Origin of the sequence: Vibrio sp. 10N.261.51.F12, assembly GCF_041471725.1 — a bacterium.
Classification (GTDB): Bacteria; Pseudomonadota; Gammaproteobacteria; order Enterobacterales; family Vibrionaceae; genus Vibrio.
In genome coordinates this window covers 114,806-172,476 of the sequence record NZ_JBFROV010000038.1, presented here as the reverse complement: position 1 = coordinate 172,476, position 57,671 = coordinate 114,806, and the positions used below count along the sequence as shown (strand labels likewise).

Genomic DNA, 57,671 nt, shown 5'->3' with positions numbered 1-57,671 from the left:
GTCAACAATCATCTGGTAGTTGGTATCAAACGGGAATTCGTATTCCCGCGATGAGTGTATGGTTTGCAAAATCTGTGGCACTTGCGATTCGTCACCCTTTACTGGCGATTGGTCTTGCATTAGTGCTACCGTTAACTGGCTATTGGAGTATGTCGCAACTGACTGAGCAGTTTTTCCCTGCATCTGACCGTGATATGTTCGAGATCCAAGTCTATATGCCACCGCAAGCGAGCATTTATGCCACAAAAGCGACGACGGAGCAGATTCATCAGTTTATCCTTGAAGATGCCGCCGTTGAGCAAGTGCAGTGGTTGATCGGTGCTTCATTTCCATCATTTTATTACAACCTTGTTGCTGCTCAGCAAAAAGCCCCTTACTTCTCGCAAGCGATGGTGAAAACCACGGATTTTGAAGAAGCGAATCGTTTGATCCCACAATTGCAATCGCAGTTGGACGAACGCTTTCCTCAAGCTCAGATTTTGGTTAGAAAATTGGAACAAGGCCCTCCATTTAATGCGCCTATCGAATTACGAGTCTACGGTCATAACCTAGATACACTGAAAACGATCGGTGAAGATGTACGCCTGATTTTGTCAAAAATCCCATCGGTGACGCATACTCGTGAAAGTTTGTCTTCGGGCATTCCGCAATTTGTCGTTGACGTCGATGAGGAAGCGATACAAATGAACGGAATGAACCTCAATCAATTTTCGGGTTTATTGCAGTCAACCTTAGTGGGCCGAGAGAGTGGTAGCATTATTGAGGGCACAGAGTCGATTCCAGTAAGAGTTCGTGTGCGCGATGAAGAACGTGAAAGTTATAACGATTTGAATAACCTCCGTTTTCCAGCATCAGCTTCAAACTCGAGTGGTAATAACGTTGGGGTGTCGGTTCTTGACTTGTCTACATTAGAGTTATCCCCGAGCACGGGCAGTATTACTCGTCGAAATGGTATTCGTGTGAATACGATTGAAGGCTATATAGACGCTGATGTACTCCCGCAAATGGTACTCGATGAGTTTAAAGAAGCGTTAGAAAGCTATTCGTTCCCCGCCGGCTATCGTGTGGAGTTTGGGGGGGAAGCGGCAGAGCGTGATGAGTCTGTTGCCAAATTAGTCGGTAATATATCGGTCGTCGTGGTTTTGATGATTTTAGTGGTGGTGTTGTCGTTTAATTCATTCCGGTTAAGTGGGATCATCTTCGCAGTGGCTGGCTTAGCGGCAGGGCTGGGCATCTTGTCGGTATGGGTATTTGGCTATCCATTTGGTTTTACCGTGATCATTGCGATGCTCGGTGTGATTGGTCTAGCGATCAATGCTGCAATCGTTATTTTGGCAGAATTGAGAGCAAGCAAAAAAGCCAGTGAGGGCGATCAAGACGCGGTTCTAGAAGCCGTAATGAGTTGTACTCGGCACATTACATCTACGACCATCACGACCATCGGTGGCTTTATGCCACTGATATTAGCCGGTGGTGGATTTTGGCCTCCGTTTGCTGTGGCGATTGCTGGTGGTACCGCGTTGACGACAATTTTGTCGTTCTATTTTGTTCCACCAATGTTTATGTTGGTGACTAAAATGCCAGTACGCATCGCAGCGGTAAGCAACCGTTAAGTCCAGTATTTATTTCTGAGTTTAAAAAGCCATCATTAAGTTGTTTATTGATGGCTTTTTCTATGCCATGCCTTTGCTCTGCTCTTGATTCCATTCGATAGAATTATCTTGCTCTGTTTACCGCAACGCACTTTCATCGTGGTAACAACACCTCCTCAATACAAAGCTTGACACGAAAAAAACGTGCTAATGATTATTTAATGAAAATACCTCGATCATCACGATATTTAATTATATTTGCAATATAAACAATAGCTTAACGAACATTTCTCGACAATGGTTTTTGTTGGGAAGTATTATTTTTGAAGATGGATCTTTGACATTGGATTGAATAAATGTAATTTTATTTTTAATTGAACGTTCAATTAAAAAACATTTGAGTAACAAATATGCCGAAAGTAGGAATGCCAGAGATTCGTCGCCCACAACTAGTAGAGGCGACAATGGCGGTGATTGATGAGGTTGGATTGTCGGGCGCGAGTGTTGCCCTAATCAGTCGCAAAGCAGGGGTGTCCGCTGGGATTATTAACCATTATTTTGGCGGAAAGCATGGTTTGCTCGAAGAAACCATGCGTTCGGTATTGCGTCAGCTATCGGCTACGTCGATTAAGCACCTTCGTGCTGTTGAAGGCCAAGACGTCACTGCACGAGTTAAAGCCATTGTGGCGGCAAATTTCGATGGCTATCAGGTCGAGAGTAAAGTCACCAAAACATGGCTGGCATTCTGGGCTCAGTCGATGCACGACAAAGATTTATATCGATTACAGCGCGTAAATGAGCGCCGATTATTGTCACACCTTCGTCGCGAACTAAAACAGGTGCTACCTGAAGCGCAAGCAAAGTTTGTCGCGCAAGGCATTGCCGCATTAATTGACGGGATCTGGTTAAGAGGCGCATTGAATCCCGACGGGATTTGCGCCCAAAAAGCACAGCTCATTATCGCAGATTACCTCGATAAACAGCTTCCATCTACTTCGGCGTCATCGAAGTAAGTAAACCTATTATGCACGACCCAATATCAAGGACGTTGACAACAATGAAGTCTCTCTACATCCACGGCCAAGCCGTTGACTCCTCATCAAACGAAACCTTTTTTACGCTAAACCCAGCCAATGGTGACAGGATCGCTGAGGTCGATCAGGCGAGTATGAACGATGTTGACCGAGCGGTTGAATCAGCTCAAAAAGGATTCAAAGTGTGGTCGGCAATGAGTGGTATAGAACGCGGACGTATTTTGATGCGAGCCGTTGCCTTGTTGCGGGAGCGCAATGATGAACTGGCGCTGCTCGAAGTTCAAGACACAGGTAAGCCGATTCAAGAAGCCATTGAGGTGGACATTGTAACGGGCGCGGATGTGGTTGAGTACTACGCGGGGCTTGCCGCAACAATACAAGGTCAGCAGCAAGACTTAGGTCATGGTCAGTTTTTCTATACTCGACGCGAGCCATTAGGTGTGTGTGCGGGCATTGGAGCGTGGAACTATCCGATTCAAATCGCCATGTGGAAATCGGCGCCTGCTCTAGCCGCAGGTAACGCGATGGTGTTTAAGCCGTCAGAAGAAACCCCGTTGTCGGTATTGAAACTGGCAGAAATTTATACAGAAGCCGGTGTGCCCGATGGTGTTTTCAATGTGGTTCAAGGGGATTATCGCGTTGGACAGATGCTTTCTCGTCACCCTCATATAGCGAAGGTGTCGTTTACAGGCGAGTCAGGCACTGGCAAAAAAGTCATGGCTGACGCAGCCGGCACGCTAAAAGAGGTCACGATGGAGTTGGGTGGTAAATCACCACTTATTGTGTTTGATGATGCTGAGTTAAATAACGCGGTATCTGCCGCGATGATGGCAAACTTCTATACACAAGGAGAAGTGTGTACTAACGGTACACGCGTTTTCGTTCATGACAATATCTATGACGCATTTATCGAGCAACTAACACGGCGTACAAGCAAGTTGATTGTTGGCGATCCGTCTGATATGTCGACGCAGGTAGGGGCGTTGATCTCAGTTGACCATTTAGAAAAAGTCATGGGCTTTATTGAAGCGGGCAAAGCGTCAGGCGCACGCCTCATTTGTGGTGGCCAACGTGAAGTGAACAATGGGCTCGATAAGGGCTACTTTGTTCAGCCTACTATTTTTGCCGACTGTACGGATGAGATGCCACAAGTCAAAGACGAAATTTTCGGTCCGGTTATGTCTGTGCTGCGCTTTTCTGACGAAGACGAGGTCATTCGTCGCGCCAATGATACTCAGTATGGGCTGGCAGCCGGTTTGTTTACGCAGAACTTGTCTCGCGCTCATCGAGTGATAGCCCAGATCGAAGCGGGGATTTGTTGGGTAAATACTTGGGGTGGCTCGCCTGCCGAAATGCCCGTTGGCGGTTATAAACAATCAGGTATTGGGCGAGAGAACGGCTTAGAAACACTGAATCATTATACCCAAAATAAGAGTGTCATGATTGAACTTGGCGATCTTGAGTGTCCTTATGAGTAATTGAACGGTGCTCATTATGGTGCACGACAATAAGGTAAGGCAGTCTTGTGAATGGATTCAAAGGAAAATGAAATGAACACAAAGTACGACTACATCGTTGTTGGCGCAGGGTCAGCAGGTTGTGTATTGGCTGATAGATTAAGTGCGTCGGGCGATTACTCCGTGTTACTACTCGAGGCGGGCGGCAGTGACAAAAGTATTTTTATCCAGATGCCCACGGCGCTGTCTTACCCGATGAATAGCGAAAAGTACGCGTGGCAGTTTGAAACTCTGCCCGAGTCAGGTCTTGATGATCGTCAGCTGCATTGCCCTCGTGGCCGCGTGCTAGGCGGCAGTTCCTCCATCAACGGCATGGTGTATGTTCGTGGCCATGCTTGTGACTACGATGAATGGGTAGATCAGGGCGCAGCGGGATGGAGTTACCAAGATTGTTTGCCTTATTTTCGTCGAGCAGAGTCTTGGGCGGGCGGTGAAGACACCTATCGTGGCGGTGATGGCCCTGTTGCGACGTGTAACGGCAACAACATGACACTGAATCCGCTTTACCATGCGTTTATCGATGCTGGCCAGCAAGCAGGCTACCCCAAAACTGTTGATTATAATGGCTATCAACAAGAAGGGTTTGGACCAATGCATATGACGGTGGATAAAGGTGTTCGGGCATCGACGTCAAATGCATACCTTCGTCGTGCTAAGAAACGAAGCAACGTTACGGTGAAAACAGGTGTGGTAACACGCCGCGTTATTATTGAAAACAAGCGCGCGATAGGGGTTGAGTTTGATAGTAACGGTCAAACGCAGTCGGTTTATGTGAATAAAGAAGTGGTGCTATCCGCCGGTTCAGTGGGCTCGGTACAATTGCTGCAGCTGTCAGGCATCGGTCCTAAAGCCGTATTAGAAAACGCCGGCATTGAGGTTAACGTCGACTTGCCAGGTGTGGGCGAAAATCTACAAGATCATCTAGAGATCTATTTCCAATATGCGTGTCATCAACCTATCACGTTGAATAGTAAACTTGGCTTGGTGAGCAAGGGATTAATTGGTACGCGTTGGGTTTTACTTAAAGATGGGTTAGGGGCGACGAATCACTTTGAATCCTGTGCCTTTATTCGCTCGCGAGCAGGGCTTAAATGGCCGAATTTGCAGTATCATTTTTTGCCAGCTGCAATGCGATACGATGGGCAAGCCGCATTTGCAGGCCACGGCTTTCAGGTGCATGTTGGGCCAAACAAACCCCAGAGTCGGGGTCGCATATGGTTGACGTCAAACGATCCTTATCAAAAGCCGAATATCGAATTTAACTACATCAGCACTGAGCAAGACAAACAAGATTGGCGAGATTGTATTCGCTTGACCCGTGAAATTTTGGCGCAACCTGCCATGGATAGCTATCGTGGTGAAGAGATCCAGCCGGGTAGTGATATCACCAGTAACGATGCGATTGATGCGTGGGTCCGCCAACATGTCGAAAGTGCTTATCATCCTTCATGCAGCTGCAAAATGGGCGCGGATACTGATCCAATGGCGGTGTTAAATCAGGATTGCCAAGTGAGAGGTGTCAACGCGTTGCGTGTGGTCGATTCTTCGGTCTTCCCAACCATTCCCAATGGCAACTTGAACGCGCCAACGATCATGGTAGCTGAGAAAATGGCGGACGTTATATTAAATCAATCGCCTCTTACCCCGACAGACGCGCCGGTATGGATTGCGCCCAGTTGGGATACAGAGCAGCGCCAAGGTAGGGCAGAAAGAGCAACATTCCCCTGACAAAACCCAGCGAACAATAAAGCCTCAGTTAAGTAGCGAACCCATAACGCACGTCCAAATAACCGATTCTCTATTCACAGAGACTCGGTGAACTGAGCGTCAGTTAAGTGAAGAGAAAGACAAACTCAAGAGAATATTTCATAGGACAGGTTAACGCTTGTCCTACGGGTTGCGACAACCCAAAAAAGGCGGAAGTAATCGACGACCGCCACACAATATTAGTCGCACAATACAAAGGGAAAAGGAAAGTCATGATGACGAACAACACGAATAAGCCTCACGCGAGCAAACGCACCACCATTCGACATACATTGCTAGGCAGCAGCGCACTATTACTGAGTTTATCTGCGTCCTCTGTGTACGCGAACCAGTGCGACACTGTTCGCTTTTCAGATGTCGGTTGGACCGATATCACTGCGACCACCGCTGTCACTACGCAAGTATTACAGGGACTCGGCTATAAGACCTCCACGCAACTGCTTTCAGTGCCTGTGACCTATTCATCAATGGCAAACAAAGACATCGATGTCTTTCTGGGTAACTGGATGCCAACGATGGAAGCCGATATTGCCAAATACTACCAAGATGGTTCGGTGGAAACCGTGCGCGCGAATTTAGAAGGCGCGAAATACACGCTTGCGGTGCCTCAATATGTCTACGACGCAGGTGTGACAAGCTTTGCTGACCTAGCCAAATTTGACGATAGGTTTCGTGGTCGTATCTACGGGATTGAACCCGGTAATGACGGTAACCGTCTGATCCAAGACATGATCGATAACAATGCATTCGACCTCAAAGACTTCAATCTTGTTGAGTCCAGTGAAGCGGGCATGATGTCGCAAGTTAAGCGCGCGGTTAAGCGTGAACAATGGATCGCCTTCCTTGGTTGGGCACCGCACCCAATGAACAGTAATTTTGACATGGTATATCTGGATGGGGGGGATGACTACTTTGGACCAAATTATGGTGGCGCGAGCGTTTACACCAACGTTCGTAAAGATTACCTAAGTACTTGTTCGAATGTGGGGCAGTTACTGCAAAACCTTAGCTTTAGTTTGGAAATGGAAAACCAACTGATGGGCAACATACTTAACGATAACACGAAGCCAGATGCAGCGGCCAAAGCATGGCTCAAAGCGAATCCTGACGTGCTAACAAAGTGGCTGAATAAAGTGACGGCTCGTGATGGCAGCAACGCAGCCGAGGCTGTTAAATCGTATTTAGAGATCTAAACCACGCACTGACTTTGCTCTGCTGGTGTCTGTTCTGGTTGAACGACGGCAGTAGAGCGTACAACCATTGAAGACCATTAAGGAGTAACAATGGACTTTATTACAAATCACAAAATCCCTCTCGGCGATTGGATGGCCACTTTTGTTGATTGGCTAACTTACAATGCAGCGGGCTTTTTTGACTCACTGTCGTATAGCTTAGAATCGATGATCATGATGTTGGTTGACCTATTTAAATGGTTCCCGCCTTCTGTGCCTATCGTCATGACCGCTTTATTGGCTTGGTTTTTACATCGTAGCCTTTCACTGGTCATTTTTGTGGTTGCAGCTTTGCTGCTGATCATGAATTTAGGCTATTGGGAAGAGATGCTAGAAACCTTTGTGTTGGTATTGAGCGCGACCATGATTTCGGTGTTAGTCGGGGTGCCAGTTGGGATCGTGGCGGCGCACAAGCCATGGCTTTACACCATATTGCGCCCGATTTTAGATTTGATGCAGACCATCCCGACTTTTGTTTACCTCATTCCTACGCTGGTTTTATTTGGCTTAGGGGTCGTACCAGGGCTTATCTCTACCATTATTTTTGCTATTGCTGCTCCAATCCGTTTGACCTACTTGGGCATCAGTCGTGTCCCAGAAGAGTTGGTCGAGGCCGGTAAAGCATTCGGTGCCAGTCGAATGAAACTGTTGTTCAATGTTGAACTTCCAGCCGCAATGCCAAACATCATGGCAGGGGTGACGCAATGTATTATGTTGTCGTTATCGATGGTGGTCATCTCTGCTCTCGTGGGTGCAGATGGGTTGGGTAAACCTGTCGTTCGAGCACTGAATACTGTGAATGTCTCGCAAGGTTTTGAGGCCGGATTAGCGATCGTTCTTGTGGCTATCATTCTTGACCGCCTGTGCAAAACCCCTGCAACCCAAAACAGAGAGAGCTAATCATGAGCGCAATTAGTATTCGTCATCTAGACGTTGTGTTTGGTCGTCAGGTGGAAGCGTCGTTTTCGATGCTCGATGATGGTAAAAGCCGTCAGGATATCATTGATGCGACGGGTGATATCGTTGGTGTTCATGATGTGAGTCTTGACATTCAACGCGGTGAAATTTGTGTATTAATGGGGCTATCTGGTTCAGGTAAATCAAGCTTGCTCCGCGCAATTAATGGACTCAACACCGTCAGTCGTGGCTCATTGAAGATAGAAGATGAGGGGCAAACGATTGACCTTGGGAATTGCGATGCTGGCCAGTTACGCCATCTGCGCACTAACCGCATTTCGATGGTATTCCAGAAATTTGCTTTAATGCCTTGGCTCTCTGTACTTGATAACGCAGCATTTGGTTTGAAGATGCAAGGTATAGGCAAGGCGGAGCGCCGGCGTCGTGCAGAAGAGCGTTTGGAAATGGTGGGTTTGGCGGAATGGAAAGACAGTTTTCCGCATGAGTTATCAGGCGGCATGCAGCAACGAGTCGGCCTCGCTCGCGCTTTCACAATGGATAGCGATATCTTATTAATGGATGAGCCTTTCTCTGCACTCGACCCGTTGATTCGCAGCCAACTCCAAGACGAGTTGTTGGCGTTGCAGCAAAAGCTCAATAAAACCATTGTCTTTGTAAGTCACGATTTAGATGAAGCGCTCAAATTAGGCAATAACATTGCCATTATGGAGTCGGGACGATTAATTCAACATGGTAAGCCTGAAGACATTGTCCTTAATCCAAATACAGAATATGTCGCAGAGTTTGTCGCTCACACCAATCCACTAAACGTCTTATGTGGTCGTTCGTTAATGACCGAGGCTGATATGTTATCATCTGAAAATGGTCAGCTTGTTTTAAATCAGCATGAGCAAACCTATATTGGAACGAATGACGCAGGGCAAGTGACGTCGGTAACGCGTCAGGGTAAGTCGTTACCTTTGCAGCAATGGCAAGAAGGGGATTGCTTTGAAACGTTGCAACAAGATAATCAGGTGATTACCAGCCCCGATGTTTCGATGCGCGAGGGTTTAGAAATCCGGTATCGTACAGGACAGCCTGTTTTGCTGGCAGAAGATGGAGAATTGGTTGGAGTATTGGCTGATAATGATTTTTACCATGCCTTGCTTGGTAAGCATTTTACCCCGCCTATAACCGCTTGATGAGCCAGGCGGCGAAGAGGCTACTGTGCTCTTTGCCGCAGCTCATACTGATGGTTTGATGAATAGAATCAGCTTTAGTCTTGGGCTCAAACAGAAGTCGGGCTATTAGACTATGGCACTGTCTACTCCCGCTTCTACTGAGAGTGTTTTCTTGACGGTGTCGGGAATAATACTCCAATGGATACCTTCTAAAGCACCAGCGATGGAATATAAAAGCGTCGCTCCAGGGTGTTTTTGCTGTTGTTGGCATATCGCACGATAAGCATCAACTGGACCGGTCTGGCGCAGTTCTTCTATTGAAGTTATCCCCGCTTTTCTGAGCATTCGTTCTGTTTTGTACTGCATGTTAGGCAAATCTTTGATTCGGGTAGGGGTCGCCTTAATTCGCTGTTGCTCCACGGCTGCATCCCATATATCACCGCATAGAGTAGCGATATGAAGTGTATGACATGCGAGGTCACTCGGGATCTCGTAATAGTTAGTTAAACCGGGATAATTTCTTGTTAAAGAATGCCAGTTAGATTCATAGGGTTTGTAATCAAGCGCTTCAAATGACTGCTTATAGTGGCTATTGACTGCCCTGACATAGAGCTTGTCGCCCTTAATTAGTGCAAACATAATACCTTGTGAAAGGATGCCTTTCCCGCCAAAAACCGACCGAATAGTCAGAGTTTCCAGTGTAGTGTGCTTGTTTAGGGTATCTACAAAGAATTCTAATTGCATGTTCATCTCCTTGAACGCTTCTAAGAGCCGCTGTTGTGCAGTATCAATAGTATCTCTGAACTAGATTGCATTTATTATTCCAACTTTTCGAATGACAGTGGAATTTCTTATGGTGATAAGATTTATATCGGTGAGAGCCATGATACGAAGCGCTTCAAACCGAGCGAAAACGTAGCGTGGTTAGATAAATTGCTACACAGTAAGCAGGGGAGTGATAGAATGATTGTCGATTTCATTTACCTGATTATACAAGGCAGTACCATGAACCCGATTCTTGCTATCCTAAAAGAAAACAATATCAGCGACGCTCAAATTGGCGAACTGTTTCAAACGTTAACTGAGAACCCACTTGCTGCAATGGCTACAATTGGACAACTTGGACTTCCTCAAGAGCAGTTACAGCAGTTGATGGGACAGGTTATGCAAAACCCAACACTGATTAAAGAAGCAGTGGAAGAGCTAGGGCTCGATTTCTCGAAAGTTGAAGCAGCTAAAGCTCAGTTAAATAAATAACGAATACTCGCCGGAACCGTTATAAAATAAAAGTTCCGGCGTTATTCATTTAGCAATGAACCGCATTGATGTTATCCATAGTTGCTAAGCTGATTACTCGTTATTAAGCTAACGGTTCGTTGTTTTCGCTAGCTTGGTATGCTTCGTGACTAATGTTCAAGTGCAAGCTTATAAAAGCTTGTTTGAGCGTAATCGCCTGCCTCCATACCTTCATTTTTACAACGAACTACGCCAGTACTGCACTGATTGTATGCGCCCGCTTTGAAGAAGAACCAATCATTTTTGTATCCAGCATCGTATTTATTGCCTAAATATTTTCCCTTAGAAAGATCCATAGCGAAAGAACGAGTAACTGGCGTTTTGTTATCGAGGTCTTTCGTGAATTCTAGGTACATGACATCACCGACAACGTGGACATCATAAGAAAAAACTTCACCGAGTTTTATACCATCGGTTGGGTCGTTGTGGCCAAATCGTTGTTTAGCTTGCCCGAAAACATTATGCGAGATGTCTAATCTACGATGATAATCCTCTGCTAATGCGTTGTTTTCATAATTCCAGTAAACAGAGCCAAACTCATGGTCAGGAAGTTTGCGATAGAATATTTTTAACGGCTCGTTGGTACCTGCATGAATCTGGCCAATCACAACGGAGAAAGAGTCATTGTGTCGGTGATCGCCACTTTGACTGACATGATCGACAGAAAGCGTTGCGCTCATCCGACCTCCAATAGCGCCGTATTTTTCCGCTTCTGGGTGTGAAGCTAAGACAAAGTTATTTTCTGGTTCGTATGGACCAATGTCATGGTCATCAGCAATCAAGGCATGTAATTCCGAGCGCGCGTTACTTGAGTTTGGCGTCGTCATTGCTTTATTCGGTGCCACGAAGACCATTGCTCCAGAGCTAACATCGGTATAAAACCAGTCCTTGTTGGTAAAACCCTTATTAAGCTCGGCTTTTGATATCTCCATGACTTTGCCTTTCCGCTCTGGTTTATCGTCTTCCATTGGAATCACGATTTTCCAGTGGGTTAGGTCAAAATTGTCTGATGGAGCTTTGGTCGAATCAAGGTTTGCATAGAGACCACTTGAAAAAGTAGCGGTGACGATTAGGCTAAGGATTATTCTATTGCGTGGTTGCATATTATTTCTCTTGTTATAAATGAACGGCTGTCATGCCGGTGGTCTTGGTTTGGGGTAACGGGTGGACAGCATCGTTATTTAAGTTACCTGTGAACTATTATTCTTGGAAATGAGATTAATGGATAACCATAATGCACTTTTAGAATAACCAACCTAGATTTCGACCACTTATTGATAAGTTTGATATAGGTGGTATTAGGCAAAGCGACAGCGACGGATATTCGATAGAGCAATATTTTCTATCGGCTAAATCTCTTGTGACTAATAGCGTTGATTCTTGTGTTATTCACGCATTGTTTACTATGGCAATAGCAAACTATATTCGTCGTGCATCTCCAAATGAACTAGCAAATATTATTTCGTTTCCACACGATATCGACAGGATAGCGAACGCCATGAGAATGGATATAAGCAAAAAGTGGTCAGCAGAAGAATTATGCCAATCGATAAATATGACTTTTTCCCAATTACAGCGAGTGTTACATAAAGAAAATATTACGTTTAGTCAATTGTTGAAAGTCATCAGACTTAAGTACTCATTACGCTTGCTCTATAGCGGAGAGTCAATCAAAACAAGTGCGTATTCGAGTGGATTCTATTGTCCAAATTACTATAGTCGTGTGTTTAAAAAATATTATGGTTTTAGCCCTAGTGAAATAAGAAAGAGTAGGGCGTTATCCTTAATGGTTCCTGAAATGACGTCTTAAGACTACGGGCCTTGGTGATGAGCCCTTCTTGCCTTAGTTGCGACGTTTAGCACTCAATACGGCGAGATAATGGTTATTGGTAGGGTTCAATCTTGTTCGCTACCATTTGATATGACGTCGAGATGTTTGTTTCGCCATCTGATAATTGAACGCTGTTGTTTGACGCTTCAGATTGTAGGGTGCCTTCAATCCAAATAGGGGTATATAAACCCTCAAACTCGAATCCTTTAGGGTAGTGAACCAGCACGATTTGGTTGGCGGGTGGCGGTGGTGTATGGATACACGCTCCGGCTGTTGGTACGAGTAAAAATTGAGTGACAATGTTATTGTCAAACTCTAAGGGCACGATATAACCAGGAAGCCTGCCATCCTGACCAATGAGCGCTTCGTTAATGGACTGTAAAGCCTCCGCGTGTTGCGTCACCATGTTTTCTCGCTGCTTAATCAGCGTGAGAATATCAATATTATCTCCGCTAAAACGCATGAGAGCATCGATGTAGCTTTTGCTATCCTTATCGCTAGCGTCCGCTTGTTGATATTCCATTATGGTCATCAAGTTGTAGCGCTGCTCAGGCGAAAAAGAAAAAAACGGGTCGACAAACTGTTTCGCGCTTTCTGGCAGCAAGGTGTTCCAATCCCATATTTCTTTTGCCTTTAAGGGCGCACTACCAATTAAAGCGCATAACAATATAAGTATCTTGAACACGTTTATTCCTTACTAAGCGACGTTGGGACGATGTTGATAACATTTTTTGCGTTACCTTGTATCGTATTCGAGTTGGTGCGGCCTATAAGGGCGCTTTGCGCGGTATGGTATAGCCGATGAGCAGTCTGGATCAAGCATCAAGGATCCAAGTTCAGCATTAAGCGTACAATAGGAAAGCATCAGGAAACGAAGAGGCGTATTATGCAGCAACTAACCATTTTTTTTGACGGCACGTGCCCACTGTGTAAGCGCGAGATGGGCTCTCTAACAAAGCACGATCGCCACAATCGAATTCGCACGGTAGACATCTACAGTGACGCGTTCAAAGATTTCCCACATGTCGATGCTCAAGCGGCAAATACGATCTTGCATGCGCTCGACCAAGACAATCAGCTTTTCCTTGGGCTAGATGCCACTCATCAGGCTTGGAGCCTGGTTGGAAGAGGGTGGATTTATGCACCGCTTCGTTGGCGTGTAATCAAGCCAATAGCCGATAAGTGCTACCTTTATTTTGCTCGGAATCGTTACCGCATTTCTTTTTGGCTTACTGGCAAGTCTCGCTGTGACAATGGTGTGTGCTCCCGTTAGTTGAGGTAGGAGCGTGGGTAAATAAAAAATGTGACATAAACTGTGGCGGTATTTTTCTCCTTTCATAGCGCTGCAAGAGTCAGACCTGTATATTAATGGCCACTGTTCGTGAGGCATTATTCGTCTTCAGCTATTTAATTTAAAGAGATCACATTGGAATTATTAAACATTGACTGTTTAGGCAAGTCACTTCGCCTTGAAGGTTCTATGGCGGGTTGGCAACAGCTATTTTGGGGTGATGACGTTGTTTCGGTCATCCAAGCTTCGACAGAATATGATGGGATCAAAGAACACCAATTTGAACTCTCGACTCAACCGTCAGCAGAGCTTCAAAGCTCTGACGGCACTGCGCAGTCGGTCGCGGCTCAAACTATCACGGTACGACTCGTGACCGATTTAAAATGGCAGCCATTTCATATTCGCTATCAATTGTTTGTCAATGATAAGCAGATAAACGATGGGGCTCGAAACAGCAAAGATATAGAACAACAAACCCCGGTTACGCCAATCAAAAAGCAAAATAAACTCAGTGTTATTGGGCTGGCTTCCTTAGGTTTTAAGTTACTAAAAAGCGCTAAGGTAATAAAAGTGGTGCTGATGGGGGCCAGTGTCGCGGCGTATTCTTGGCTGTTTTCATTCCAGTTTGCGTTGGCGCTGATTGCTTGCTTAGTTTTCCATGAATATGGTCATATCCGCGCTATGAAGTACTTCGGAATGAAAACCAAAGGGATCTACTTAATCCCTTTTATGGGAGGTCTGGCGCTCAGTGACGAACGAATCAATACTCGCTGGCAAGATGTCGTGATTTCAATCATGGGGCCGACGTTTGGTTTATTGATGTCCCTCGTGTCTCTTGTTGCTTATTGGATTACTGGCTCAGACTTTTTTGCGGGCTTAGCGGCCTTTAATGCCTTATTGAATCTCTTTAATTTGCTGCCAATTTTGCCTCTCGATGGTGGGCATATTCTGAAAAGTATCAGCTTTTCGATGAATTCATTGGTTGGGTTGATATTGTGCATTGGCGGTGCCGCATTTGGCGTTTATTTGAGTTACACCTTAAACCTGACACTGCTTGGTCTAATGCTGTTAATTGGTAGTGTGGAAATTGCGTTTGAATGGCGCGCTCGTCATCACAGTCATTTACTGCCATTGGACAAGTCGGGGCAAATTGTTTCGACGGTTTGGTATGTGATGACCGTTGCCAGCTTGGTGGGCATTATTTGGTATCTAGCTGGTACTGGCAATGACATGCTGGGCCTTCCGTTATTAATCTTACAAAGCTAGACGTTTGATATTACGTTAGTATTTATCTCATCAATCCCCCATTGACTCGACTAGAGTCAGTGGGGGCCCGCCACCCTTTCCCCATACTTAACTCGTCTCACCTGTCTCCCAATTAACATTATCTTAATTGTTTTTTTACATCATCGTTATCACGAGTGGTAATGAGAGTGTGATCTAGGTAGAATACGCCCTCAAAAAAATGACAAGTCTAGCAAGTGAGCACCTTCGAAATGAGCAGAAAAATTGAGTTATTAGCCCCAGGCGGCGATGTAGAAGCTATCAAAGCAGCAATTGTTGCCGGAGCCAACGCGGTTTATTGTGGATTAGATACCTTTAATGCTCGTAACCGAGCGTCTAACTTGTCACTTGATGAGTTGAATGGCGTCATTCGCCTTGCTCATGAGTACGGTTGTGAGGTTTTCCTGACACTGAACGTGGTACTTCTAGAATATGAAATTAAGACCATCGTTAAGCTGCTTAACCAATTAGTGAATACCAAATTAGATGGCATTATTGTTCAAGACTTAGGTTTGTTTGACTTAGTGAAGAAGCATTTCCCATCACTCGATATTCATGCCTCGACTCAGCTAACCACGCACAATGAAGGTCAGATTAAATTCTTATCTAAGATTGGTGCCACTCGCGTGAACTTGTCCCGTGAGCTTAATCTTCCTGAGATTAAAATGTTGACGGAAGTCGCGCACGACCATGATGTCCTAACAGAAGTTTTTGTCCACGGTGCGTTGTGTATCGCGTTCTCTGGCCAATGCTACTCAAGCTCAGTCAGCGTGGGTAACTCGGGTAACCGTGGTCGTTGTAGCCAAGCCTGTCGTGACGAATATGAAATCACAAATGCCGGCAACAAATACCCGTTGAACTTGAAAGACAACTCGGCTTATTACGACCTTCCGGAACTAGTGGATGCCAAGGTAGATTCATTAAAAGTGGAAGGCCGCATCAAAGGCGCACACTATGTTTATACCGTGGTGGATACATGGCGTAAGCAGATTGATAGCTTTGTTGAAAAAGGGCTGTTGATCGAAGATGACTCTAACCTGCATAAAGTTTTCAACCGTGATTTTACGAACTCTTTCTTGAAGGGCAACCTGACCAAAGATATGTTCATTGATAACCCACGTGATTACAGCTCAATCTATGCCGTTGAAAAAGCAACCGAAAAGAAAGGGGCTATTTCAGTGGTGCAGATCCAAGAAGTGAATCAAGAACTGCATGTCGAGAAAAACGCATTGGGTAAAGAGATGCGTGAAAAAATTGAGTTCTTAGACATTCGCAAGACGCCGGTTACCTTGTCATTTAGCGCAAAACTTGGTCAACCTTTAACGGTTACCGTCACGTCAGACAAAGACAGTTTCGTCGTCATGTCTAAGTCGATTCTTTCTGTCGCGGGCGAAAAATCGATTACTCAAGAGTTTTTACAAAAACGTTTTAAATCTTTGAAGAGTGCTGTTCATACCATCGAGCAGTATGATTTCTCTGAACTCGATGCTGATTTATCTATCCCGTTCAAAGAGGCTTCGGTCATTAAAGATGAGATTGACTTCATTTTTAACGGCTCTGTAGACGTCATTAAACATGTTGATGTTCCAGCCCTAGAAAAACATGCCAAGGTTAACGAGAAGCCAGCGTTATCAATGTTGATTGCTGACGAAAGTGATCTTCACCTATGTGACGTGACAGACGCCGATGTCTACTTCAAATTACCAGAAAGCTTCAAAAAGCGTTGTAACAAGTACATCGATATCCTAGCCGCTAACCCGCGTCTTATCCCGTGGTTCCCAGCCGTGTTGATTGGTAAAGACTACGACGAAGCCGTTCGTGTGTTAGAAGAAGTGAAGCCGGCGCGCATTGTCACTAACAATACCGGTATTGCATACAAAGCTTACGAAATGGGGATTGAGTGGGTAGCGGGTCCGTTTATGAATACCACCAACTCTCATGCGTTGATTACGCTAAAAGAAGAGTTGAATTGTTCCGGTGCGTTCATTTCTAATGAAATCAACCACGGGCAGATTCGCAACATTTCGCGTCCAGAAAACTTCAAATTGTTCTACAGCATTTATCACCCTATTTTGATGATGACGAGCAGACAGTGTTTCTTCCAGCGTACCGTGGGTTGTAACAAACCGTCAATTGAAGCGGGTTGTATGCTTAAATGTGAAAAAGCGACGACGATTACTAATGTTAAAGGTATCTCTTTCGCTGTTGATAAGCAGAAGGGTGGCTACCCAAGCATCTATAACCATGAGCAATTCTTAAACTACGATATTGTTAATGACTTGTCTGGATTGTTTGACGAGTTCTTTATCGACCTGACTAACATTGGTGCGGGTTCAAAAGAGCAACAAAATAAAGTTGAACTGATCAAACACTTTGAAGGCTTGCTGAATGGGGTTGAGGGTTCTCAACAACAATTGGATAGCTTAGTCGAGGTCAGAACGAACGCTCAGTACGTTCAAGGTCTGTAACCTCCAACTTCCATACTGGTAGCTCGTGTGTTTAGGGACGACAGTAAAGGTGAGTCAGTACATTTAACATCGGCCGATTTTTAAACGTACTGATTGAAAAGCCACTTATGCCTTCGCGGATAAGTGGCTTTTTTTATGGTTCAATTCGCATCGATGCGAGGGTTAGCGCGCCATGTGTTTAAACTGTAATTCAACAAGTCGCTGATACAACTCGCAGCTCTTCAAGAGCGAGGTGTGGTCACCAACGTCAATCAATTTTCCGTGTTCAAGCACCGCAATGTTGTCGGCATGCTGAATGGTAGAGAGTCGATGAGCAATGATGATGGTGGTTCGGCCTCTCATTAGCTCTTCTAACGCCTGTTGTACATGGTGTTCACTTTCGCTATCGAGTGCGCTGGTGGCCTCATCAAGCAGCAGTATGTTGGGATCTTTTAGAATGGCGCGCGCGATGGCAATCCGTTGTCGTTGACCGCCGGACAATCTCACCCCCCGTTCGCCCAGAAAGCTCTGATACCCCTCAGGGAGCTTCATAATAAACTCATGAGCGTGAGCCTTTTTTGCAGCGTCAATGACTTGTTCATCACTGGCTTGTGGGTTGCCATAACGAATGTTATGAAAGACATCATTGCTGAACAAGGCAGGTTGTTGTGGGACCAAAGCCATCTGCTTACGCAGTTCATGGGGATCAAACTGACGAATATCGACACCACCTAGCGTTACTTTCCCTGATTGAGGGTCATAGAATCGCTGCAACAGCTCAAATAATGTTGTCTTGCCTGCACCAGAAGGGCCAACAAGGGCGAGTACTTTGCCTTCTTGTGCGGTTAAGCTGAGGTGCTGTGTCGCTGCTTGGTCTGGGCGGGAAGGGTAGTGGAACGTCACCTCATCAAATTGAACTTCCGCTGATAATCCTTGAGCTGAAATGGCCTGCTGAGGAGGCGCAACAATGTGGCTTTCAACCTGAAGGATCTCAATTAGCCGTTCAGTGGCTCCTGCCGCGCGTTGCAATTCACCTAATACCTCAGAGATGGTGGCCAGTGATGAGGCAACCATGATGGCGTAAAAGACAAAAGCCCCAAGATCACCCGCAGACATAGTACCGTTGATGACATCACTGCCTCCTACCCATAACATGCCAGAGATTGCACTGAACACGATGACAATCACGCCAGAGATCAAAATCGCTCGCTGCTTTACGCGTTGACGACCAATCTCGTAGGCTTTTTCAACTTCCTTGGCGAATGAATCGCGTTCTTGTGCTTCATGGCTGTAACTCTGTACGGTCTTAATGTGCTCAATGGCTTCTCCTGCGTAGCTGCCAACGTCCGCCATCGAATCTTGGCTTTGACGAGATAACGCCCTAACACGACGCCCGTACATTAAAATAGGTATCAAGATAAATGGAACCGAAGCCAATACAATGAGTGTCAGTTTGATATTAGTGGCAAACAGCATGATGATTGCGCCAATACACATAAGCGCACTGCGCATTGCCATGGAAAATGAAGAACCAATAATGCTTTGCAGCAAGGTTGTATCGGTGGTGATACGCGACATAATATCGCCGCTACCGTTGGTTTCGAAATAACTAGGATGCAGCGTTATCACGTGATTGAACACAGCAAGGCGAATATCGGCGCTGACGCGTTCTCCTACCGATGAGACCAAATAAAAACGAAAGAAAGTACCAATGGATATGAGTACCGTAACAACGAGAATAAAGGTGATGGCGCTGCCCAGATCTTGTAGTGATTGTTGCGAGAACCCCTCATCAATGAGAAGCCTAATACCATGGCCTACTGACAAGGTCAGAGAGGCAGTCAAAATCAATGCGACCAGCGCAGTGACGACTTTCCATTTATAAGGGCGAACGAAGGCCATTAGTTCAAATAAGATACCGAGATTTTTACTTTTCTTCTCTATCGACGGCCCTTGTGCTGGCTGTTCTTTTCTTGGCGGTACCGATGCGTCTGACGTAGGATTGGGTTGCATAAAAACGCCTTAAATGGGTTCATGTTAACTAACACGACAGAATTTTAGCTGACGCACGCTTAACTCGCTAATATAAATCGAGTTATTGATTATTAAGCTATTGGGGTAAGTGGACTTAATCACAACCTTTTGGTGCACAGAAAGGATTGAGTTTTGTCTTTTCAAATGAATGTCAGTTATATTGACGTATAGCCTACCAATATTCATTACTATGCTTCCAACCGATTCTTCACCACCTATTCTTTACTCTTTGCAGCATTGCCCGTATGCCATGCGTGCTCGAATCGCGATATTTAAGTCGCAGCGAGATGTGTTGATACGAGCCATTAAACTCAACAACAAACCAGAAGAGATGTTATCTGCTTCACCAAAGGGAAGTGTACCGGTGTTAGTGGTGAATCAACATGGTGCTAGCGAAGGTGGAGTCATTGGCCAAAGTCCTATGGTGATAGAAGAAAGTCTTGAGGTGATGATTTGGGCGCTGGCGAAAAATGACCCACAAGATTTGATACATAATGAGCAGCAAGGTGCGTTGCCAACGATGGTTAGGGAGATCAGTCAGTTTGAACATGCCTTTGTCCCTGCAATGGAGGCGTACAGTTGTGCGAAGCGTTACCATGACGATAACCTGAAAGAATGTAGAGAGGCATGCGAGGTCTATTTAGCTAAGTTAGAACAACGCTTAAACAGGCATACTTTTTTATTTTCGGATCGTGAAAGTTTACTTGATATTGCCATTATGCCTTTTATTCGTAAATTTGCGCGCATAGAGCGACAGTGGTATTTACAAAGCCCTTACCCAAAGCTTCGTGCTTGGTTAGACGGTTATCTGCAAAGTCGAATGTTTTCTAAAGTGATGGCTAACCATGAACTGTGGCTTGATACAAAAACGAATGTCTTCTTTGGGAATGAATAGTGAGACTGAACCAGACGTCAATATACCGGTATACACTAAACTGTGATGCGACATATTAACGTTAACGCTAAATATATTGCATCACAGCTAACGAATACTGCACTTTTACGCCATGGCTTTTAACTAAGCTTAAAAAATGTGAGTTGTTTCTTAAGGTCTTTGGCAGCGGTTACCATTTCTTGTGTTTGAGAAGCGAGAAGCTCACTAGATTCACTTATTTGAGACGCTGAAAGGTGAATAGTTGAGACGTTTTCGCTCATGTCATTGGATACAACGCCTTGTTGTTCTGCCGCCGCCGCAATTTGCACCACCATACTGCTCGCTTTGTTGAGTTCCTCAACCATATTTTTGAAGATAGCTTCAGTTTTCTGGATGCCGTCAACAGTATCCGTTATGCTCCGATTGTTTGCATTTATAACCGAGACTGCATCACTTGTGTTGCTATTCAGCTCATTAATGGTTTGCTGAACTTGGTTCGTTGATGCTTGGGTTCGACTTGCTAAATTCCGCACTTCATCCGCTACGACAGCAAATCCTCGACCTTTTTCACCCGCTCTAGCGGCTTCTATGGCGGCGTTAAGTGCTAAGAGGTTTGTTTGCTCCGACACCTCTTGAATGACTTGGACTACCTCACCAATGCTATCTACCCCTTGTTTTAATGCATGCATTAAAGCAGTGGTTTCATTGATAGAAGCTGAGATAGAAGAGACATCACATACCGTTGATTGCATGCTTTTACTGCCTATTTGAGCTTGTTGTGTTGCATGGCCTGTCATTTCAGCGCTTGTCTCGGCATTGGTTGCCACATCATTAATGGTCGCTGACATTTCGTTCATTGCGACTGACAGGTGTTCCAATTGTTTATTTTGCGAAGCGATACTATGGGCGGTTTCTTCGCTACTTGATGCGATATTACTTGATAACAAACCGGCTTTGTTAGCCGTAGTTTTTGCGGTTAATAACGTATCTCTTATCGTCGATTGCATTTGGTCTAACTCAACACTGAGTTGTCCTATTTCATCACCTCGATGTTGTTTTATATTGCGAGTGAGATCACCCTCTGCAATGGTTTTGAGATTTTTCAGCAGAACGTCTATAGGCCGAATTACACTATTACTAATGAAAAAACTCGCCACAAATAATAGACTAACCGCAATTAATGTCGTGAGCGATTGCTTTAGTATATTGGTCAAAAATGCAGATTCAATATCTGAAACGAATAAGCCTGAGCCAACAATCCAATCCCAGTTTTCTATATAACTAACATATGATATTTTGTCTAACAGTTCGCCTTCAGGAGACTTCCAAGTATAATCGAGAAACCCCGATTGTTTTGTTCGTGCTATCTGAGACATTTCTTGCCAATGATATTTGCCCGCACCGTCTTGCACTTGACTCATGTCATTACCGACATTGTTAGGCCTTAATGGATGTAACACTAAGTTGTTGTTTGAATCCGTAATCCAAAAATAATTACTGCCTTCGTAACGAAGGTCACCCAGTGCACTGAGCGCTAGAGCTTTGGCTTCTGATTCTGAAATATCTTGATGATTCTGAAAGTGTTTAACTAAAGAAAGTGCCGTCTCTACTTGGTGTTGGAGTTTTTCCTCGCGTTCATTAAGTTGTTGCTCTTTTTGGACAAATAGATTGAAAAGCCCAATAGTCAATATGAGTGCAGCACAGCAAAAAACTAAGAGTTGTAACTTCAATTTTATAGATAAGTTTTTTATTGACACGAGATATACCGAAATTTATTCAATTAAAAATTGAGCTTATTAGAATAAACAGTGATAGCAATATCATTCTCATGATTGCTTGTTATAATCATATATCTACCGTTTTCTTCTCACTATAAAATCACTTTGTTGAAAAAAAGACCGTCGTTGGGTGTTTTCCCATGTGGTTGGTAGGCGTGGAGGTTATTTTTTAATACGTTCTTTAATTAAGATTCCTAAACGATTTATGGCACTGACAATAGTCGTAGACATTTCATGTGAAGCATTTAATCGAAAACAGTGATCGAACTGTTTGTTGGTTGCAAACATTTCGCCTGGCGCAATGCTGATATGCTCTAACAGAGCCGTCTTGTAAAGCTCGGTTGCATTGACGTAATTGGGCAGAACGACCCAAATGAAATAGCCTCCAGTCGAGTAATAAGCATGAGCGCCTTCAGGCAAGGCTGCTTGCAATAACCGCCACGTTTGGAATTTTCGTTGCTCTAGCTTTCGTCGCAATAGGCGCAAATGACTTTCGTAATGTCGAGTTGATAGATAATTCGCGAGGGTCAGTTGGACAGGTGCACTGGTCGATAAGGTACTCATCAGTTGAAGCTTTTGAATTTTTAATGCTTGGCTCCCTGCGGCGACCCAACCGATACGAAAGCCTGCGACGAGTGATTTGGAGAATGATGAACAGTGGAGCGTCATGCCTTGAGTATCAAAGGCTTTGGCTGGTAACGGCTTATCACCGCCATAATATAACTCGCTATAAACGTCGTCTTCGATTAAATGGACGCCGTGGTGTGTAAGGAGTTCAATTAGCTTCTTTTTTTTCTCATTCGATAATGTAAACCCTAACGGGTTTTGGAACGTCGTCATCAACCAACACGCTTTAACGGGATGGGTTTTCAATGCATGCTCCAATGAATCGAGGTCAATGCCGTCTTTGGGGTGAGTATTGACAAAGAGCGCGCGTAAATTGAGACGCTCCAACGATTGTAGTGCGCCATAAAAGGTCGGAGATTCAACAATGACCCAGTCACCGGATTTTGTCACAGACTGCAGGCTTAAGTTCAAGGCTTCTAATGCACCGGCAGTAATAACAATCTCGTCAGGGTTAATGTTCATCCCTTGGAGGGCATATCGCTTTGCTATGGTTTGTCGCAAGATTTCATTGCCTGGAGGAAGGTTATCTAAAGCATAGGAGGTGGGCATAGTACGGGCGGCGTGCATTAAGGATTTGTTTACCTGACGGTGTGGATAAAGGTTAGGATCAGGGTAAGCAAAACCAAAATTGATGACGTCACTATTACGGCTAGCTTGTAAAATATCAAACACAAAATCGTTGATATCAACACTCTCTGACGCTTGAATACTCCTTTGAATGCTTGGTATGGGTACATCTTGAATTTGGGGAGCAACAACATACCCAGAGCGTGAGTGTGATACAACCCATCCCTGACTTTCTAGTAATTGATAAGCATTCATCACGGTCATTAGGCTCAGCCCGGATAACTCAGTTTGTTTTCGTAGAGAAGGCAGTTTACTGCCTATTTCCCAAACATTGTTTCTGATCTGGCGTTTGATTTGCTCAGCAAGCTCAATATATTTAGCCAATGGGACCTCTATACGGGCACATAAATCGATATTATAGCTTGAACTATCTAACTGTTATATCTAAAAAATGGAAATCTGTATCTATTATAGTTTGATGATTCACTGTTATTATTGCCCGTGTAGAGAAGCGATCTTAACAACGATGCAACTAAGATTCATGTTGGGTCTGTCGTGATAAGTATGTGCAGTAAGTGGAGGTCAAGAGGTGTCACGGATACTTGATTTCATTAATAATGTTCGAGTCAAACTCAGTAGGGAATAAGCTAATGACGAGTGTAAACAAACAGCTAAAACTATTTGGTATCGCAGGCGTGATCGCCATATTGAACATTGGCGCGCACCTGTTGGGTGCGAAGATGTTCATTGATTTACCAATGGCTGAAATAACGATGGCGTTGATTCCTGTTGTCATGATTGTTTTGTGCATTGTAGGCTTCAAAATGGCTGATAAAGAGTGATCAAATGTGTGTTTGAACACAATCTTGGTAGATTAAAAACTCTGACTGATGGGTTTTGCCGTATTCGAAGACGTGAATGGGAAACTGTTCTTGGGTTAAGGTTAGGCGGGATTTGCTGGCAGAATGCACAGTGTGTTGGATGGTAGAACCGGTTGCTGTGACAATGACAATGGTAAATTGTCGCTCTGTAGTTCTGAAATCAACAATGTTAGAAGATGGCTCCATTTGGCAGGTGACGGAGAGGCGAGGTAAAGGCTCGTTAGCGCTTGGGGCGGCGTAAACGATGTTGGAGTTGATGAGAATAAGAGCGGCAGGGAGTGCCGCTCTGAAGATACGCATACTATAAACCACGTATTAGTCTTGATTGATGTAAACAGTAGAACCGTTGCTTCGAGTGACTTGTACGTTAGCAAGATCATTATGATTTTGGATAGTTGTTACAGTGTTTCCGCCAGTACTAAATAAACTAACCTCAGCGATGGAGTCGCTTTGAGTTTGGCTGATATAAACGGTGTCGCCCCAAGAGTCATATAGATCAACGTCAGCTTGGTTATCGGCGTCGTTTGCGCCATTACCTTGGGATATTAAGACTGAAGAATCGTACGCCCAATCAGTCTCTACATTTGCTTCGTTGTTCACACCTGTTTGCGTGATGGAGATTTGATTACGGTGCGAATCTTCCATATCAATATCTGCATCGTTACTATCGCCAACTTGGGTAATTGAAGCGGTATTTCTATCAGACCTCGCCATGTCAAAATACGCTTCGTTTGTATCACCGGTTTGTGAAATTGAAGTAGAATTTAGATCAGAGGAGCCTACGATTTCTATATCAGATTCGTTGTTGTTGCCGATCTGGTTAGACCATACAGTGTTACCATCCGATTTGTCATCAACATCAATGTTGGCTTCATTATCATCGCCAGTTTGTAACGCAGAAATTGTGTTTCTATCAGAACGCGCCGTTACTTCGACACTGATGTCATTTCGGTCTCCATCTTGATAGATGTAAGATGACCCACCGTCAGCACCCTTATAGAAAACGTCAACTTCATTGTCACTCGCTACGCCGGACGTGATTTGTTGCACGCTAACACGAACATTATTTGCACGGTCTAATTCAACGTCCGCGTCGTTATCCCATACGTTTGCTGCTTGTGCATTAAACGATAAAGCGACGACAATTGCTGTAGCTAAAGTTAATTTTTTCATGATAGATTTCCTTATTGTCCTTTCCGACACTATTTATCCCATTTTTTGGGTTATTATTTTCCTTGGGTTAGCGAAATATTCGCTGATAGACCATTGTTGATGATGAGTAGCTCACCTCCGTTTTGTGTAAATGACAGCGTATTCTCGACCTGAGCCGTATTCTTCACGTAAGCGATGTTGCCGCAGTCGTTTTGTGTAAGTTCAATATCTGACTCATCGGTACCTGTTTGAACGATAAATGCAGCGTTATAGCTGCCGTCTTGTACAATAGTGGCCGTCTTGTCGCTGCCGAGTTGTGTTGTTGCTGCGATATTGACTGTTCCATGTTGGCTAATGTCACTGGTATTATTACTACCGTGTTGAATGACATAGGCCTTATTTTTTATCCCGGTTTGTTTTATCGTTGCGATATTAGGTTCAATGACGCCAGTGTCATTAATTTGATCCACAACCACGGTTCCTAGAATGGACTCTTCTAGTATCACGGTTGCTTGATTTTGATAATTATGATTGGCCGAATGGGTAACCGTTGAAAAAAAGATAACCGTCAACATAAGCCCAATCGTCGATCTGGTTTTCATCGTATACCTCAGGTTGTTAGGTTTATATTATTATCGACCTTTGCTAGTGGGAATATCTATAAACTATATTGAGTTTTTAAATACGATTACATCAGCCATAGTTTACAGATATATCGTGCTTGTAAACTATTTTATGATTATGAAATGCAGAGTTGATGTAAATCAAAAATTAATGCTTTACACCATGAGTTAACAAGGTAATTGTTTATTATTGTCATGTGATGATAAGGAGCAAAATATGTTGTTTAACTGGGTGTTTTTATTATCAGTTTTTTTTATTTTACTTCCTATCTCAGGAGGCGCTAAAAGTGAAGGGGCTTCTAACGACACAAGTATAAAAATTGAAAAGGAACTTAGTGATGAAAAACGATACGCCACATCGTATAAAAAATTCAATGAAATAAACGGCGTCATTGTTGATCAAACGATGACGCGATTTGGAGAAGATTTTTATAAACCATTTTCGCAATTGATGAATGCTCGATTTGAAAACCTAGAAGTTAACTTGACGGTAAAAGAGCGTCCAACCGCTCTGTCCGGTAGCATTATTTCGGTAATTCATAGAAATACAGTGATATTTAGAACCGCCATCACGCCAGGTAGGAAAAAAACAGAGTTAGAAGCCCAAAGGGCCGTAAGTGTGGTGAGTAGACATATCGATAAATGGGAAGTTAACGAACGCTTCATGGATAGGTTTGATATAGCTCGTGATGAATTCTAAGGAAGGAAGATATGAAAGGCAAGCTTGCAACCATTGTAGGGATATGCGCATTGAGTCTGAGTATTCATGCTACGGGTTCTGAATTACTTTATGAGCCCGTAAACCCCAGTTTTGGTGGTGATCCCTTAAACACCACCCATTTATGGAATCATGCTAACGCGATTAATGACTATGAAGATCCTGATAGTGAACTGTATAGCTATGAGGAAGAAAGTGCCTTAGACAATCTAGCCTCAAGTTTAGAGTCACGACTCATTAGTCAACTGTTGGCCGATATTGGTAATGGCAACACCGGGCAACTTGAAACGGATGACTACTTTTTAAATGTCGTGGACAACAACGGAACGTTGACGGTACAGATTGTCGACAAAATATCCGGTGAGTCATCTGAAATCATGGTCAGTGGGTTAAACCCAGATTGAGGCAAATATGATGAAAAATATATTAATAGTATGTCTGTCGTGTTTAATGATGGCTTGCAGTAACGGATTATCGATGCCCGACATTGAATACCAACCTCAGCTCATGCAAAGAAGCTCAACGTACACTGATTTGGTTAACTTACCCGTTCCTCAGGGACGAATATTAGTGTCCGTGTACGACTTCCGTGACCAAACTGGGCAATATCGTGTGTATCCCGCAAGCAGTTTTTCTACGGCGGTTCCTCAGGGTGGCACAGCGTTGTTAACAACGGCTTTATTAGATTCTAAGTGGTTTATTCCTCTAGAGCGGGAAGGACTACAAAATCTTTTGACAGAAAGAAAGATTATTCGAGCGGCTCAAGACAAAGGCACTCAATTGGCGAATCACAAGAAACATTTACCCTCACTGAATTCTGCTAATATCATGATTGAAGGCGGAATTGTTGCTTATGATTGGAATATAAAAACGGGTGGTGTAGGCGCTAAGTATCTTGGTATTAGTGCAGCAGGCGAATACCGAGCAGACCAAGTTACGGTTAATTTACGCGCAGTTGATGTGCGCACAGGAAGAATTTTATCGAGTGTGACGATTAGTAAGACCATCTTTAGTCATGAGTTGTCGATGGGGGCTTTTCGGTTTATTGACTATCAAGAGTTGCTAGAAGCAGAGCTAGGTTACAGTAACAATGAGCCGGTTAATATTGCACTTATGTCAGCCATCGATGCTGCGGTCATCCATCTGGTGCTTGATGGTGTATCAAAAGGATTATGGAAACCAAGTGATGTGGCTAGTCTTAAAGCAAACCCTGTCGTAGCCAAATATACCAATCAAACTCGTGAAATATTGTAGTGTTACTTCAATATAAAGTGAGTACTATAAATATAACATCCGATGTAAGCCTCTATAATCAAGAGGGCTTTATTTGAAAATGACAATTGAACTCAAAAGAAGATTAAGCGATATTGGCTTGCTCTTCTTTTGGGTTTAATTGTGACCAGTTTACTTAAAATCGCCCTAACAGCATCGCTAAACGGTTTTTTCGGGAGCTTCGTAATCAACGTTCTCACCAAGCCACAGCATAGCTTGTACTCGGTTTTTAACATTGATTTTTTTAAAGATATGGTGCAAGTGCGTTTTTATCGTATTTTCGCTTACAAAAAGATATTCGGATATTTCAAAGTTTGATTTTCCTTGTGCAACGAACGACATAATTTGTTGTTCTCGCGTGGTCAAAATTTGAAATGAACGAATACCTTTCACTTTGTAGTCTTTACGATACAACGTAATAAGTTGCTGTGATAACTCTCGAGTGAACCACATTTCGCCAGATATTATTTTGTCGATGCCTTTAAATAGAGTATCTATTGAATCGGATTGATAGAAAATACCACTTAATGAACGCCACGCGTTCAGGTCTTTAGGTTTTACTTCAGGTGGGCAATTAATGATAATTTCAGGCTTTTGTTTTGTATTAGTGTCTGCGATTTTCTTTGAAATTTCCGGGTGACGAATCATTTCATCATGATCAATGATGATGATGTCGACACTGTGCTCTGATTCGTTACCGTTAAATTTATTGTAGAGTGAAATAGGAGATAGGTGAATTAGCTTGATGTCGGAATTTTCAGTTAATAAATTTTTCAATGATGTTGATTGAATGTTTCTTTGAGTATAGAAAACGCCATGAAAACGATTGCTTTTCATATTTATTCCTTTAAATATAACGCTCGGTTGTTTCATCATAGTGTAAACGATGTGATATATCTAAAATACCATGTTGATATGTTAAAAAGATTCCACATAACTATTGATAATCTAATTGGTTATATAAAATACATATATTTAACATTTATAAGTGTTGGGTTTGGTTATTAAATGGATATTTATGTCGTTTTTTGATTTCCTATTGCTTTACTTAAGAATAAGGCAGAGTGTAAAAATGATAGGCGAACTTTGTTTTTGTATGGGATCATGGCAATCGCAGGTGTGAGCGATTGCCAATTTGTTTTAGGTCATAAAATATATGGGATGCTAGATGAAGTAGGCACTAAAGTTCATTACACTTATCACGTATAATGAACTTTAATGTTATTTCTGTCTCTTCTATTACATCGACTTTTTTATCTTTAAGCCTATGAAAGTAAAGCCAATGCCCTCTATTAGCAACGATATACCAACAAAAGTACCTAACAAAGTCGTCGAGAAGGCTGGGTCATCCAGCAGCATGAAGAAGTAACCGCCAATTAAAACGGATAGAACACCGCTGAGTATAATCACGTTGCTGCTAGGTAAACTACGATTGCTCAAGCCAAACAAGATACGAGTTAAGCCGTTCAATATCATCACGATAACAATCAACATGGTAATGGTGACTAATCCTGCTAGTGGCTTAAATACAATGAATAATCCGCCTACTAGATAGAGTAGGGCGCTCAGTACATACCAGAGTTTTTCGTTCCATGTATGAATGGAGAAGGCGTGATAAGCTTGCGCAATACCACTGAACAGTAACACCACACCAACGACGGTTGAGATGGTGACCCCAGCAAAAATGGGCAAACTGATCGCTCCAACTCCGGCTAGCGCAATGACAACGCCAACGACGACAAAATATTTCCAACCTTTGGATAAAAAATTAGATTGCAAAGAAGAATGACTGTTATCCATCCGATACCTCTTAGTTAGGAATGTATTCCTACCTAGTCTAGTGTAAGAAAAACGTTTGACACATTTCTCTACGTCAACATGGCTAAGGATTTTTTGCGCTGATTTCCTTGGCGCCGATTTCCTTGGCGCTTAGTGACTTGGTTGCCTAGTAGCTCAATTCTTTTGTCATCTAGTCGCTACAGAATATGTAGCAGGCAGCACATTAATCTATTCTGTTGTCAGTATTATAATATCAATATTAAAAAACCACGTGTCCAATCGAGGCTTGTTTCATGGAGTCGAATGAAAAATAGTAGCGTGACACGAAAGTAACAGAGGAAGGGAAATGAAATACAGACGTATGGGTAGCACTGGCTTACAACTCAGTGAAGTGGCGCTAGGATCTTGGGTGACGTTCAATAAGCAAGTAGATTTATCCGCAGCAAAAGAAATCATGCAAAAGGCGTACGATGCAGGCATCAACTTTTTTGATAATGCAGAAGGGTACGAAAGCGGCGAGAGTGAGCGCTTGATGGGACAAGCAATTGCAGAGCTTGGGTGGAGCCGAGATAGCTTTATCGTCTCTAGCAAAGTCTTTTGGGGTGGGGACAAGCCGACACAACGAGGTCTCAGTAGAAAGCATGTGTTTGATGCGTGCCACGCCGCCTTAACGCGTTTGCAAGTTGACTATCTTGATTTGTATTTTTGTCATCGCCCAGATGTTGATACGCCAATTGCGGAAACCGTACGAGCGATGCATGATTTAGTCAGCCAAGGCAAGGTGATGTATTGGGGTACGTCTGAATGGAGCGCACAACAAATTACCGAAGCCTGGGGCATCGCAAAAGCGGAAAACCTCATTGGTCCTTCAATGGAACAACCACAGTATAACCTTTTAGTTAGAGATAAAGTGGAAGCCGATTATCGCCCACTTTATGGGTTAATGGGTCTTGGAACCACAGTATGGTCACCGTTAGCGAGTGGACTTTTGACCGGGAAATACCTTGATGGGGTACCGGAAGATAGCCGACTTAATCTACCTGGGTATGAATGGCTTCGAGATATTTTGGTGGGTGAAGACAACAAGCTAGATCAGATTAGACGTTTGAATGTGTTGGCGGAATCTCTGGGTACTCCGTTACATTATCTGGCATTAAATTGGTGTTTAGCGAATGAAAATGTCAGTTCAGTGATACTGGGTGTGTCACGTTTGTCACAGTTAGAAGATAACTTGGAAGCGATAGCGCACCGCGATTTGGTCACGCCAGAGGTCATGGCTAAAATTGATGCCATTCTTGACAATAAACCTGCTGGGCTAGAGCGCTTTTAATCGATAAGCAAACGGTCCGCTGCAGATGTAACCAGTGTTGCTCTCAGTGGACAATAAAGTTTGAGCTCAAATGTGCCTTTTCAAGTTATTCATAGCCATTAAAAAGATGAAGCTTGACCATTTTGGAGGCACATTGCTTCCAGTAGGCTACGGAAGTAACATTAAAGGTTGTTTAAACCCCTATAGGTGTAGTCCCCATTTTAATGGTTAATATCTAAGATTATGTGGGTGAACTGAAAGAAAGCATGGTTCTTATAGGAACTGTGTTTTCTTTGCTGATTAGGATCGGACAGGGGCGATAATTAACTGATGTAGCCCCCGATCAGATTATAGCTTCTTGAAATGGTACCGTCGATTCGAGCAACAAAGCCCATTCTAGTTGACCACTACACATCGAACTACGCAACATAACCGATAAGTGTCTCGCATGAGGGTGGAATCATTAATTTCATCAACACATTTTATTGCGTTGTGACACGAAAAAAAATCTAGTAAAGGTGTAATTATTTTATTCCTAATTTTTAATAGAGGAAGTAATAAATAACAGTGCCTCTGTAGGTTGTAATGAACAAAACTTCTGTTTCTTTAGTTAATAGTCAAATTTCCTGGCTGCCTTATGGGCCTTTGTCAAAGGCAGAAGTAATCCATGAACTAGGGCAATTTTTAGAGGTAATGGCCAAATGTGCCAAACGTAGGGAGCTTAATCTTGCTTCATTCCTCCATTGGACAAAACCAGCAGTAATTCACAGGCAATACAAATTCTTAAAGCTATCAAGTGACATTGGATTTACTGGATACGTTATATGGGCTTGGGTTGATGATTTAACGCTATCTCATTATATGACTCAGCCTAGATTTTCACTTAAACCAATGAATTGGAATGAGGGAAGAAATCTAATTGTTGTTGATTGGTTTGTTGAAAAGAATAGGGCAAGTCAGTTTAAGGAGCTATATAAGTATGTAATGACGTCGGCGAAAATAAGTAGAAGTGAGATCAATGTTTGTATTCGAGACGAACAAGGAAATGTCATCAAAACGAATAAACGGAGTGTTTATGGCTGCTGAGTTCCTGAAAACACATAAGTGTGCTGAAAAATAATACTCCTTATGTTGATAAATACTTGCCGAAAGAGTCCTTTTCTTTGTTTGATACATACAAAATAAAAGGCGCTGAAATCGTTTGGATTAATAAAGATCTTATACAAGAGTATGGAATTGGACTTGATGAAAATGTCATTAAAAGTAAGTTGATCGAGAACTTTAGTTACGTGCCGAAGGGTTATGCCAAGAAAAATTGAATTATCACTAATGACAAAAAACAGGTTATGGCTGATCAGTACGGTTCTCGACATGAAATATGTAATGGTGGCAGTGCAAGGTGTGGGCTAAATGGCCATTTTCAAATTAAAGGAATTGGGCGTAACCTGTTAGTTGCTACAAATATGTCTGAAAGCCATTCACACGGTAAGTTGTTTATCGATGAAGCGGCAGCCCTCGGTTTCGATGTTAAATCTGTAGGGTTCCCTTTGCGAAAAGCTAAATATTCATCCTTTACCATGCTTCAGGGCCACTTGCATACAAAGTACGACTATCAATCTGTTAGTCTACTTATTAAGTTTTTTATCATAAGTGAGATAATTATGATTGATGTGATAGAAATAATATTAATTGCTACATCTTTAGTGTCATTTATTACTACGCTTGTTTTGTTTGGATGTTACAAACTTGGAAAGTCGAACGGTAAGAATGACGACGACCCAACAGTCTCTGTATTTTTACCTTTTTATAATGAGAACAAAGAGCATTTAGTATGTGCCTTAAACAAGTTAAATGAACAAAATTATTCAAGTCGAATTCAGGTAATTATCATTGATGTTGGCTCGACAAACAATGCAATAACTAGACTTAAAGAGTGGATTTCTGATACCGAAGTAAATCATGATTTCCAGATTGTAGAAAGAGCGGTTAATGGCGGGCGAAAAGGCTTTGCCTTGGCTACTGGAGATGTGTATGTCGTTGTAGACAGCGATACCTATATCGAACCCAATGGAATCTATGAACTGCTCACTAAGCTTTGGTCTGATGAAAAGTACGCCGCCGTCTGTGGTTATATCACTCCGGAGGACCATAAAGACAGCTTTATCGGGAAACTACAACATTATGATCATATAAGCTTTTATGACGCAATAAGAGCCGCGCAAGACAAACTCGGCAGTGTTCCAGTATTAGCAGGAGCCTTTGTCGCTCACCGAACTTCAGTAGTGAAAAAGTTAGGGGGGTGGCGCGAATGGTTAGTCGAAGGCATTACTTGGTGTTTGAAGGTAATATCAAACGGTTATCGAACAGGCTATGCACCTAAAGCAAAAGCGACTACGCGGTGCCCTACTGGTGCAAAGGGCCTGTTTAATCAACGCCGACGCTGGGCTTGTGGACGAGTAGAAGCTTATGTGGAAGCTTGGAATACACATTGGATAGCTGGCTTGTGTGCATCTCCTTGGTTTCTATTCACTGCGGCACAGTATATATTTCCATCTAGCATTATTTTATTTGGATTCATGGTAGCAATGGGTATTTGGATTCCAATAGTAATCGGTGCGGCCAATATAATGCTCTATTTTTTGTTGGTGCAGTCTTATACAAGGGACTTTAACTTACCTTCTGATTTATCAACTCGTCAGGTATTCAACGCACCAATATATTCCGCCATATTAGAAGCAATTACTTGGCTGCCAAGCTTACTTGGTTACTCTGATGAAATTCTAGGAAAGAAAAAAGCTTGCTAACAAGAGAGTTTTTATGAGCGCAGTACTCTTTTACTGTAATTTAAATATAAGGAAATAACTTATGTATAACTTAAGTGTTGATGAATTATCAATGGTTGATGGTGGTGGTGATGGTAGCGTAGGGACTATTGTAGCTAATATCGGCTGTGGGATAGCAGGAACAGTAGTTGGCATAGCGTCGAGAGGTGTGCAAGCAGGGACTGCTGCCGGCATTTTATGCTCTCAAATGGTCAGTAATAGTGCTAGTGCTAACGGCAACAGTGGAAGTAATGGTCGAGGTGGAAGTATGAGTATGAGTAATGTTCAGGGTAATGCAGGCTTCGCAGGAGGTCGAGGGTTATAACTTATAAATATTCCCACTGACATATTGTGGGAACAATTTATGGAGACCGTATGAATATTGTCATAATTGTGATGCTGTTCTCTGATACTTAGATATAAAAATTCCTTCACGCCGAGAAGGTGTGGAGGATGGGAATAAATGCAATGAAAAAATGTCCTTCATGTAAAAATAATGTTAATCTTTTGGGGCTGTTAATTGGTTCCAAATTAGATAAAAAATTTAAGTGTTCCAACTGTGGTTTGAGCTTAAGTATTTCTAAATGGTTTTATCTGTACTTCATGCTACCCCCATTTATTGTTTGGCTATTAAATGAATGTACTGATCTAGGTTGGTTATCTGTAATCACAGTCTCCTTTGTTTTGTCGATGGCTGTCGCATATTTATCGTTAGCTTTGTCTGTTATTCAAAAGTAAATTTCTAGGTAAGTAATGAGTAGCGATAGTTATTTATATAACAAAATAGTTAGAAAGGGATTTTATATTAACTGGGGTTTGATGAATATCCTAACGTAGTTATAAATGGTGAGCTAGCTTCTTCGATTTAATATCAGGGTGATACAATTATGCTTGTTTGATGCCACAATTCACAAGTATATGAAATGTAAAAACTTTGTGATTAACCATTGTTTAAAGTGAACCTATTTATCGACGTGATCCTTATTACCAGTTCGGGACGCCGAGTAAAGTGAGTACAATCACTAGCGAGATAACCCCAGAGACCTTAACATGATTCTATGATCTACGGTTGGCGGCTGGTCTGCGACATCAGTGTTGGACACCAATTTAGGATTTTCAATACTTGTGTTTATTCACGGATTGCTAATGCTCGATTTTGCGTAACTCATTAATAAGATGGTACGCCCCACCCATACGCTAAACTTAACATTGTTAGGTTCAACTGAATAAAGGTGACCATCATGACTACTATTCGTGTTATCGGCATCAATTTAGGAAAAATACATTTCATCTTATAGGCCACGATTATTCAGGCAGAGAAATCTTTAGAAAGAAGCTTAATAGACAAAATTAACTTCAATTATTATCAGTTCATGGACCTGTTATTGTTTCGATGGAAGCCTGTGGTGGTGCTCATTGGTTGGTAAGACGGTGTGAGTCGTATGGGCATCAAGTTAAATTGGTGCCTGCTCAGTATGTTAAACCCTACGTAAAACAAACAAAAATGACTTCATTGATGCTGACGCAATTGCAGAAGCCTCAATGCGCCCTAACATGCGCTTTGTTTCTCCAAAAACGGAATTAGCCCAAGTATGTACCGTCGTTCGAAAAATCAGAACAGGTTACATTAGAGAGAGAACAGCTTGTATGAATAGAATAGGGTCAACCCTTCTAGAATTTGGAATTAGCTTCCCTAGAGGGCATCACAATATGAAGAACCTATTTCAGTACTTAGCCGACAATAAAGAACCCGTTCCTCCAATGTTAATTTTGGAGCTTAGAGATCAGTTAGATCATTACAATCAGTTGAATACATGGATTAAAGAGCAGGAAAAGAAATTAGTAAACTTGCTGAAAGATGATGAATTGTTATCTCTTTTACAAAGTGTTCCAGGAGTTGGGCCAATGACCGCATCTTGTTGTTTGTCAGCGGTTGTGAACCCTCACGATTTTGCTAATGGTCGTAATTTTGCCGCTTGGATTGGTTTAACTCCTCATCAATATTCTACTGGTGGTAAATCAAGAATGCTTGGAATATCGAAGCGGGGAAACAAAGAGCTTAGAGAGTTATTCGTCCATGCAGCGAGGGCTGTTATCTGGAGGGATGGGACGGCTGAACGTTACTTTGGGTCTTGGCTCATTGACTTGAAGCGACGGAAACTATTCAATGTTGCATTGGTCGCTTTAGCGGACAAGTTGGCTCGGATAGCATGGTCGGTAATGGTTACTCATAAGGCTTTTGAAATAAGAGTTTCAGTAAGCTAGCTGTATCGTCGTAGATCGGGTTATTTTTGTTATGCATCCTTTGGTCGCTATTCATTTTCATAATGTATCTTTGTTTTCGGGTACCATTTATTTTTGGTAAGTGTACACTTATCAAATCTACATCGAATATGGATTCTTCGTGAAAGCTAATTCAGATCAAGCACGCCACTGTTGCGGCAGAGGAGGCTCAAGGCCTGGTAGCGGTCGTAAACCAGGCGTGAAAACTCGTCCGGTCCGTTTGCCAGAATGGTTACTTGAGGCGCTCGAACAAATAGATGATCCTCGCCACTGCATTATTAAAGCGTGCGTTGAGCAGTACGGAATTGAACCACCACATAAGAAAGAGTCGAATGAATAAAACACAGTTTTTCGCCCATTATCTGCGCATGAATCGTAAATCGTATCTACTGGCGATTGTGTTCATTTTTCTCGTCAACTGGCTGCAGGTCGAAATCCCACGCTATATTCAATTGGCGATCGATCTGATTGAGGATGCGTCAAGCCTTGGTCATCAACAATTGCAAACCTATGTTGGTATTGTCGTCGCTATGTCGGTGCTGATGGTTGGGGTGCGAATTTTGTCGCGAATTTATGCCCTTAATCCAGGCCGAATAACGGAGGCGGCGTTAAAAAACACGCTTTTACAGAAACTAAATCGCCTTCCAAGCAGCTTTCATACTCGATTTGCATCGGGGCGACTGATCTCTATCATCAACAACGATCTCGCCGGCATCCGACTCATGTTTGGCGTTGGTTTTTTACAGTTTTTTAATGTCCTGCTCGCGTTGTCACTGACCCCCTTGTATATGTGGCGAATCTCGCCTGAGCTCACGCTTTACTCTGTGATTCCAATATCCATTGCGTTTGTTATTTTTCGCATAGGCTTTAAACGTATGAAAGTGTTCCATTTAGAACACATGCAACGCTTACAAAACTTATCAGCTCAACTAATGAGCTACTTATCTGGTATTGACTTAATTAAGAGTCAGCAGATGTCACCTTGGGTCAGGGCTGAGATCGAAAAGCTAAACCAACAACTCCTACGTTGCCGAATGCAAATCACGCGCATCCAAGTCTTCTTTATGCCGGTTCTTGATTACGCCAACGATTTAATGAAGATCTTAATCCTAGGGTTGGGTGGGTATATGTTGATGAACCAAGAGCTTACACTTGGCGAGATCACAGCACTTTTAACATATTCGGTGTTACTGGCGATGCCATTGATGCAACTTGGCCGGATTGCCACCATTTATCAGCGAGGCATGGTGGGTATCCAAAGTGTTCAAACCATTTTGAATGCCGAAGTCCCAGAGCAAGATAAGACCGAATTGTCGTCACCCAACGTGCAACAAATGAAAGGAAAAACCTTTTCAGTTCGTCATTTGAGTTATCGATATCCGGGTGAAGACAGACTAATTCTGGATAACATTAGCTTTGACATTCCAGCCGGCAAAAAAGTCGGCGTTTTAGGAGGGATTGGGGCCGGTAAAACGACGCTCGTTAATTGCTTGAATCACCACTTAGATGTGCCTGAAGAGACTATTTTTCTTGGAGACCGGGATGTGACCACTTTTTCGCGGAATGATTTACGCCGCTTCATCAAAACGGTGACTCAAGACCCCTATTTATTTTCGGCGAGCATAGAAGAGAACATCCGTTTTGGTAGCGCCAACCCGGATGTTGCAAAGAAACAAGTCGATGATGTGCTTCGATTAAGTCAATTTGCAGATGATGTGGCTCACTTTGAAAGTGGCGATCAAACCTTAGTTGGTGAAAAAGGAGTGATGTTGTCAGGAGGTCAAAAGCAACGGTTGAGTATCGCACGTGCGTTGCTTGAACCCGCAGATTTGATCATTATGGACAACGTCTTATCCGCTGTGGATTACGAAACCGAGCGTAAAATTTTAGAAGGGCTCTTTGAACGATTAGAAAATCAGTCGGTGCTGGTGGTCTCACATCGTGTCAATGCACTTGAGTATATGGACGAGATCATCGTATTGAATGAAGGCCAAATTATAGCCAAAGGTGATCATGCTACATTGCTGTCCACATGCTCATATTATTATGAAACGTGGCAACTTCAACAAAATGAAACGGAGACAACAGCATGTTAAAGGGTGTTGACGTTAAATATCTAAAGCACTTCTTTAAATTTGCTAAGAAGTACAAACGCACAGCGATACTTGGTATAGCCATGCTGCCGCTGACTGTCGTAACCAGCCTTTTTTTCCCCTGGCTTATTATTCAAGTGATTGACGTTCATTTGAGTCAGGGTGATATGGAAGGATTGATGCGTAATATTGTTTATTTGATTCTTGTTCTTATTGCCAGTTATGTCGTCGATACTATCTATTCATACAACCTACGGAAAACAGGTCAATACACGATTACCGACATGCGCTCAGTCCTGTTTGAGCGAGTGCTTAAACTCCCTCGGCGTTATTTTGATAATACTCCAACAGGTGTGACGCTTTCTCGATTAACGAGTGATTTGGAGACCATTGGTGAATCGTTTGTGCAATCAATAGTTGGCCTAGTGAAAGACACGATAAACACGATTGCGCTCCTTGTCATGATGCTTTTTATTGATTGGCAATTGACGCTCATTGTTTTGATTGTCATGCCTCCAGTCATGTATTTGACCGTTTATGTGCGTAATCGTCTTCGAGCGATGCACAAGATTACTCGGTCTGCTTTGGCGCGAGGTATCGGTTTTCTACAAGAAGTGCTGCTTGGTATGAATACGGTTCAGATGTATCGAGCAGAAGAGCAAGTTGAGAAAAAGTACAAAGGGTACATAGATGAATTCTTAACCGCCCAAAAGAAAATTAACAAGTATGATGCCGTTTTATTTTCGTTTATTTCTGGGATAACGTCGGTCACGATTGCGTTGATGATTTGGTATGGCTCAGAGCAAGTGATTGCAGGCACGTTAACGCTTGGCGTACTCATCGCGTTTATTAATACGTTAGAAAAGGTATTTGTGCCTATTCGAGATTTCACCTCGCAGATTGCTTCTATTCAAAGTTCATTTGCAGCGTTTGACCATATTGAAGAGCTATTCATCGAACCAACGGAAGAAGAGGGGCGTAATCTACTGCCAAGTCATCAGGTCGAAAACCAGCTTAAGCAATTTGTTCGCTTAGAGTTTAAGAACGTGAGTTTTCGTTATAAACCCGATTCGCCTTATGTGCTTAAAAACGTGTCGTTTGTGTTAGAGAAGGGACACCAGATTGCCTTGGTTGGTTCGACCGGATCGGGTAAGTCAACAATCATGCGTTTGATTTCAAAAACCTACCAAGACTATGAAGGAAGCATTTTACTTAACGGTATTGAGTTGTCTGACATATCTTATGAAAACTCCACCCATTTATTCTCAATGATGATGCAAGATGTCCATCTATTCGCAGAGACCATCCAGTTTAATATCGCTCTGGGGAAAACGGGGATCTCGCGCCAGCAAGTGGAGCAAGCTGCTCGTTATGTTTATGCCGATAAGTTTATTAACCAGCTGCCAGAAACATACGATTTTATTTTGGATAAAAATGGTTCTAACCTTTCGGTGGGACAGACACAATTGATTTCATTTGCACGTGCTGTGGCACAAGGCGGGCAAGTCATGATGCTAGACGAAGCAACGAGCTCGGTGGATTCAATCACTGAAGATTTAATTCAAAAAGCGATGCAGCGTTTGTTTAAAGAAAAGACCGTGATCGCTATTGCCCATCGCCTCAGTACCGTTCGGCATTCTGATAAGATTCTAGTGTTAGAAAGGGGACAGATTGTAGAGCAAGGCAGCCATCAAGAGCTGGTGTCTCATGATGGTATTTATGCCGGTTTATTGAATGAATCAATAGCGCAGCCAACTGGGCTGAATGGTGTGGCGTCATTGTAGGGATACTATCAATCTAGGCGTCGAGTTCGACACGCTTCGTTCAACGTGTTGTTCATGTTTTAAATGACAACTCGATTGATTTGCTCGTTGTGCATAACGGATTGGCTTAGAGCATGTTTATTCGACATGTTGAAATGTAAGGAAGAACACTAATGATTTTTGATGTATCTAGGTTAGAGAATCAAGCAAAATACCGTTTGTTAAATGGCGGTGTGACGCCACGTCCAATCGCTTGGGTGAGTACACGTTCGAACGATAACATAGATAACTTGGCCCCTTATTCGTTTTTTACCGTCGCCAGTTGTAATCCACCAGTGTTGATGTATACCCAAATTACGCAACGAAGTGGTATTGATAAAGATACGTTGCAAAACTTACTTCAAACCGGAGAGTGCGTGGTTAATATTGTTAACCAGGAATTAGTTGAGAAAATGAATCGCACCAGTGCGAGTCTAGATAGCCAAGAAAGTGAATTCGATTTTGCTGGTATTGAAAGTTGTCCTAGTCATCACGTTTCCCCGTTATCGGTCATGCAATCGCCAATTCGATACGAATGTACATTAAGAGACGTCATTGAAGTGAGTGCGCAACCCACGGGCGGGAAAGTCATTATGTTGGATGTTAAACATATTTATGTTCGTGATGACTTATACAGTGAAGGGCAGATTGATCAGGCTCTGCTTGATTCTATTGGCAAAATGGGCGGAGACGATTTTGCCACTACCTCTGAGCAAATTAATTTAACTCGACCTTGATTATATTCCGGCCGTCGAGGGCCGAGGGATTAATCGAATAGCGGAGACGATTTAAACATAGCCGTCATCGCGCCGTGTTCATGCCTGGTTTTCTATACCGGCTTGTCAGTGTTTCTTAAAGTAACGAGTGTGTTTTCAAGTTCGATATTAGTGGATGTTTTTGATTTATCATGTAATAAGCGAAAGCGTATATGATATCCACGCTTTTATATTGCAGCGTAAAAAGGTAAGTTTAGGTTGAAGCCGAAAGGTACCTAAGGCAATGATTGTCTTTTGTTTGTCCCGGAGAAAGCATGTCTACACCTCTCAATGATTGTATTGTACCCATGTATCCTACGATTCAAGCACTTGATGTTAATGGATTAGAGGCAGGAGAACATAAATTTTGGTTTGCAGTGGCTACCGACGCCATTGGTCATCCACAATTATTACCGGTCCGCGTCTTCAAAGGTCAACATCCGGGAAAACGAATTATGATTACCGCCGGTATTCATGGTGATGAACAAAACGGAATTTTGACGGCTCAGCAATTAGCGCGAGAATTGATGGGTCGTATAAATGCAGGTGTTGTGACAATTGTTCCCACCGTCAACTTGTCAGGTATTGTACGTCATAGTCGAGACTTTCATTCTGCCGCACCTGATAGTTCTACGTCTAACTTAAATCGCGTGTTCCCTGGTGATCCTGACGGTGACGACGCCCATAGGTTTGCGCACAGTTTGTGGCAGAATTTGTTAAAACCCAATGCTGATTTAGCGATAGACCTGCATTCACAAACATCTGGTGCGGCGTACCCACTTTATGTATTTGCAGACTACCGGCTCGATGACTCTATTCGCATGGCACGATTGATTGACCCAGATGTGATTTTAAATGACCCAGGCGATCCAGGGATCTTAGAGACCGCCTATAATCGGTCCGGTATTCCTTCTATTACCATCGAGGTCGGTATTGGACGCTATTCTGACCACGTTATGGTAAGCCGAGCAGTGAACGGCGTTTTAAACGTGTTTCGTGCTTATGAAATGATTGATGGTGATGTACAACCTCAAACGGTGAAGTGTACGGAAGGGAATCAAATCGTCAGTATTCGGGCTAATCAAGGTGGTTTTGTGATTAGTCATGTGGCACTTCTTGATGAAGTTACAACAGGACAAAAAGTGGCCACGCAATACAACAGTTTTGGCGACGAAATTGAACATTATTATTCGCCATCTAAAGGTGTGGTGATTAGCCACAATGTTGAGTCAGTTCGAGCGCCAGGATCGTTAGTGGTGAGGTTGATTAGATAATGTGTCATTGTGAATGAAGCGCGGCATTAGACTTGATTGGCTTTAGCATCTTTATTCAACAGACCTTCAAGTAAATGCCGTAGAGCGTCTAATGAGGTTGGTTTTTCCAAACGTCCATCCATTATCGTGTTAATCATGTCTAACTCACTCGCTCCTGATTCACCCGATAGCGCAATGATGGGTGTGTGGGGCGAGTAGGCTTTGATTAGTTGGCTGGCATCAAATCCATTCATTACAGGCATTTGTACATCCATTAAGATTAAGTCGACATGATTCGACTTAAATATGTCTACCGCTTTCTCACCATTGTTTGCTTGCAAACTGTTAACGCCAAGCTGATTTAAGTACATCTGAACAAGCGTGCGTTGCACTTCCTTATCGTCGACGATCAGCACGGTCAGTCCTTGGCTGTTTATGGATTCCTGAAGGTTCAGTGATGTGTTGGGCTCTTGGTGTGGCTCGGTATCCGGCTGGTTGTTTTTCCAATCAGTGAAGTAAGGTGTACGAAGTGTTTCTGCTTTTGGTGCATTAGGAACAATAGGGAAATACAAATGAAATTCGGTAAATTCACCGAGTGTCGATTTACATTCAACCCTGCCACCAAATGAACGCATCACACGCTGGCAATAACCTAACCCTAAACCGCTACCTCCACTTTTTTGGTAAGAATAAAAGTCGTCGAAGATTTTATGAGTAATGGCGTCGTCAATACCCGGACCAGAGTCTCGGAATATTAACACGTTCTCGTACGCGCCTGTTGTGGTGCTTATTTCGATTTGACTGCTTGGATAGGAGTCAAAATAATAAATAGCATTACGTATCAGGTTGAATATGACAAAGTTGAATAAAGTTTCATTCAGGTTAGCAACAAAGTCCGCATGTTGCGGTAACCGTATTCTCTCGATAATTAGGTCATTTTCAAAGCCATAGTGGCTGACTGCTTGATCGACCGCTTTGTGAATGGAGGTCATAGTAATAGGACTTTGCTCAGATGAGCTATCACTGACTTCTCGTAAGATGATGTCAATCAATTGTCGTCCACGTTGAATGGCGGCTTGACCGTTTTCAATATCAAGTTTGAGCTGCTTCGTGGGAGCGTTATGGTCAATATGTTGTTTCAACACCTCAAAATGCAGTTGTACTTGAGCGAGTGGGTTACGCATTTCATGAGCAATAGAGTTTGCGAGTGCGCGGCTTTGACGAATGCGCCTGTCTGCTTCAATAGTACTTTGTACGCGAGTTAACAAAGTCTGTAGCGCGGAGATCTCTTCATTAGAGAACATTTGATTGTTGATTTTGTGCGATGAAACTAATAAATGCGTGACAGATTGTCCCTGACCGAATAGTGGCATGACCAGCGCGGTGTTATTTGAGCTCATCTTTTCATAAAGTGCTTTGATTGAGCGCTTAGTGCGCAATTTATCATTCAGTATTTCAGTCAGCTCATCAAAAACTAATACGGAGTTGTTTGAGGAAAGGTAGTCTTCGTAGAAGGCTTCATTATAGTTGCTATTGACGAGGCGCAGGTTGTCGTTTGGAATGTGTAATAGCCTGCTTAATTGCTCCATTGCGTCATCAATAGATAGCTTGAAATCATCTTCTAACGCAAGGATCTGCTGTACGGGTGTTTTCTTATTCCTGTAAATTAAGAAAGAAGCGTAGCGACTCATACGTTTATAAAGTAAATGCCAGGTTACGCCAATAAGGGCGCAGATAGGGATAGCAATCAGCCATTGGTTACTATCGGTTAGCGGGATGAATATGGCACCAAAAGGTACGACCAAAATTGCGCACACTAACAGCATATTAACGCCGAGGTAAGCGAGGTACTTCACACTGTAGAAACGGGATGTTAATAAGGCATAACCCACGAACAACATCTCACTGATGGATAACGCTGGTGGTAACCAAGTCAGTGAGAAGTCGCCCATGAAATAGGTCATACCGAGATGGATGGTGGCAGTAGAAAGCATGAACACCAAGATACCCGCAATCATATAGTTGGTTCTGGCTAACGTGAGTTTGCTGCTGTTTGATCGCATTGCTACTAGGTTTATCAACGTTAAGACAACAAAGCTCACCAATCCAATAAAGAAGTATGACGTGTGCGGGCCAAACTCAATGACAAACTGACTTGGACCAGTAATGTCGACGTGCTCGACCGTAAGGCCTGGATGAAAGTTGATATAGAGTGAGTAGACCGTTAGGGTGACCAAAATGACTTGTTGCCAGCGGTGGACTTTACCATTACGCAATTGTGCTGCCAGTTGACAAGAAAAGTAATAGGCGAAAGCAAACGCAAAAAAAGCCGCGAGATTGGCAAATTTAGCAGCAAACATAGCCGCAGAAGCACCAAACATCGGCAATAAATCAGTATGGAAGTACGCGTTGCTGCTAATCCAAGCCACAATACAGACTGAATAGGCGATGTAAGTTACATGGTGTGTCCCCAACATGACTTCGTTTTGTTGTTTGAGCCGATAGCAATAATAGAGTAGCCAAATGACCACTACGGCTACTGTCATAAGAAGCACAATCGCTTTCGCGTAAATAAGCGCTTCTAGGTTGATATCAAACATGTTCACCCTTTGCTAGCAAGATACGCTTTCTGCTGCCACGAACCGCGTGCTTATAGCTGCGAAAATCCGTGTCACAGAAGACTTTGGTCATCATTTCGAAATTCCAGAATCCACGATAGGTTTTTATACCATCGTTATTTAGATCGCAATATCCAGAGTGGAAATATGCTGTTTTATCAATGGCCTGATAGAAGTTGAGCATGAACGGTTGCTCGATAATAGTGAAGCCAATTTTGTATCCTACTTGATGTAATACGCTCATGAGTTCTTTTTGAGCAAGATAGAGGAAATAAAGCTTTTGCTGAGTATTACCACTGACTGTTAGACGCAACACCTCACATACCGCCTTTTTATCTGACAATTGTAACTGGAATTGGTCATCAAATTCTGGGAGAGAGTAACATTTTGATAAGGCAGATGGTTTGAAAATGGCACAATTCGTTAGCTGGATGTAACCGTGAGGTGGTAAGCAGTAATGCCAGTGCTCATTACTAAACTGTGCATCATAACTTAACCAAGCTGCCTTCAATGACCAGTCTTGAACGAGCGCAGAAGCGACGAGTGTGGGGAATACTTCGTCGGTAGGGTGCTTTAGTAAAATAAAGTGTTTCCCCGTTTGTGACAGTGACAACAAAGGCAGCATTTCGTACCACTTTTCACCCTGTATGAAGAGCTCAAGGTTGCTTAAAGCGATGGCGTCTTTAATTGGCATTGCTTGCGGATGACTTGGTGTCTTGACCACAAGAGGGGCATTTTCAATTTGTTCAATCAAAGCGCCATAGTACGCACTATCTTTTAGAGGGAGCACCACAGAAGAAGGGGAGTTGGCACCCAAAGGGAATTGTTTCTTGATCACGGCAATCTCGCACGCACACCAAAAATCTAACCAATGCATATAGCATTGACTCGCGACTTCTTCGAATAAAGCGCTACCTTCCGATAATGTATTTGGATACTGATGAATGAGGTCGCGATAGTCCAATAATTCAAATAGCATGGAGAGGCTCTTGTTTCTATGCGACGGAAATAGCGACAATAATTGGCTTCTACGGTGGTCAGTGACGGTTTGGAAAAGAGTCGTGCGTTCTTGTGGAAGATAATGACTAATAATGAGGTCAATCAGCGTTTCCTGTTTTTCTTCGATCGGCAGATGACGAGTCGTAAGTAAGCGTAAAGACGACATTAATTCCATTAAGTTAACCCAGCCTAGGTTGATTGAATTCTAAGAGGTCGATATCAGTGACTAAGATATGAGCTGGAGGATAGCCACTTAATCTAGACAATAGCAAAGTCATATGCACTGACGACATTAAAATAAAGTTGCATAATTGTGCGCAAGTCTACTACTTGTGATTATCCTTCACAACTGACTTTGCCAGCTTAAGTTAGTTCATTGATTTCTAATATATAAACGGTTGCTGTGACAATTTTAAAACGTAGCCTGTGCCTATGATATGCCGTTAAGCAATACGTTGCTGCCATTCATTTAAGGCCTCTGACAACCCCAATATCGGGTGTGTTTTTTGTCGCTTTCGAAGTAAACCACAATCCTACTGTCTTGGTGGTATTTTGGCGTGTCGTTGGAACACGAATCATAAAACCGTCATCGAATTCGATCCGTCATCAGTCTGTCGTATTTGTGTCGTCAAAATGCAATTAATCGAAGTCGCGTCCTCTTTATTGGTTTTGCCAATACTCGCTTTCCGGCAATACGATTTGCCAATCGGCTAACCAGTACCTCGATCTCTTGAACTTTCCGACACGCGCTATTTCATGCGGTAACAAAGCACTAAAACGTCATTGTTAGTGAAGCGCACCATTTCCATTGCTAGTCAGGTCTGATTCACACGTCCTTTTCTCTGTCTTAGAGAACATAAAACGATAATTAGCAAAACCACTTGTTATGTTATAACATAACAAGTGGTTTTGCTTGATCAACTTATCGATTGTGTTTTAAGTACGTTGATTAGCTTAACTATGGAGTGAATTGCTCACCAATTACGATGGAATCGGGGTTAATTTGGATTCCATTGTAATTGGTGGATAACTTGTTAAGCGGGGTGCAAGGGCAACTCGATACCACGAGACCTAAGATTACTAGGTGTCAGTTTGTTTTACTTAAGAGAAAAACATGAATCAGAAAAAAATCTCTGTCACCGTGCTGTCTGGGTTTCTTGGGGCAGGAAAGACGACCATTCTTAGCCATATTCTTAATAATCGCCAAGGCAAGCGTGTCGCCGTTATTGTTAATGATATGAGTGAAATCAATATTGATTCTATGACAGTAAAAAATGACGTCTTGCTGGAACACAAAGAAGAAAAGTTAATCGAAATGAGCAACGGCTGCATTTGTTGTACTTTGCGTGAAGATCTGCTTATTGAGGTGAGTCAGTTAGCGAGAGAGGGGCGCTTCGATAATCTGCTTATTGAATCAACAGGGATTGCGGAACCATTGCCTGTGGCTGAAACGTTTACCTTTGCTGACAGTGATGGTGTGTCGCTCTCTGATGTCGCAACACTAGATACCATGGTCACCGTTGTCGATGCCGTTAATTTTTTACGCGATTACGAAGCGGCCCAAGATTTGACTGAAACGGGTGAATATCTGGATGAAGATGATGACCGTAGCGTTACTGAGCTTTTGATAGAGCAAGTTGAGTTTGCCGATGTTTTGTTGATCAGTAAGACGGACTTGGTTACTGAGGATGATATTGCGCGGTTGACTGCCATTCTTACCATGTTGAACACGCGAGCTCGAATCCTCCCAATACGTAATGGGCAGGTCAGTACTGCAGATGTATTAGATACCGGCCTGTTTAATTTTGAGCAGGCACAATCTGCACCGGGCTGGCTAAAAGAACTAAGGGGTGAACATATACCAGAAACGGAGGAGTATGGTATTGCTAGTTTCAGCTACCGAGCTCGACGGCCATTTCATCCTGAAAAGTTCCATCGCTTTCTTCATGATACCGAGCGATTTGGCACATTGCTTCGATCAAAGGGGTATTTTTGGTTGGCGTCACGTCCCGATTTTGCAGGGCAGTGGAGCCAGGCGGGAGGTATTGGAAACCATGGGTTTGCTGGATTGTTTTGGAAAGCGATTCCCGAAGAAGAGTGGCCAACTGACGCTGATGATTTAAAGGCTATTCAACAGAGCTGGGTAGAGCCATTTGGTGATATGCGTCAGGAGCTCGTGTTTATCGGTCAGGGGCTGGATCAGGTCGCAATGACACAAGCACTGAATGATTGCCTATTAAGTGATGAGGAATTGTTGGCTGGTGAATCTCTGTGGCGAACCCTTTCCGATCCTTTTCCTGAATGGGAGTTTGAGGTATGACCTGCCATGTTGTTGCTGATACCGATGTAAATATAACGGAACGACCATTAGCGCAGGGCACTCAACCAAGCGCACTAACGGACATTTATCGTTCAGACCGTAATTTAGCAGTTTGGCAGCGTTCGCTGCCAAATGAGCTAATAAAAAATATTCAACAGATGTTGCAAGAAGGCAAGCCGTTAGCGGTCGTCAAAACCGTGACACCGGATACGGTGGCTGATTTGCTACGAGATAAGTTGGATGGATACGCTTGTGCTGATGACCTCAGTGACGACATAGCATTGATCGTAGATATGTTCTGCTGCCTTTTTGACTTGCAAGAAGTGGGATTACGTTTGACGACATTGGATACGGCCATGTGCCCCAAATTCCACGTCGATCATTTACCGTGTCGGCTTGTCACGACCTATGCGGGTTTTGCTACGCAGTGGTTAAATAACGATGATATTGACCGCAGCAAACTCGGCGCGGGTAGTGCTGGGTTGCCGGATCACCAATCAGGTTTGCTTAAAACTAATGTGTGTATTAACCAATTAAAAAAGGGCGATGTTGCGTTACTGAAAGGCAGCGGTTGGGAAGGGAATGAAGCTACGGGCGTGGTACATCGCTCACCAGAAACAACCGGGACTGAACGACGGTTACTGCTGACGTTAGATATGAGGTAGTTGAAATGCAAGACGTTGAAGCCGTCATTAAGCATGTAGAGAAAAACTGTAAGGCTCAAGGTAAACAACTGACGACCAAGCGTAAGTTGGTTCTCCATGCCTTAATTCATGCCGATAAGGCTTTATCAGCCTATGAACTGGTGGATTATTGTAAAACACACCTTAATCAGAATATTCAAGCGATGTCGGTGTATCGTATTTTAGATTTTCTTGAGAATGAACATTTGGCCCACAAGCTTAAAGTATCGAATAAATACATCGTTTGTTCTCATATCCTTTGCGAGCATGAACACGGAGTTCCTCAATTTCTCATTTGTTCCAAATGCGAAAAAATTAGTGAACAAACGTTAGATGCCTCAATGATTACAGGACTTCAGTCTCAAGCAAGGCAACAGGGTTTTACTGTGATTAGTCCTCAAATCGAAATCAACTGCGTATGCGACGACTGCGCTAAGTAGTCGGCACCGTTCTTGCTGTGCCATTTCCGTACCATTCTATATTTTGCGCCCTCCCTCAGAAGAGAAAAGACAAATGTTAAAAAGAAATCAAAGTGGTTGCATGCGTGATTCGTTGACAAACCACACATTAGTTCAAGGCTATAGGAGAATAGCAAATGAGCTCTAATACCCAATCGATAATAAACATACCGACGAACATTATTACTGGGTTTCTTGGTGTAGGTAAAACGTCTGCAATCTTAAAGTTATTGGAAAACAAACCAAAAGGTGAGCGCTGGGCTGTACTTGTCAATGAGTTTGGTGAAATTGGAGTTGATGGTAGCTTGCTACAAGGCCAACAAACTGCAGACCAGCAAGTGTTTATCCGCGAAGTCCCCGGCGGGTGCATGTGTTGTGCAGCCGGTTTACCGATGCAAATTGCACTCAACCAACTGTTATCAGAGGCAAGGCCAGACCGTTTGCTAATAGAGCCAACGGGGTTAGGGCACCCAAAAGAAGTACTGCAAGTCTTGTCGAGTGAACATTATCGCAAGGTATTATCGCTACAAAAGACCCTAACCTTAGTCGATGCGCGTAAGTTGTCAGACAGTCGTTATACCAGTAACGGCACGTTCAATCAGCAAATTGCGATTGCCGATACGGTTGTCGGTAATAAACAAGATTTGTACCAAGAGGGCGATACAGAGAAATTAGAAGCCTACGTGGCTGAATTAGGTCACCCAATGACGAAAGTAATATTTGCGCACTATGGCGATATTCCGTTGTCGGATTTTGAAGGAGAGACGTTCATTCAAGCACAGTCACCTCATCACCATCATCATGGCCACAAAAAAACGTTGGCCTCTGAGGTCGCGATGCCGGAAAGTGGTGTGATTATGGCAATGAACCAGGGAGAAGGGTTTGAAAGTGTTGGCTGGCGCTTTGCACCAAACAAGCATTTTGATCGTAAACAGGTACTCGATGTCTTAATCGAACTTGATGTGGAGCGCATGAAAGCGGTGTTTATCACTCAAGATGGAGTGTTTAGTTACAATAAGGCTGAAGATGAACTAACAGAAGTCGAATTGAATGACTGCGTTGAAAGCCGTATCGAGATAATTGGCCGCTCGATTGATGCGGGGTTAGAGGAGCGTCTGTTGCAGTGCATTGTCAATTTGCATGCCATTAATTGATCGACATGGAGTTAAGCTTGTTGCAATTAACGTATTGGTAACTGAGTGAACGTTGCCGCCGCAACGTTGATCAAATTTATGGTCTGGTAATAAGCGGTCGGGAATTCTTCATAGAAAAATGGTAATGTTTAGAGCATTCTAAACACGCCTTTATTCTCTCTGTGCCATGCTTTTATTAATAAGAGCACAGTTTTGAAGGTGAGGAAAACTAGGACGATCAAGGAGGTTTCATGCTTAACTCTCTATCGGCTCAATCGGTGATCGATCATGCACTCTTTTTAGGGGCTGATTTCGCTGAGCTATTCGTAGAACATCACCAAACCAACACCGTCCAGATTGCATCTGGTGAAGTGGATAAGGTTAACTCGGGTATCGATTTTGGTATTGGTATCCGCCTCTTCTTCGGCCATAAAGTGTTGTATGGGTACACCAACAGCACGGACGAAGCAGAACTGAAACGTGTGACATCACTGCTTGCGGCAAAAGACAAGCGTGATCAAATCGCCTCTGCCGGTTCATTAAACTTGAACCGCTACCCAGTCCAACATAGTTGTCGTATGCCGTTGAGCAAAGACGCTAATCTGGACTCCAAAATCGCATTCTTGCTTAAAGTCGACCAAGCCGCACGGGCGGAAAGCGAATACATCAGTCAATTCATTGGTAGCGTAGCGCAACGTGAGCAGCGCGTTTCTATCTTCAATTCTGAAGGGCTTCACGTTGATGATACTCGACACTACATTCGTGCATCAGGCAATGTAGTTGCTCAAAAAGGCAATGAGCAGGCTTCGGGTATGGAAGGCCCTGGTGCATTAGCAGGCTGGGAATTCAGTGAAGGTGTGGATGAGCAAGAATTAGGTCAAACTATTGCCAGACAAGCGTTGGTGAAGCTCGGTGCGGACGCGTGTCCGTCAGGTGAAATGCCCGTTATTATTGGTAATGGCTTTGGTGGCGTCATTTTTCACGAAGCCTGTGGTCACTTACTTGAAACGACTTCTGTTGCTAAGAAAGCCTCGGTATTTCACGACAAAATGGGTGACATGATTGCCCACACTGCGGTCAATGCCGTGGATGATGGCACCATGACCAATGAATGGGGTTCAATCCATGTTGATGATGAAGGCATGCCAACCCAGCGCACTCAACTCATTAAAGACGGTCAGCTCACCAGCTTTATGGTTGATAAAATGGGTGGGATGAAAACAGGGTTTGAACCGACAGGCTCCGGTCGTCGACAAAACTATAAGTTCGCGCCAACATCACGCATGCGCAATACCTTCATTGAAGAAGGGGACCATTCCTTGGACGATATGCTCTCGGGTATAGAGCGTGGTATTTACGCCAAAAAGATGGGCGGAGGCTCGGTTCAACCGGGAACGGGCGAGTTTAACTTTGCCGTGCGTGAAGCGTATTTGATTGAGAATGGTAAAATAACCAAACCTCTAAAAACCGCGACATTAATCAGTACGGGTCCAAAAGTGCTCAAAGAAATCAGCATGGTCGGAAAAGACATGGCGCTTGCGCCGGGGATGTGTGGTTCCGTTAGTGGCGCGGTCCCGACGACGGTGGGGCAACCTACGCTGAAAGTAGATAATATTTTGGTTGGAGGGGGTAGCTAATGAGCCAAGAACAACAACTTCTCAATACGATTGAGTACGTGCTCTCAGAAGCACAACGTCAAGGCGCACAAGCTGATGTGATTGTTAACCGCAACAACAGCTTTTCGTTAAAGGCGAACCAAGGCCAACTAGACGAGTACAAAGTCAGCTCGAGCCAAGTCATGGGCGTACGAGTCATTAAAGACGCGCGCGTCGCCACCAGTTATTCTGAGTCACTCGAGCAATCGAGCCTTGATTTGATGTTAACGAACGCATTACAAAGCGCGCGTTTCTCAAAGCAGGATGAGCATCAAACCATTAGCTGTGTGAACAATCAAATCACAACAAATGTCGCTGAAATTGCTCAAGACGACACAACATCCGTCGACGATAAAATTGCGCTTTCTCTAGCGCTTGAGCAAGGCGTGGTCGCTCTGCCTCATGCATCCAGTTCGCCATACAATGGCTACAGTGACGGTGAAGGTCAGTTGATTATTGCCAATACTCAAGGGACGTTGTGTCGCCATTTTGAGCGTTCATTTAGCTGTTATGCGTATACGCTGTTTGAAAAGGACGACAAACAATCCATGGCAGGTAAGGTGTCAGTAGGTCGTCGTTTTGATGAGCTAGACGCGGCTTACTGCATTGACGGAGGGTATAATCTTGCTCGGGATCTGCTCGACGGTGCCCCCGTTGCGACGGGTAATTACTCTGCAATATTCCACGTGAATGCGTTAAGTAGTTTATTTGGTGCCTTTGGCAGCGCGTTTTCTGGTGTAAGCGCAATGATAGGCATTACACCTCTAGCAGACAAGATAGGACAACCCATCGCGAGCGAATTGATTACCTTGATAGATAAGGCGTATGTGCCACAGGGTATGGCCATCGCGGCGTTTGATAGTGAAGGGTTTGCCACTCAAGACAACGCGCTTATTACAGACGGTAAGCTGAATACGTTACTGCATAATAGCCAAACCGCGAGTTACTTAGGTGCGACATTAACGGCAAGTGCGTCACGTGGTGCGAAATCGAGCTTGGATGTATCCGCTAATCATAAATGGATTGCGACAGGTACAAGCAGTCTCTCTGAGGTAAAAGCGGGCGAATATCTAGAGCTTGTCGAACTGCAAGGCGTGCATTCTGGCGCTGATGCGGTCAGTGGTGACTTCTCATTTGGTGCCAGTGGTTTTCTATGTCGAGACGGCCAGCGCATTCAGCCTGTGCGAGGTATCACGGTCGCGGGCAATTTCTATAAGATGTTGCAAGAAGTCGACGCGGTGGGGAATATCCAGTTGAACAACGACAGTCGTACTTTCTTTGCACCCGACGTACGCTTTGCTCGCTTGAGTATTGGTGGAAAATAAAAGTAAGCTTCTAGAATGAAGAGGTGGAATGAAAAAGGACGCGCAAGCGTCCTTTTTCATTCACTCGTTGTCACGTTTGTTATCCATTAAGCAATAACCATTAGCCATTAGCCATTAGCCATTAGCGACTAGACATCAGGCGTTAGACATTAAGTATTACGCCAAAATTTCATTTCGAACAATCGCCGCACCAGCGCTTAATGCGTTGAGCTTTGCTGTTGCAACAGAGCGAGGCAAAGGCGCCATGCCACAGTTCGTGCAAGGGTAGAGGTTTTCTGCATCCACAAACTGAAGGGCTTGTCGTAGAGTTTCCGCAACTTCTTCTGGTGTCTCAATGGTTTCGGTGGCGACATCAATTGCGCCGACCATGACTTTCTTACCTCGAATCAATTCAAGCAGCTCCATTGGAACATGAGAGTTATGGCATTCTAATGAGATAATATCGATATTCGATTGTTGCAGCTTAGGAAACACGGCTTCATATTGTCTCCACTCTGTCCCTAACGTCTTTTTCCAATCGGTATTGGCTTTAATGCCATAGCCATAGCAAATATGTACCGCGGTTTCACATTTCAGCCCTTCGATAGCTCGTTCTAACGTGGCGATACCCCAATCGTTGACCTCGTCAAAAAAGACATTAAAGGCTGGTTCATCAAATTGAATAATATCCACACCCGCAGCTTCTAATTCTTTGGCTTCTTGGTTAAGGATTTTGGCAAATTCCCACGCGAGTTTCTCACGGCTTTTGTAGTGGTCATCAAAAAGCGTATCGATCATGGTCATTGGACCTGGCAGCGCCCATTTAATCGGTTGTTTCGTTTGTTGGCGTAATCGCTTGGCATCGTCGACAAACACGGGCTTTTGACGAGAAACAGCGCCAACCACCGTTGGGACACTCGCGTCATAACGATCACGAATTTTAACGGTTTTTCGTTTTTCAAAATCTACGCCGTTAAGGTGTTCAATAAACGTCGTCACAAAGTGTTGGCGCGTTTGCTCCCCATCGCTGACGATATCAATCCCAGCCTGCTGTTGTTCTTGTAAAGACACGCGCAAAGCGTCGTGTTTACCATCGATTAATTCGTCACCCTGTAACTTCCATGGTGACCACAGTGTTTCAGGTTGTGCAAGCCAAGACGGTTTTGGCAAACTGCCTGCGGTTGACGTGGGTAATAGTCTTTTCATAATCAAGCCTGTTTGTATTTGGGGACATTAAAGAAAGTACTGAGCAGACCATTGTTCAAGAACAAGGTTATAGGGCTTAATAAAGTGTTCTTCGGCAAATTTTCCCTGAGCAATCGCCAACTGGCCGCGTTCTTCTCGGTCATAAATAATCTGAGTAACGGAGTGATCGGCATTCTTCAGGTTGGGTTGATAGCATTGCCCAGCCGCCGCATTCGCATTATAAATCTCAGGTCGGTAGATTTTTTGGAATGTACCCATCGTGCTGACCGTACTGATGAGTTCAAGATTGGTGTAATCATTAAGCAGATCACCAAAGAAATAGAAAGCCAGCGGTGCAACGCTATTTGATGGCATGAAGTAACGAACTTGCAATCCCATTTTTTTAAAATACTGCTCGGTTAACGAGGTGTCATTTGGCTGATATTCAAACCCTAGTACAGGGTGCTGATTGTCAGTACGGTAATAAGTTTTGTTGTCAGAAACACTTAGGCATATTACTGGCGGCTTATTAAAGTGCTTTTTATATGTAGGTGAGTTGACAAAGCAATTAAATAATTTGCCATGCAAATCACCAAAGTCTTCTGGGATACTAAAGTGTGGTTGGTCTTTATTATGCTCAAGGAGCAGGACACTAAAATCATAATCTCGTACATAAGAAGAAAAATTATTACCTAATATCCCTTCAATACGCTCGTTAGTATTATGGTCGATAATATTCGTCTTCAATACTTCAATGGAAGGAAAAGCCTGACCGGACCCTTCAATGTCTATATCGACTGAAATGATGTCAAGTTCAACAGAATATCGCTCACCATTAGGGTTATCCCAATGAGCTAATGCATTGAAACTGTTATTGATCATCGTCAATGCGTTACGCAGATTCTCTTGGCGGCTATCACCTCTAGCCAGATTGGCAAAGTTAGTTGTGATGCGAGTATTGTCTGAAGGTTGATAATGCTCATCGAGACAAATGCTCTTAATGGTAAAGTCGAATTCTGTAGTCATGGTTATCTAGTACCTAAAATTGTTGTCTTATTGTCTCGAATGATCTTAATGAAAAGTACGTTAAGATCTGAGTGAGCATTTATAATGAGGTCGTACAAACTCCGTTGAGTAAGTTTTGACGTTCACTTAAAGGTTTTATTTCCGTTCGATATTTTCCCTTGTGCTTAACGTTTTTATACGGATATAACAGCATGATGAAAAATGGTTTTACTTCACATTCAACATGAAGAATATTCATGATAAATAATTCTTGGTATTGCGATTGAGTAGAGGTGATATTAATAAGGTTAAAAAAGAATTTAACCATATTTATATTGTGGCTTAAGCCCATGAATTACTCAGAGATAAATAAAGGTGAGTGAAATGCTGATATTAATTTATTAACGTGCACTTTTAAGACGTGGCGTTGGTTTTTAGCAGGACGATTAAGCATCGGTGGAGGGTCGATAGGGTACGCCAGTTTAGGTGGCCGTGAGTTTGCATTAACAGATGGCTTTGCTGGGATTGTCTATTTACCGATGCTATTGGGTATTGTAAGTACATCTTAGTGTACTGCCCCTTTCAGCGCCCAAGCCACTCATTATCTGCCCGCTTCAACGATTAAGCAGTGATTTACAGTTCTGATGTTGGTCGTCGCTGTGAATATGGTGGCGAATTAAGCCTCTTCATCGATAGTGTTTATGAAAATTGGTAAAAACCTATAATATTAATGGGTTATGTATCTTTCTTTGATTGAATGATAGGTCTTTCGATTTATGTTTTCGAGCTGAAAGTCTTTATTTGTCTTACCAAACATGAAACCTTCGATTCTACCTATTGCACACGCAAACGTTTACCTGTATTTTCTCGCCACTTAAATTTTTACTAATATCTTGTTGAGCGACCATTTGATGAACGGTTGTCCAACAACAATGAGGAATAACCATGAGTGAGAATACATCCGCTGCAACAGGCAGTTGGCTCGATAACTTCTTTTTGATTTCCAAACGCGGAAGTAACGTTCGTCGTGAGGTTGTTGCGGGCTTAACGACATTTTTGGCGATGGTGTATTCGGTTATCGTCGTACCAAGTATGCTTGGCGTAGCGGGTTTTGACCAAGGGTCGGTATTCATTGCAACGTGTTTAGTGGCTGCGTTTGGTTCTATGCTGATGGGCTTTTGGGCTAACCTACCAATGGCGATTGGTTGTGCTATCTCACTAACGGCATTTACCGCGTTTAGTTTGGTTTTAGGGCAGGGCATTTCGATACCCGTCGCGCTAGGCGCCGTGTTCTTGATGGGGGTTATTTTTACCGCGATTACCGTCACTGGTGTTCGACAATGGATTTTAACCAATCTTCCTGAAGGTATCGCTCACGGTACGGGCATTGGCATTGGTTTATTCTTGCTATTAATCGCAGCGAGTGGTGTTGGTCTAGTCATCAAAAACCCGGTAGAAGGTCTGCCTGTTACGTTAGGTGAGTTCACTTCTTTTCCAGTCATTATGTCCATGTTGGGCCTTGCGGCTATTTTTGGATTAGAGAAGCGCCAGGTTCCTGGTGGGATACTCTTTGTCATCGTTGCGATTTCTGTGTTTGGTCTTATTTTTGATCCTGCTGTGCAATATCAGGGCTTTTTTGCATTACCGAGCATTGGTGGTGAGAATTCTTTGATGGGGACGATGGACATTATGGGGGCACTCAATCCGATTGTATTACCAAGTGTATTAGCATTGGTGATGACAGCAATCTTTGACGCAACCGGGACCATTCGAGCGGTGGCGGGTCAAGCCAATCTTCTTGATAAAGATGGCAACATTATTGATGGTGGTAAAGCGCTCACCTCTGATTCTGTGTCGAGTATTGTTTCTGGCGCCGTGGGCGGTGCTCCAGCAGCCGTTTATATCGAGTCTGCTGCAGGTACGGCTGCTGGTGGTAAAACAGGTCTTACTGCGGTAGTAGTGGGGGTTTTATTCTTATTTTTGTTATTCCTTGCACCTATTAGCTATTTAGTTCCTGCATACGCGACTGCGCCAGCGTTAATGTACGTGGGCCTACTAATGCTAGGTAATGTTCGTAAACTGAATTTTGATGACTCGGTCGATGCATTATCAGGCTTGGTTTGTGCGGTATTCATCGTGCTTACTGGAAACATTGTGACAGGAATAATGCTAGGTTTCTTATGTCTCGTTGTAGGGCGTCTGTTCTCTGGCGAATGGAAGAAGCTTAACCTTGGCATTGTCTTAATTACCATCGTCTTAGTGGCTTTCTATGCGGGCGGTTGGGCGATTTAAATCTTAACGACATCAATTTAGTTTTAAT

The 57,671-nt window shown here is 43.3% G+C and carries 48 protein-coding genes and 2 pseudogenes (1 of these 50 cut by a window edge); 35 read left to right on the top strand and 15 right to left on the bottom strand.

The annotated features are described in order from the left end of the window. The 7 genes from AB4405_RS20635 to choV all read left to right on the top strand — a co-directional run. Window positions 1-1,613: the 3' portion of an efflux RND transporter permease subunit gene (locus AB4405_RS20635; RefSeq protein ID WP_372062636.1), read on the top strand. The gene continues 1,477 nt to the left of window position 1, outside the view; the window shows 1,613 of its 3,090 coding nt (coding positions 1,478-3,090); its start codon lies off the left edge, out of view; it ends in the stop codon at window positions 1,611-1,613. A 389-nt stretch (window positions 1,614-2,002) separates the two neighbouring features. After that, window positions 2,003-2,605, top strand: a complete 603-nt coding sequence (betI, locus tag AB4405_RS20630; RefSeq protein WP_102469161.1) for a transcriptional regulator BetI — start codon at window positions 2,003-2,005, stop codon at window positions 2,603-2,605. Between the two features lie 44 nt (window positions 2,606-2,649). Then, window positions 2,650-4,104: a betaine-aldehyde dehydrogenase gene (betB, locus tag AB4405_RS20625; protein WP_372062635.1), complete on the top strand. Its 1,455-nt coding sequence runs from the start codon at window positions 2,650-2,652 to the stop codon at window positions 4,102-4,104. Between the two features lie 72 nt (window positions 4,105-4,176). Next, window positions 4,177-5,871 carry a choline dehydrogenase gene (betA, locus tag AB4405_RS20620; protein WP_372062634.1) on the top strand — a complete coding sequence of 565 codons (1,695 nt, stop codon included), beginning with the start codon at window positions 4,177-4,179 and terminating at the stop codon, window positions 5,869-5,871. A 251-nt stretch (window positions 5,872-6,122) separates the two neighbouring features. Then, window positions 6,123-7,103 (top strand): choline ABC transporter substrate-binding protein, encoded by a 981-nt coding sequence (locus AB4405_RS20615; protein ID WP_372062633.1) that lies wholly within the window; start codon window positions 6,123-6,125, stop codon window positions 7,101-7,103. A gap of 90 nt (window positions 7,104-7,193) precedes the next feature. Then, a complete protein-coding gene (gene choW, locus AB4405_RS20610; RefSeq protein ID WP_372062632.1) occupies window positions 7,194-8,042 on the top strand; it encodes a choline ABC transporter permease subunit in 849 nt (282 codons plus the stop codon). A gap of 2 nt (window positions 8,043-8,044) precedes the next feature. After that, window positions 8,045-9,241 (top strand): choline ABC transporter ATP-binding protein, encoded by a 1,197-nt coding sequence (choV, locus tag AB4405_RS20605; protein ID WP_372062631.1) that lies wholly within the window; start codon window positions 8,045-8,047, stop codon window positions 9,239-9,241. Window positions 9,242-9,346: 105 nt separating this feature from the next. Here choV and AB4405_RS20600 read toward each other — a convergent pair whose 3' ends face one another. Continuing rightward, window positions 9,347-9,964, bottom strand: a complete 618-nt coding sequence (locus AB4405_RS20600) for a TfoX/Sxy family DNA transformation protein (protein WP_372062630.1) — start codon at window positions 9,962-9,964, stop codon at window positions 9,347-9,349. 261 nt (window positions 9,965-10,225) lie between these two features. Here AB4405_RS20600 and AB4405_RS20595 point away from each other — a divergent pair, with 261 nt between their 5' ends. After that, window positions 10,226-10,477 (top strand): DUF2999 family protein, encoded by a 252-nt coding sequence (locus AB4405_RS20595; RefSeq protein ID WP_102469220.1) that lies wholly within the window; start codon window positions 10,226-10,228, stop codon window positions 10,475-10,477. Window positions 10,478-10,626: 149 nt separating this feature from the next. Here the strand turns inward: AB4405_RS20595 and AB4405_RS20590 are convergent, their stop codons facing one another. Further along, window positions 10,627-11,619, bottom strand: coding sequence for a polysaccharide lyase family 7 protein (locus tag AB4405_RS20590; RefSeq protein ID WP_372062629.1), 993 nt, complete (start codon window positions 11,617-11,619; stop codon window positions 10,627-10,629). Between the two features lie 302 nt (window positions 11,620-11,921). Here AB4405_RS20590 and AB4405_RS20585 point away from each other — a divergent pair, with 302 nt between their 5' ends. After that, on the top strand, window positions 11,922-12,326 hold the full coding sequence (locus AB4405_RS20585) for a helix-turn-helix transcriptional regulator (RefSeq protein WP_372062628.1): 405 nt from the start codon (window positions 11,922-11,924) through the stop codon (window positions 12,324-12,326). 73 nt (window positions 12,327-12,399) lie between these two features. On the opposite strand, the gene AB4405_RS20580 is transcribed toward AB4405_RS20585, so the two are convergent. After that, window positions 12,400-13,032, bottom strand: coding sequence for a DUF3299 domain-containing protein (locus AB4405_RS20580; protein ID WP_372062627.1), 633 nt, complete (start codon window positions 13,030-13,032; stop codon window positions 12,400-12,402). Between the two features lie 201 nt (window positions 13,033-13,233). Between AB4405_RS20580 and AB4405_RS20575 the strand changes: the two genes are divergently transcribed. The 3 genes from AB4405_RS20575 (at window position 13,234) to AB4405_RS20565 (ending at window position 17,390) form a co-directional block, all read left to right on the top strand. Further along, window positions 13,234-13,620 (top strand): thiol-disulfide oxidoreductase DCC family protein, encoded by a 387-nt coding sequence (locus AB4405_RS20575; protein ID WP_372062626.1) that lies wholly within the window; start codon window positions 13,234-13,236, stop codon window positions 13,618-13,620. Between the two features lie 153 nt (window positions 13,621-13,773). Continuing rightward, entirely contained in the window at window positions 13,774-14,904 is a 1,131-nt protein-coding gene (locus AB4405_RS20570) for a site-2 protease family protein (RefSeq protein WP_372062625.1), read from the top strand. 230 nt (window positions 14,905-15,134) lie between these two features. Next, on the top strand, window positions 15,135-17,390 hold the full coding sequence (locus tag AB4405_RS20565; RefSeq protein ID WP_372062624.1) for a peptidase U32 family protein: 2,256 nt from the start codon (window positions 15,135-15,137) through the stop codon (window positions 17,388-17,390). Between the two features lie 162 nt (window positions 17,391-17,552). Here AB4405_RS20565 and AB4405_RS20560 read toward each other — a convergent pair whose 3' ends face one another. Next, complete coding sequence (locus AB4405_RS20560; RefSeq protein WP_372062623.1) at window positions 17,553-19,382, bottom strand: ABC transporter ATP-binding protein/permease; 1,830 nt, start codon at window positions 19,380-19,382, stop codon at window positions 17,553-17,555. Window positions 19,383-19,593: 211 nt separating this feature from the next. On the opposite strand from AB4405_RS20560, the gene AB4405_RS20555 reads away from it, so the two are divergent. Further along, window positions 19,594-20,298, top strand: coding sequence for a glutathione S-transferase (locus AB4405_RS20555; protein ID WP_102469219.1), 705 nt, complete (start codon window positions 19,594-19,596; stop codon window positions 20,296-20,298). 119 nt (window positions 20,299-20,417) lie between these two features. On the opposite strand, the gene AB4405_RS20550 is transcribed toward AB4405_RS20555, so the two are convergent. Further along, on the bottom strand, window positions 20,418-21,968 hold the full coding sequence (locus tag AB4405_RS20550; RefSeq protein WP_408063641.1) for a methyl-accepting chemotaxis protein: 1,551 nt from the start codon (window positions 21,966-21,968) through the stop codon (window positions 20,418-20,420). Window positions 21,969-22,217: 249 nt separating this feature from the next. Continuing rightward, window positions 22,218-23,633 carry a PLP-dependent aminotransferase family protein gene (locus AB4405_RS20545; RefSeq protein ID WP_372062621.1) on the bottom strand — a complete coding sequence of 472 codons (1,416 nt, stop codon included), beginning with the start codon at window positions 23,631-23,633 and terminating at the stop codon, window positions 22,218-22,220. A 266-nt stretch (window positions 23,634-23,899) separates the two neighbouring features. Between AB4405_RS20545 and AB4405_RS20540 the strand changes: the two genes are divergently transcribed. Next, window positions 23,900-24,091, top strand: a complete 192-nt coding sequence (locus tag AB4405_RS20540; protein ID WP_102469144.1) for a hypothetical protein — start codon at window positions 23,900-23,902, stop codon at window positions 24,089-24,091. Here the strand turns inward: AB4405_RS20540 and AB4405_RS20535 are convergent, their stop codons facing one another. The 3 genes from AB4405_RS20535 to AB4405_RS20525 are packed head-to-tail and all read right to left on the bottom strand — an operon-like array spanning window position 24,092 to window position 25,884. After that, window positions 24,092-24,430 carry a hypothetical protein gene (locus AB4405_RS20535; RefSeq protein ID WP_372062620.1) on the bottom strand — a complete coding sequence of 113 codons (339 nt, stop codon included), beginning with the start codon at window positions 24,428-24,430 and terminating at the stop codon, window positions 24,092-24,094. It lies immediately after the preceding gene. Between the two features lie 15 nt (window positions 24,431-24,445). Then, entirely contained in the window at window positions 24,446-25,303 is an 858-nt protein-coding gene (locus AB4405_RS20530; protein WP_372062619.1) for a hypothetical protein, read from the bottom strand. 53 nt (window positions 25,304-25,356) lie between these two features. Then, on the bottom strand, window positions 25,357-25,884 hold the full coding sequence (locus AB4405_RS20525; RefSeq protein ID WP_372062618.1) for a hypothetical protein: 528 nt from the start codon (window positions 25,882-25,884) through the stop codon (window positions 25,357-25,359). A 238-nt stretch (window positions 25,885-26,122) separates the two neighbouring features. On the opposite strand from AB4405_RS20525, the gene AB4405_RS20520 reads away from it, so the two are divergent. From AB4405_RS20520 to AB4405_RS20510, 3 genes are read left to right on the top strand one after another with little or no spacing between them, the layout of a single operon-like run. Continuing rightward, window positions 26,123-26,605: a CsgE family curli-type amyloid fiber assembly protein gene (locus AB4405_RS20520; protein ID WP_372062617.1), complete on the top strand. Its 483-nt coding sequence runs from the start codon at window positions 26,123-26,125 to the stop codon at window positions 26,603-26,605. Between the two features lie 11 nt (window positions 26,606-26,616). Beyond that, on the top strand, window positions 26,617-27,027 hold the full coding sequence (locus AB4405_RS20515; RefSeq protein ID WP_102469139.1) for a curli assembly protein CsgF: 411 nt from the start codon (window positions 26,617-26,619) through the stop codon (window positions 27,025-27,027). Between the two features lie 10 nt (window positions 27,028-27,037). Then, window positions 27,038-27,877, top strand: coding sequence for a CsgG/HfaB family protein (locus AB4405_RS20510; protein WP_372062658.1), 840 nt, complete (start codon window positions 27,038-27,040; stop codon window positions 27,875-27,877). Between the two features lie 177 nt (window positions 27,878-28,054). Here AB4405_RS20510 and AB4405_RS20505 read toward each other — a convergent pair whose 3' ends face one another. Both AB4405_RS20505 and AB4405_RS20500 read right to left on the bottom strand, forming a co-directional pair. Beyond that, window positions 28,055-28,732, bottom strand: coding sequence for a LuxR C-terminal-related transcriptional regulator (locus AB4405_RS20505; protein ID WP_372062616.1), 678 nt, complete (start codon window positions 28,730-28,732; stop codon window positions 28,055-28,057). Window positions 28,733-29,134: 402 nt separating this feature from the next. Further along, window positions 29,135-29,695, bottom strand: coding sequence for an HdeD family acid-resistance protein (locus AB4405_RS20500; RefSeq protein WP_372062615.1), 561 nt, complete (start codon window positions 29,693-29,695; stop codon window positions 29,135-29,137). Window positions 29,696-30,020: 325 nt separating this feature from the next. On the opposite strand from AB4405_RS20500, the gene AB4405_RS20495 reads away from it, so the two are divergent. From AB4405_RS20495 to AB4405_RS20450, 10 genes and pseudogenes are all read left to right on the top strand, one after another. Then, window positions 30,021-31,004: a potassium channel beta subunit family protein gene (locus AB4405_RS20495; protein ID WP_372062614.1), complete on the top strand. Its 984-nt coding sequence runs from the start codon at window positions 30,021-30,023 to the stop codon at window positions 31,002-31,004. Between the two features lie 564 nt (window positions 31,005-31,568). Further along, the gene (locus AB4405_RS20490) at window positions 31,569-32,069 is read left to right on the top strand and encodes a toxin-activating lysine-acyltransferase (RefSeq protein WP_372062613.1); all 501 of its coding nucleotides are present in this window, start codon (window positions 31,569-31,571) and stop codon (window positions 32,067-32,069) included. A 260-nt stretch (window positions 32,070-32,329) separates the two neighbouring features. Then, a complete protein-coding gene (locus AB4405_RS20485) occupies window positions 32,330-33,787 on the top strand; it encodes a glycosyltransferase family 2 protein (RefSeq protein ID WP_372062612.1) in 1,458 nt (485 codons plus the stop codon). 61 nt (window positions 33,788-33,848) lie between these two features. After that, window positions 33,849-34,130: a hypothetical protein gene (locus AB4405_RS20480; RefSeq protein WP_372062611.1), complete on the top strand. Its 282-nt coding sequence runs from the start codon at window positions 33,849-33,851 to the stop codon at window positions 34,128-34,130. Between the two features lie 916 nt (window positions 34,131-35,046). After that, window positions 35,047-36,070 (top strand): annotated as a pseudogene (locus AB4405_RS20475) (IS110 family transposase). 139 nt (window positions 36,071-36,209) lie between these two features. After that, window positions 36,210-36,428, top strand: coding sequence for a hypothetical protein (locus tag AB4405_RS20470; protein ID WP_102469133.1), 219 nt, complete (start codon window positions 36,210-36,212; stop codon window positions 36,426-36,428). Further along, window positions 36,421-38,184, top strand: coding sequence for an ABC transporter ATP-binding protein (locus AB4405_RS20465; protein WP_372062610.1), 1,764 nt, complete (start codon window positions 36,421-36,423; stop codon window positions 38,182-38,184). Before AB4405_RS20470 ends, AB4405_RS20465 begins: the two co-directional genes overlap by 8 nt. After that, window positions 38,178-39,965, top strand: a complete 1,788-nt coding sequence (locus AB4405_RS20460) for an ABC transporter ATP-binding protein (protein WP_372062609.1) — start codon at window positions 38,178-38,180, stop codon at window positions 39,963-39,965. The genes AB4405_RS20465 and AB4405_RS20460 overlap by 7 nt, the downstream gene beginning before the upstream one ends. A gap of 152 nt (window positions 39,966-40,117) precedes the next feature. Next, window positions 40,118-40,720: a flavin reductase family protein gene (locus tag AB4405_RS20455; RefSeq protein ID WP_372062608.1), complete on the top strand. Its 603-nt coding sequence runs from the start codon at window positions 40,118-40,120 to the stop codon at window positions 40,718-40,720. Between the two features lie 293 nt (window positions 40,721-41,013). Beyond that, window positions 41,014-42,012 carry a succinylglutamate desuccinylase/aspartoacylase family protein gene (locus AB4405_RS20450; RefSeq protein WP_372062607.1) on the top strand — a complete coding sequence of 333 codons (999 nt, stop codon included), beginning with the start codon at window positions 41,014-41,016 and terminating at the stop codon, window positions 42,010-42,012. 26 nt (window positions 42,013-42,038) lie between these two features. Here AB4405_RS20450 and AB4405_RS20445 read toward each other — a convergent pair whose 3' ends face one another. Continuing rightward, on the bottom strand, window positions 42,039-44,591 hold the full coding sequence (locus AB4405_RS20445; protein WP_372062606.1) for a response regulator: 2,553 nt from the start codon (window positions 44,589-44,591) through the stop codon (window positions 42,039-42,041). Next, on the bottom strand, window positions 44,584-45,783 hold the full coding sequence (locus AB4405_RS20440) for an acyl-homoserine-lactone synthase (RefSeq protein WP_372062605.1): 1,200 nt from the start codon (window positions 45,781-45,783) through the stop codon (window positions 44,584-44,586). Before AB4405_RS20440 ends, AB4405_RS20445 begins: the two co-directional genes overlap by 8 nt. 939 nt (window positions 45,784-46,722) lie before the next feature. Here AB4405_RS20440 and zigA point away from each other — a divergent pair. The 6 genes from zigA to AB4405_RS20410 all read left to right on the top strand — a co-directional run bounded on the left by zigA (window position 46,723) and on the right by AB4405_RS20410 (window position 53,182). Continuing rightward, the gene (zigA, locus tag AB4405_RS20435) at window positions 46,723-47,928 is read left to right on the top strand and encodes a zinc metallochaperone GTPase ZigA (protein WP_372062604.1); all 1,206 of its coding nucleotides are present in this window, start codon (window positions 46,723-46,725) and stop codon (window positions 47,926-47,928) included. After that, window positions 47,925-48,593 (top strand): DUF1826 domain-containing protein, encoded by a 669-nt coding sequence (locus AB4405_RS20430; protein WP_102469125.1) that lies wholly within the window; start codon window positions 47,925-47,927, stop codon window positions 48,591-48,593. Before zigA ends, AB4405_RS20430 begins: the two co-directional genes overlap by 4 nt. A gap of 5 nt (window positions 48,594-48,598) precedes the next feature. Next, window positions 48,599-49,051: a Fur family transcriptional regulator gene (locus tag AB4405_RS20425; RefSeq protein WP_372062603.1), complete on the top strand. Its 453-nt coding sequence runs from the start codon at window positions 48,599-48,601 to the stop codon at window positions 49,049-49,051. 155 nt (window positions 49,052-49,206) lie between these two features. Then, window positions 49,207-50,223, top strand: a complete 1,017-nt coding sequence (locus AB4405_RS20420; RefSeq protein WP_372062602.1) for a GTP-binding protein — start codon at window positions 49,207-49,209, stop codon at window positions 50,221-50,223. Between the two features lie 230 nt (window positions 50,224-50,453). Then, the gene (locus tag AB4405_RS20415) at window positions 50,454-51,839 is read left to right on the top strand and encodes a TldD/PmbA family protein (protein WP_372062601.1); all 1,386 of its coding nucleotides are present in this window, start codon (window positions 50,454-50,456) and stop codon (window positions 51,837-51,839) included. After that, entirely contained in the window at window positions 51,839-53,182 is a 1,344-nt protein-coding gene (locus AB4405_RS20410; RefSeq protein ID WP_372062600.1) for a TldD/PmbA family protein, read from the top strand. Before AB4405_RS20415 ends, AB4405_RS20410 begins: the two co-directional genes overlap by 1 nt. 156 nt (window positions 53,183-53,338) lie before the next feature. On the opposite strand, the gene AB4405_RS20405 is transcribed toward AB4405_RS20410, so the two are convergent. Then, a complete protein-coding gene (locus AB4405_RS20405; protein ID WP_372062599.1) occupies window positions 53,339-54,367 on the bottom strand; it encodes a methionine synthase in 1,029 nt (342 codons plus the stop codon). A 27-nt stretch (window positions 54,368-54,394) separates the two neighbouring features. Beyond that, complete coding sequence (locus AB4405_RS20400; RefSeq protein WP_372062598.1) at window positions 54,395-55,372, bottom strand: DUF1852 domain-containing protein; 978 nt, start codon at window positions 55,370-55,372, stop codon at window positions 54,395-54,397. Window positions 55,373-55,812: 440 nt separating this feature from the next. Here AB4405_RS20400 and AB4405_RS20395 point away from each other — a divergent pair. Next, a pseudogene (locus AB4405_RS20395) lies at window positions 55,813-55,983 on the top strand (sulfite exporter TauE/SafE family protein); the annotation flags it as partial. Window positions 55,984-56,296: 313 nt separating this feature from the next. Next, window positions 56,297-57,643 carry an NCS2 family permease gene (locus AB4405_RS20390; protein WP_102469118.1) on the top strand — a complete coding sequence of 449 codons (1,347 nt, stop codon included), beginning with the start codon at window positions 56,297-56,299 and terminating at the stop codon, window positions 57,641-57,643. Window positions 57,644-57,671: the final 28 nt, after the last annotated feature.

Bases quoted from the DNA above. Each gene is read 5' to 3' on its own strand.
- betI (WP_102469161.1), top strand. From the start codon at position 2,003: ATGCCGAAAGTAGGAATGCCAGAGATTCGTCGCCCACAACTAGTAGAG.
- betB (WP_372062635.1), top strand. From the start codon at position 2,650: ATGAAGTCTCTCTACATCCACGGCCAAGCCGTTGACTCCTCATCAAAC.
- betA (WP_372062634.1), top strand. From the start codon at position 4,177: ATGAACACAAAGTACGACTACATCGTTGTTGGCGCAGGGTCAGCAGGT.
- AB4405_RS20615 (WP_372062633.1), top strand. From the start codon at position 6,123: ATGATGACGAACAACACGAATAAGCCTCACGCGAGCAAACGCACCACC.
- choW (WP_372062632.1), top strand. From the start codon at position 7,194: ATGGACTTTATTACAAATCACAAAATCCCTCTCGGCGATTGGATGGCC.
- choV (WP_372062631.1), top strand. From the start codon at position 8,045: ATGAGCGCAATTAGTATTCGTCATCTAGACGTTGTGTTTGGTCGTCAG.
- AB4405_RS20600 (WP_372062630.1), bottom strand. From the start codon at position 9,964: ATGCAATTAGAATTCTTTGTAGATACCCTAAACAAGCACACTACACTG.
- AB4405_RS20595 (WP_102469220.1), top strand. From the start codon at position 10,226: ATGAACCCGATTCTTGCTATCCTAAAAGAAAACAATATCAGCGACGCT.
- AB4405_RS20590 (WP_372062629.1), bottom strand. From the start codon at position 11,619: ATGCAACCACGCAATAGAATAATCCTTAGCCTAATCGTCACCGCTACT.
- AB4405_RS20585 (WP_372062628.1), top strand. From the start codon at position 11,922: ATGGCAATAGCAAACTATATTCGTCGTGCATCTCCAAATGAACTAGCA.
- AB4405_RS20575 (WP_372062626.1), top strand. From the start codon at position 13,234: ATGCAGCAACTAACCATTTTTTTTGACGGCACGTGCCCACTGTGTAAG.
- AB4405_RS20565 (WP_372062624.1), top strand. From the start codon at position 15,135: ATGAGCAGAAAAATTGAGTTATTAGCCCCAGGCGGCGATGTAGAAGCT.
- AB4405_RS20560 (WP_372062623.1), bottom strand. From the start codon at position 19,382: ATGCAACCCAATCCTACGTCAGACGCATCGGTACCGCCAAGAAAAGAA.
- AB4405_RS20555 (WP_102469219.1), top strand. From the start codon at position 19,594: ATGCTTCCAACCGATTCTTCACCACCTATTCTTTACTCTTTGCAGCAT.
- AB4405_RS20540 (WP_102469144.1), top strand. From the start codon at position 23,900: ATGACGAGTGTAAACAAACAGCTAAAACTATTTGGTATCGCAGGCGTG.
- AB4405_RS20535 (WP_372062620.1), bottom strand. From the start codon at position 24,430: ATGCGTATCTTCAGAGCGGCACTCCCTGCCGCTCTTATTCTCATCAAC.
- AB4405_RS20530 (WP_372062619.1), bottom strand. From the start codon at position 25,303: ATGAAAAAATTAACTTTAGCTACAGCAATTGTCGTCGCTTTATCGTTT.
- AB4405_RS20525 (WP_372062618.1), bottom strand. From the start codon at position 25,884: ATGAAAACCAGATCGACGATTGGGCTTATGTTGACGGTTATCTTTTTT.
- AB4405_RS20520 (WP_372062617.1), top strand. From the start codon at position 26,123: ATGTTGTTTAACTGGGTGTTTTTATTATCAGTTTTTTTTATTTTACTT.
- AB4405_RS20515 (WP_102469139.1), top strand. From the start codon at position 26,617: ATGAAAGGCAAGCTTGCAACCATTGTAGGGATATGCGCATTGAGTCTG.
- AB4405_RS20510 (WP_372062658.1), top strand. From the start codon at position 27,038: ATGAAAAATATATTAATAGTATGTCTGTCGTGTTTAATGATGGCTTGC.
- AB4405_RS20505 (WP_372062616.1), bottom strand. From the start codon at position 28,732: ATGAAAAGCAATCGTTTTCATGGCGTTTTCTATACTCAAAGAAACATT.
- AB4405_RS20500 (WP_372062615.1), bottom strand. From the start codon at position 29,695: ATGGATAACAGTCATTCTTCTTTGCAATCTAATTTTTTATCCAAAGGT.
- AB4405_RS20495 (WP_372062614.1), top strand. From the start codon at position 30,021: ATGAAATACAGACGTATGGGTAGCACTGGCTTACAACTCAGTGAAGTG.
- AB4405_RS20490 (WP_372062613.1), top strand. From the start codon at position 31,569: ATGAACAAAACTTCTGTTTCTTTAGTTAATAGTCAAATTTCCTGGCTG.
- AB4405_RS20485 (WP_372062612.1), top strand. From the start codon at position 32,330: ATGGCTGATCAGTACGGTTCTCGACATGAAATATGTAATGGTGGCAGT.
- AB4405_RS20480 (WP_372062611.1), top strand. From the start codon at position 33,849: ATGTATAACTTAAGTGTTGATGAATTATCAATGGTTGATGGTGGTGGT.
- AB4405_RS20465 (WP_372062610.1), top strand. From the start codon at position 36,421: ATGAATAAAACACAGTTTTTCGCCCATTATCTGCGCATGAATCGTAAA.
- AB4405_RS20460 (WP_372062609.1), top strand. From the start codon at position 38,178: ATGTTAAAGGGTGTTGACGTTAAATATCTAAAGCACTTCTTTAAATTT.
- AB4405_RS20455 (WP_372062608.1), top strand. From the start codon at position 40,118: ATGATTTTTGATGTATCTAGGTTAGAGAATCAAGCAAAATACCGTTTG.
- AB4405_RS20450 (WP_372062607.1), top strand. From the start codon at position 41,014: ATGTCTACACCTCTCAATGATTGTATTGTACCCATGTATCCTACGATT.
- AB4405_RS20445 (WP_372062606.1), bottom strand. From the start codon at position 44,591: ATGTTTGATATCAACCTAGAAGCGCTTATTTACGCGAAAGCGATTGTG.
- AB4405_RS20440 (WP_372062605.1), bottom strand. From the start codon at position 45,783: ATGGAATTAATGTCGTCTTTACGCTTACTTACGACTCGTCATCTGCCG.
- zigA (WP_372062604.1), top strand. From the start codon at position 46,723: ATGAATCAGAAAAAAATCTCTGTCACCGTGCTGTCTGGGTTTCTTGGG.
- AB4405_RS20430 (WP_102469125.1), top strand. From the start codon at position 47,925: ATGACCTGCCATGTTGTTGCTGATACCGATGTAAATATAACGGAACGA.
- AB4405_RS20425 (WP_372062603.1), top strand. From the start codon at position 48,599: ATGCAAGACGTTGAAGCCGTCATTAAGCATGTAGAGAAAAACTGTAAG.
- AB4405_RS20420 (WP_372062602.1), top strand. From the start codon at position 49,207: ATGAGCTCTAATACCCAATCGATAATAAACATACCGACGAACATTATT.
- AB4405_RS20415 (WP_372062601.1), top strand. From the start codon at position 50,454: ATGCTTAACTCTCTATCGGCTCAATCGGTGATCGATCATGCACTCTTT.
- AB4405_RS20410 (WP_372062600.1), top strand. From the start codon at position 51,839: ATGAGCCAAGAACAACAACTTCTCAATACGATTGAGTACGTGCTCTCA.
- AB4405_RS20405 (WP_372062599.1), bottom strand. From the start codon at position 54,367: ATGAAAAGACTATTACCCACGTCAACCGCAGGCAGTTTGCCAAAACCG.
- AB4405_RS20400 (WP_372062598.1), bottom strand. From the start codon at position 55,372: ATGACTACAGAATTCGACTTTACCATTAAGAGCATTTGTCTCGATGAG.
- AB4405_RS20390 (WP_102469118.1), top strand. From the start codon at position 56,297: ATGAGTGAGAATACATCCGCTGCAACAGGCAGTTGGCTCGATAACTTC.